The following is a 49676-nucleotide window of genomic DNA, read 5'->3' as shown; positions in this document are numbered from 1 at the left end:
TTTCTTGGCATTTTCATCGCCCTCCCTAAGAGTATTTTATCTCACTCTTAGGTGTTCAACAAATCGGGTACGGGTCAGTCAGCAACAAGGCAAAGAAAGCGATGCGCCAAACCATCAGAGACTGGCGCATGAACTGGAGATCAAATAGGACCCTTGAAGAAATAGCGACAAAAGTCAACCCAGTTATTAGAGGTTGGATAAATTACTATGGACGCTTTTACAAGTCAGAAATGCATGAAGTACTAAAACACATGAACCGAGCATTGGTGCGATGGGTGCAATGTAAATACAAGAAGCTAAAGAGACACCAGCGATGTGCGACACATTGGCTCGGGAAAATTGCCAAAAGAGAAACAAAAATGTTTACACATTGGCAATGGGGAATAACTCCACCGACTGGATAGTGGGAGCCGGATGAGCTGAGAGGTTCACGTCCGGTTCTGAGAGAGATTTGGGGTGAAATTCCCCTTATCTACTCAACCGTTTGCCACCGAAATACGCGAAGCACGGAGGCGCTTCGTTTGCCACTATATTCTGTTGCGGTAAGCCATACTTTGGAGTGATGTTTATGGCGAGAACAGCTCGAAGAAAAAGTGAGACAGGAATATATCATGTTATGCTCAGAGGCATTGATAAGCGAGATATTTTTCAAAATGAATCAGATTATAAGAAATTTCTTGAGTATATTGAAAAAGCTAAGGAGAAGGTTAATTTTACAGTATATGCATACTGCCTGATGACAAATCATGTCCATCTTTTGCTTAAAGAAACAGAAAAGCATGAAATAGGTGATATTGTGAAAAGAATAGCTGTTGGTTATGTGCAATATCATAATATTAAAATGGGTAGGGTTGGTCACCTTTTTCAGAATAGATTTAAGAGTGAAGCTGTTGATAAGGATGCATATTTTCTTACAGTTTTAAGGTATATCCATCAAAATCCTTTGAAAGCAGGAATGGTAAAAGCTCTGGGTGATTATCAATGGAGTAGTTATAATGAGTTTATTAAAGATAATAAAAAAATAGTTGAAACCACCTTTGCCCTTAACTATTTCAATAACATTGAACAATTTAAGACATTTATGAAAGAAAAAAATGATGATAAGTGTCTTGAGTATGAGCCTCAAAAAAGGTATACAGATGAAGGCTTGAAAGAGATTATTTCTTCATCCATAGATACGTCTGGTTTTGAAAAAATGGACATAGCAACAAGAAAGGAGATTCTAAAAAAAATAAAAGAGGCGACTGGCGCTTGTGAGTTTTCCATTGCAATAGAAGGGATTTTCACAAAAACGTCGAAACATGTAATTAATGGCAAAAAGAAGTTCTCCCTCGCCATGCGAAACGTCCCCCTGCCACCCCTTCTATGGCCCTTGCAAAATGTCTGATAACACACTATAATAATAGGAACTACTCTTGATAAATGGATATTCTACAAGGAGGAATATGGATGAGCAAATGCCCTGTAACAGGAATGACGAAGAAAAGTGTTGCTGGTGGTGGCACGACGAATCGTGACTGGTGGCCGAACCAGTTGAATCTTAAAATGCTTCACCAGAACTCACCGAAGAGAAACCCTATGGGGGAAGACTTCAACTATACTGAGGAATTTCAGAAACTTGACTTAGAAGCACTGAAAAAGGACTTATATGCTCTAATGACGGATTCACAGGAATGGTGGCCTGCTGACTACGGTCATTATGGGGCTCTTTTCATCCGCATGGCTTGGCATAGTGCTGGTACATACCGATTGGGAGATGGCCGAGGTGGTGCAGGTACGGGAAGTCAACGATTTGCGCCTCTAAACAGTTGGCCTGATAATGCAAACCTTGATAAAGCACGTCGTCTGTTATGGCCGATCAAGAAAAAGTACGGAAAGCAGATTTCTTGGGCTGACCTAATGATTCTTGTAGGTAATTGCGCTTTAGAGTCTATGGGGTTAAAAACCTTCGGTTTTGCCGGTGGTCGAGAAGATATCTGGGAGCCTGAAGAGGATATTTATTGGGGTGCCGAGGACGAGTGGCTTGGTGATAAGCGCTATTCTGGAGAAAGGGATCTTGAAAATCCTCTGGCAGCGGTGCAGATGGGTCTGATTTATGTTAATCCTGAAGGACCGAACGGCGTACCCGATGTTCTAGCCTCCGGTAAAGACATTCGCGATACTTTTGCACGCATGGGCATGAACGACGAAGAGACTGTTGCCTTGATTGCAGGCGGTCATACCTTTGGAAAATGTCATGGCGCAGGAAGTGCCACCCATGTAGGTCCTGAGCCAGAGGCCGCTAGTATTGAAGAACAGGGACTTGGCTGGAAGAATAGCTTCGGTAGTGGTAAAGGCAGTGATACGATCACAAGCGGTATCGAAGGAGCCTGGACCCCTACCCCGACAAAATGGGATAATAGCTACTTAGAGATTATTTTCAAATATGACTGGAATCTCGTGAAGAGCCCTGCAGGAGCTTGGCAATGGGTGCCAACGGAGCCCGAGGAAGGAGATCTTGTAACAGATGGTCACGATCCATCCAAGAAATATGCAACGATCATGACTACTGCCGATCTCGCTCTGAGAATGGATCCCGTCTATAAGCCCATTTCGAAGCGCTTCCTAGAGAATCCCGATGAGTTTGCCGACGCCTTCGCTCGTGCTTGGTTTAAGTTGACGCACCGCGATATGGGCCCCCTCTCGCGCTATCTTGGTCCAGAAGTTCCCTCTGAGGAACTGATCTGGCAGGATCCCCTACCAGCAGTTGATCATGAACTGATCGATGAACAGGACATGGCAGAACTTAAGGCTAGAATCCTTAACTCAGGCCTATCGATTTCTGAACTTGTCTCTACAGCCTGGGCATCAGCATCGACCTTCCGTGGTTCTGATAAGCGGGGAGGTGCAAATGGAGCACGTGTTCGTCTGGCACCTCAGAAGGACTGGGCAGTAAACGAACCAGAACGATTACAAAAAGTACTGCAAGTTCTTGAAAACATCCAGAGTGATTTCAACAGTGCACAATCAGACAATAAGAAAGTATCTCTTGCCGATCTAATTGTATTAGCTGGATGCGCAGGTATTGAAGAAGGGGCTAAGAATGCTGGCTTTGATGTAGCTGTTCCATTTACAGCAGGTCGCACCGATGCATCACAGGAACAGACTGATGTCATATCATTCTCCGTTCTTGAACCAAAAGCAGACGGTTTCCGTAACTATAGTAAAGCCAAATATGCTGTCTCTTTAGAAGAAATGCTTGTCGATCGCGCACAACTGTTGGGATTGACGGCACCTGAAATGACTGTTTTGATTGGCGGCATGCGGGTACTAAATGCTAATTACAAGCAGTCACAGCATGGTGTATTTACTAAGACTCCTGAAAGTCTGACTAATGACTTCTTCGTCAACCTGCTTGATATGGACACTAAGTGGAAAGCCGTAGCTGAAGATGGCGATACTTTTGAGGGCAGAGATGGCAAGACGAATGAACTCAAGTGGACGGCGACTCGCCTTGACCTGATCTTTGGTTCTAATTCTGAACTGCGGGCCATTGCAGAGGTCTATGCAAGTGATGATGCGAAAGAGAAGTTCCTTCACGACTTTATCGGTGCATGGAACAAAGTGATGAATGCAGATCGTTTTGACCGAGCCTTATCGTCAAGCTTTAAGTAAAGCTGAAGCAATTAGAATTATAAAAAAAAGAATCAGGGAAAAAGTTCGATCCCGAAGTAGTGAAGGTTTTTCTCGATCTAATAGCTTTTAAGCACAACGATAATTTTAACTAAATGCAACAAGTAGAAAAAGCACCTATTCGGTGCTTTTTCTACTTACAACAGTTTTCTTAAACTCAGAAAACTAATCAGTATTTTTTTCCTCGTTGTAATCTTCTCTTAAAATCTGATCATGAACCTTATCATCAGAAGTATCTACTTGCTCATTGGCACTTACTTCTTCATCTAAGTTAGCAGTATTGACTTCATTCTTAACTAAGATTAGCCGTTTCTGCTCAGAATTACTTGACTTTAAGGCCTCATACTCTTCCATCAGAGCAGGGATACCTTTGAAGATAGCATCATTTCCATATAGATAACGCATCATGCTGGCATATTGACTTTTTATGTTGTTTACGTTAATTTCAAGCCCTTGGCTTTCCAAATTGCTTAGTTTCTCGAAAACTGTTTTTTTGATTTCTTCTTCCGTACTGCCCCAGCGAATGCGAGAGCTTTTTTCTTTTTTGGCTTCTATTGCTGTAGCATCAATAACTTTTTTCTTCCGTCCACGCTTGCTTTTCTGTCCTAAGAGCGCTTGTTTTTCTTCTTTAGATAAAGCTATTACAGGCTTAATTACATCAGGAAAGGTAATCTCCTTGATTCCTATTTCAAATAGAGTTTTTTCTTTTGCCATACCTTCTGCTTGAGCTTCTTGTTCAGTTTTACTAGTACTAGGTAGATTTTTCTCTACAGTTAGGCGGAGAGTTACTATTTCCTCAATAAGAGGCTGTAAAGCTTTTTCTACCATAGTCTCGGCTGTAGAAAAGGCTGTTTCTAAGGCTTTTCTGTAGCGAAGATACTCTGCGTCTAGTTCTTGCAACGCCTTTTCCTGCGCCGAAAGGTATTCTTTATGACGCATTTTTATCAAACCGTCCTTTACAAAGTTATTGTTATATCTAGTATACAACGGTTTTTAGAAAGCTAAAACAGATTTGTAATAAAAATATCAAAAATATTATTGCCTTGGATAATAATTAGAAAGCTGATGTTGCGAGGTAAAAAAAGGTTTATAGCAACCAAGTGCAACGGTAATACTGGCTATAGCTGTTGAGGCCGTAATAACTAAAATAATTAGTATCTGATATTTTACAGCTTCAATTGGGCTTGCTCCAGCTATGATCAGGCCTGTCATCATACCTGGCAATTGAACTAACCCTACAGTTTTCATACTGTCTATAGTTGGACTCATACCAGCACGAAGGGCCTGCTTGATAGCAGAAGAGGCCGCTTGTCTTCCTGTTGCGCCGAGGGCTAAGGCTGTAAGTATTAGACCTTTTTGACTTGCCAATTCTGACTGTAGGCGACTCAAAGTGAGGCCGGCGGCAATCATAGCATTACCAATGATCATACCACTAATTGGTATAATGTATTGTGGTTCAACTGGTACAATTTGCAGAATCAAGAGTAAGCCCATGGTCGTAATTTCAGCAAATAGAAGTGCGCCAAGGATATAGGTAAGTGCAATGGATCGTGGAAGAAAAGATGATTTTTGTGATGCATTTTGACTGGCCACTAAAATCATTAGAGCTAAAATAAAAAGAATGCCTGTAAGAGAGCGAAGATCGAAGATTAGCTGTAAGACATAGCCAATTACGAAGAGTTGTATAAAGGCTCGTATAGTACCAACTAGTAAATCTTTTTCTAAGGCTAGCTGTTCTTTATATGAGATGAACAAGGCTATAGCTACAAAGGAAAGACTTATCAGGAGAATAAGTGGACTCAATAGTTTCCCTCCCTGACAGTTAGAAAAGTTTTAACTTTTTCTGGTGCATTAGATGAGAAGAAGTCTTCTACTGATAAATCATATAGAAGTCTACCTTGTTCCATGAGAAAGATTCTATGGGCAATTCTTTTAGCTTGTTTTGGATCATGAGTAACCCAGAGAACAGCTCGCTCGCCGTGAAGATATGAAGAAATTAAGTTCTCGATAAGTGCTGTCCCATGAATGTCTAGAGCAGAAGTAGGTTCATCAAGGAGTAAGACAGATGGTTCTAGAAGCAGTGAACGAGCTAAAGCAAGGCGTTGTTGCTCTCCACCAGATAAGTTGTCTCCCTGTTGAGTCAAAAGAGTAGGTGATAAGTCAACTTTCTCTAACCATTCTGCCCCATCATAGTCTAGATTCCACAATTGCGCTCCATAAGCTAAATTATCAGCCACAGTACCAGGGAACAAATAGGGCCGTTGGCTGATATAAGCGACTTGACGGCGTAATTCTGTAACAGCTATCTTGTCAATTGCTTGTCCTTTATATTGAATTTTACCTCTAGTAGGCTCTAACAAACGATTGAGCAGTTTTAAGAAAGTGCTTTTTCCAGATCCTGAAGGACCTATAATAGCAACAACTTCTCCACTATTTAGTGTTCCAGTAATATTATGCAAAATAGTAGTAGAAGTAGCTCCCTTATCGGGAATGGAAAAGGACAGGTCATCCCATTGCAATAAAGGAGTATAAGAAGACAAAGAAATGTACTCGTCTTTTGGTAACAATGAAAAGAACCTCCTTAGTAAAAAATAAAAAGGTATCGGCTAATCCCCGATACCTTATCTTGTACGATGCCTTATTAATATGCAACTCTTTGTGCTATCCACCGAACCTAACTAATAAGATTATACGCAAAACTATCTTTTTTGCCAAGATTTTTTCCCAATTTACTAACCTAAATTTGGTTATTCTTCAATAATAACGTATAATTATAATAACTTAATTAGTCTGCTGTATTAGTCTGCTTGATATATTTTTGTGCTTTTTCCTAAGGCGTTATTGAGAAGGAGGAAGGTAGTGCTGTCAAAAAGTAGAAAGCGTTTAAAGCTAATATACAATCCAGAAGCTGGGCTGGCCGCATTTCGCACACGTTTAGATATGGCTATTCGAATTCTGCAAAGTGGCGGTTGGCAGGTCCTTACTTATCGGACAGAAGGTAAAGCGGAGTTAACCTCGACAGAAGCAAGAGTAGCCATTGATGAAGGGTGCTCAGCCGTCGTTGCTGTTGGCGGTGATGGTACGCTTCATCAAGTCATGAATGGATTAGTGTCACTAACTAAAGAAGGTCGTAAAGCACCAACTCTAGGGATCATTCCAGCTGGGACGGCCAATGATCTAGCTTCTTATCTTTCTATTCCTAAAGATATAGAAAATACTTGTAATATTATTGTCAAAGGCAAGAAGAAGCAAATCGATGCAGGATTTTTAGCAGGCCGTTTTTTTCTGAATGTAGCCAGCGGTGGATTGCTTACAGATGTTTCCCATAAAGTAGATCAGGCTGTCAAACAAGAGTTAGGGAAATTTGCCTATTACCTCAAAGCACTTGAGCAATTACCAGATTTTCGTCCTTTTCCTTTACAAGTCCAGCTTCCAGGAGGGGAAAAGATATATGAAGGTGATACACTGCTTTTTCTCGTTCTAAATAGTGCTGGAGCAGGTAGTTTTCCGCAATTAGCACCTAAAGCTCAAATTGACGATGCTTTACTTGATCTAGTAGTTTTCCGCTCCTGTTCCATCAGTGAGTTTGTAGGACTTTTTCTCAGCGTATTACAAGGTGAACACGTCCGTTCTCCATTAGTGACATATCACCAGGCCCAACGCTATATTCTTCAAGGACCAGATGATATGGAAACAGATCTAGACGGAGAGATTGGTCCTGCTTTACCTTGGGACGTACAAGTTCTTCCAAGTGCTTTAGAAGTTTTTGTTCCTGAACTTAGTGGGAAAAAAAAGCTACGATTGCGTTCAAAAAACTAAGGCAATGGTCACAAGGAGTTATTATTTGGTATACTAAATGGGGGTGATAGTAGATGACTTTACCACTTGATCAGGTTAGGAAGATTAAAGAATGTGCCAAGCATGTGCAAAGTGCTACAAGAATCGCCGTCTTAAGTGGTGCTGGAATATCTACCGAATCAGGTATACCGGACTTTAGAAGTACTGATGGTCTCTGGCAGAATTCTGAAGTACGAGAGGCTATTACGCGCTCTTGCTTTTCACGTCAACCAGAGCGGTTCTACTATTATTTTAGTCAACTTTTCTTATCATGGTCTGATATCAAACCGAATCAAGGTCATCAAGCCTTAGCAGATCTAGAAAAAAAGCTTGGCAAATGGGTAGGAATTGCGACTCAAAATATCGATGGACTCCATCAAGAAGCTGGTTCAACAAATATTGTAGAGTTACATGGCAATCTACGTTACGCAGTATGTCAAAAGTGTGGAACTACCAAAAGCATGAATGGCATCAAAGAAAAAATTCAGCAGAAGATTGTGCCACTTTGTGATTGTGGTGGCATCTTAAAACCAAAAGTCGTACTTTTTGGCGATCCTCTTGACATGCAAGAATTTCGCAAAGCACAAGTCTGGATGAGTCAGGCCGATCTTATCTTTTGCTTAGGCTCTTCTTTGACTGTAACGCCGGCAAATACACTGCTGAGTCACCGACGTAATGATAGTACACTTGTGATTATTAATCTTGAACCAACTGTTTATGATGAGGAAGCAGACTTTTTATTTCAAGGGTTAGTCGGGGAAATCTTGCCCGTCCTAGTTTCTTATAGTCAGAAAGTGAAGTAGTTAAGAATCTATAAGAAAGGCTGGTGAGAAGACTTAATGACTCTTTTGATTCTGCTTCTTTTTGTTATTTTTATCTTTTATATTTTAACTAAAAAGCCTAGCCAAGAGCACCAACAGCGGCAACGACCTGAGCAAGATTTTATGAGCTCAAGGTCTAATAGGGCTGGAGGGTATGATGGTAGTAGGACTAATGATGGGGATTACTACAAAAAGCGCAGTCTTCGCGATCCTGGCAATTTCATGGCTTTTGCAGGAGGAGCACTCGTAGGTGCTTTGCTCCTCAATCTTTGGAATCAAGGTAGAATTGAGGAGCAAAATGTGGAAGCATGGCAAAATCTTTCTCTAGAAGAGCTCAAAACAGAGCTAGTCGATCAAGGGATTGTTAGTGCCGATGAATTTGAACAGTTTGCTAATGAACAGCAAATGTTGTTAGATAACGATAATTATGACGATCATGGTGATCAAGATGATTACTATGATGATAATCATGATCAGAACTTTGACGACCACTTTGGTGGATTTGATGATCCTTTTGGTTGATTGTCAAAAAGATGGAGGTTGCAAGGAAGAGGGCTGGAGTTGATAGGACAATATGGATGGTCACAAAATCAGCCAATCTCTGAAACTATTGTTGGCAACAAGGCGCTATGGTTTGGCTGGCAAGATTGTAGCTTGGGATGAAGATGCTACGGAAGCAAAAGTTGCCCTTGCCTTAAGTATTCTTAGGGGCGATCATGATTGGTTTTACAAGATTACGGAACTATGGGATCCCTACTATTGTAGCGATCTACCTTATATAGATAAAGCCGATCCAGAAAGCTCTGATCGCCTCTGGTTCTTACTACGTTGTCATGGTGATATCGGCTATAGGGGCGTCGATTGGCGTTATTTGCCTTTATACCGTTATTGCCAAGAGCTGATTCCAGATAATCCTTTTCTCGTTTGGACTCTGGCTTTAGCTTACGGTGAGAAAAAAAGCCTAGAGTTAGAAGCTCTTCAAATATATGAGCAAGCTTTACAAATTCCAGAATCCCTACTAGTAGAGTACGATAGCCGACCTATAATGGCTGAGGACGAGAACTTTGCTTCTTTATCGTGGTTTCGTTCTGATCTGAACGAAGTAATTAGTTATTATCTTTGGGAAGCAGGTCGTTATCCAGCGGAAACAGAAGTCCACCAGCGTTGTCAAGAAAGGTTGCTTAAAGCACGATTATACAAAGAAGCTTTATCAGAAGAAGATGTAGAGTGGCTTTGTGATCAATTGCAAAGGCAAGATAGAACTTTGTTGACAGACCATCAAAAAGTAGCTATTTATCGTAATCTTGCTTCATGGGCTCTAAAAGAAGGGAGAGTTCAACACTCTCTTTTACCGCTTCTTGAAGAAGGAAATCGTTATCTGTCTATTTGGGATAAACCTAAAGTAGAAGCTTTAATCGGCAAAAGCTATCTGCGTAGTGGAGAATGGGAAAAAGCAGTTTACTGGTTGCAAAGAGCAAACTTACGCAAAAAAAATGATAGTCATCTGGCTCTTTTCTTGGCAAGAGCTTTTTTTGCTTGGTTTTATGCACTAGAGAAGTCAGAGAAAAGCATAACAATTTTTGAAGAGTGCTATCAAGCTTGGTTAGAAGTATTAGCTTTACAAGACTATGCTTTAGAAGCTTTGCTTGTCTTAGCAGAACTAGCAGAAGTAAAGGGAGACTTAGAAGAAAGCCAAAAAATGTACGAGCAAGCTTTAGAGTTATTAGCACAGGAGCCTTATAGTGACGATGACTATGGTCGAGTCTACCTACGCTTTGCTCTTCTTTTATTCCGCAGGGAGAAAGAGCCAGAGGCTACGGAGCTTTTAGAGCAAGGGGCTGTTTTTTGGTATGGTCATGATTGGGCGGAAGAGTAATAAATTAAGACCATAATTTAGGACCAAAGACCTGCAAAAAAAGGGCCTAAAGTCGTAGATACAGTATGCAAGATTAGCTATATAATTACATTAACCTTCTTTTCTCACATCCAATCTATGTGACCTGCCAATGTTGAGCAGGTTATTTTTTTTTCACTTTTTTGGCCTACTGCATAAGATAGAGCAAGATCCGAACAGAACGGGGTGTATCTATGCAGTATGGAGATTTAATGGTCATTGCTATGTATATTTTAATCTTTGGTCTTATTGCGATTGTTACTTTTGTAATGCGTAATTTTGGGCCCGCTATTGTAGATTATATACAGAGTAAGACAACAGAACAGCAAAGAGAAATGTTAGTTTATTTTGCTCGTAGTGCTGTAGTTTTTGCTAGAAATCGCTTTGGTGATTTATCAGGGTCGGAACAGTTCGAGAAAGCTTTAGAATATCTTCATAAGTCTTTAACTAACCGCGGTATGCCTATAGAACGCGATGAAATGGAAGCCCTTATAGAATGGGCTTACGAAGAAGCAAAGCAGGCTGGCCTGATAAAGGCTCTTTCAGAACAGACTTTAACTGAAGAACAGTAGTTATGCAGTACATCTTCTTTATTACTGTAGTCTAACGAAAAAAATTAGCAGAAGTCTCTTGCTATTTCCTAAGGAATAGCGAGAGACTTTTTTTCGTTGTATTGAGAGTCAAGACAAGGGAGTAAGATGTGACAAAGGACGGTGATCATGGTGTCAAAAATGAGGAAGATCAAATCAGGAAATCTCTTACCTCATTTAATGGATGATATAACTATACCTTTAGAAAATGTAAAGAAACTTCAATTGAATACGTTGAATGTCCCTTTGCGCGTTGATGTACCTGATCCTTACCAGGCTAAGATGTCACTTCATCCTCAAGCATTCGAATATGTTCAAAATAACTTGCCTCGCTTACGTCAAATGGGTGTTGATCTTTTCTTAGAGCCTTTCCCCTGGGTTCAGCAAGGAGAATTGGCTGAAACAGCGTGGAATCCTGATGATGTTGACAGTTGGTTTGAACAGTGGGGTTCTATTTGTCTCCAAGCGGCTCATTTTGCTCAGTCTCACGGTATTGAGAAACTTGTTATATCTGATGGCATCCATCATCTAGAGCCTTATCCAGATCAGTGGATAAAGCTGATTAAGGAGATACGTTTAATTTATCGAGGTCAGATAACTTATCGAACACAATGGTGGTACTCTGCTTGGCATAGCCCTTGGACGATTTTTAAGTTTTATCGTAAACTGCAGAATCCACTTTTTGGTCACCTAGACTTTATATCTATATCAGCTTATTTTGAATTAACTAACAGCAATGCTCCAGGTGAAAAAGCGCTAATTGATAGTTGGTATCGCTCAACACGGCAGTTTCGGCAACAGCCTATTGTGGAGCAAGTGCAGATGTTGCAAAAGCGCTGGCAAAAACCTATCTTTTTTGGCGAAGTAGGTTATGTAGACCGTGCTGGTACTAATCAAAAGCCCTGGAGTGTTCAACCGTCAGATATTATAAATGAACAGGAGCAAGCTGATTGTTTTTCTGCTTTTTTTAGAGTTTTTTGGCATCATAGCTGGTTTTTGGGAGCTTCTGTTTTTCAGATTCATTTGCCCCAATCGCTTTATTACCCTGTTGGCAAAAAAGCAGAAGCTATCATTAGACAGGCGCCTGTAGAAGTCTCCGCTACGCCTTGGATAGGAGCTCTACGTTCTATTCAAAGTAGATGGTCGGAACGATGAGGTGGCACATATGAAGTCTTTACGTCAATACCGTGCTCTTTCTATTCTGATTGTCCTGATGCTTTTTCCTTTTCTGTTGACTTATCTGGGTCTTGATCTAGTAGCTTTCTTAGAAGAAATTCGAGAAAATGAAAAAATTGCTCTTTTTTTTACTATTCCTTTACACATCATATTAAGTGTTTCTCCCATGGGTTCAGAGCCTGTAGCACTAGCTAATGGTTTCATTTACGGCATATATTTAGGTTCGCTCGTTAATTGGATTGGCTCTTTGACAGGTTCTATTGTAGGTTATTGGCTCATTTATCAGGGTGCAGAGGAAGCAAATTTGTCTCGTTATATGAAAAAGCTACCTCCTTTTATACGTAACATACCAGTATCATCACCACTTTTTCTGATTGGTGTGCGTTTTATTCCTTTTGTAGGTAGTGATATTGTGAAATACGTAGCACCTATGTGGAAAGTGCCTTTTGGTCGTTATCTCTGGACTTCTGCTGTCGCTATTTTTCCTATAGCAATTTTTATGGCCGCTCTAGGGAGTGGTGCTACTTTTCTGATTGACTATGTGAATAAATACTGGTTTTAAGTTTATGAAAGGTACTGTAACTAATAAAGGCCTGAAACTTCTCACTTAAGAAGCTCAGGCCTTCTGTTCTTGATTACGATAAGAAAAAGGTATCCACAATCCCCCAAATTAAAACAGCACCAATAGCTAATGGTAAGAGATATTGAATGATATAGCCGTACCATTCGCCAAAAATAATCTTGCCTTTGGGGTTGTTAGCTTCAGCGATGACATTTTTGCTTTTCCATACATAGCCGGCAAAAATGCTTGTTAGCAAACCTCCTAGGGGAAGTAAGATGTTGCCGCTGATGAAGTCATAAGTGTCTAAAATGTCCATTCCTAAGATGTTTACATGACTAAGCAGGCTGTAACCGAGGGTGGGAGGAAGTCCAAGTAAGAAGATAATAAATCCGACTAGTAAAGAAGCTTTAATGCGATCCCAGCCTTTTTCATCAATAAGCCAGGCTACGACTACTTCTAAGAGCGAGAAAGCAGAAGTAAGGGCGGCAATACTAAGCAAAAGGAAGAACAAAAATCCGAAAAATCCGCCCCAAGGCATCTCTGCAAAGACAGCTGGCAAAGTGATAAATGCTAAGCCTACGCCACCAGCAGGATCGAAGCCTAGCGAAAAAACGGCTGGAAAGATAGCAAAACCAGCAAGTAGAGCAACCATCGTATCCATACCAATTACCCAACCGGCGCTATCTGATACATTTTCTCTCTTGGGTAGATAACTGCCGTAGGTAATTAAAACACCCATACCTAAGCTTAAGGTAAAGAAGGCCTGCCCAAGGGCAGTTAGAAAAGTCTCTCCAGTTATTTCTCCAAAGTCGGGTGACAAGTAGAAGGACACTCCAGCGCTAGCCCCTTCTAAAGTAAGTCCTCGAAGCACAAGTGCGATTAAGATCACAAAGAGCATAGGCATTAAGATTTTGGCCCATCGCTGAATCCCTTTGACAACACCAGCTGTAATAACGAGCAAAGTTAGAATCATAAAAAGAGCATGCCAGAAAATAGGAGCAAACACATCGGTGATATGTTCTACAAAAATAGTTTCATAATCTAACCCCGGCACAAAACCACCGATAGCTTTGAAAGTGTAAGCGAGAGACCAACCAGCTACGACTGAATAAAAAGATAGGATTACAAAAGCGGCCAGAACACCAAGAGCACCAGTGAGCCACCAGGGTGTATCAGGAGCTAAGCTTTTGAATGCTCCAATAGGACTTTGTTGCGTTTTGCGACCAATGGCGATTTCTGTAACCATAAGAGGATAGCCAATGAGAATAATAGCGATCAAGTAGATGAGAACAAAAGCGGCGCCACCTTGATCACCGGCCACGTAAGAAAAGCGCCAGATGTTCCCTAGTCCCACAGCTGAACCTGCCGCTGCTAAAATAAAACCAAATCGTGAGGCCCACTGTTCTCTATTACCATTACCCACTGAAAAACCTCCCCATTCTGATTGCAACTACTATTGAAACTCATTAGTTTGTACCTAAAATAGTAGTCTATAGTGATCACAGGTAAAAACATGAGATTAACAACACACCTAGTATTACCGGTTGCTTAACATTTAGTTCACTAGCAGAAAAAGGCAACCCCTTAGTAGGAGTTGCCTTTTTCTGATTGAAAATAATGCTCATTCTAGCTTAGCGACCAACAAACATTTGAACCCAGGCACCTTGATAATAGCCAACACCAAGAGTGTTGAAGTTAGCGTTTAAGATATTGGCTCTATGGCCGGGACTATTCATCCAAGCATTCATAACTTCTTGAGGTGTTCTTTGACCGCGAGCAATGTTTTCACCGGCCGTGCGATACTGAATACCGTAGCTTCTCATCATATCAAAAGGGGAACCATGGGTAGGTGAAGTATGAGAGAAGTAGTTGTTGTCAATCATGTCTTTGGCCTTAATATGAGCTACGTTGCTTAAAGCACTGTCAAAGCGCATAGGTTGAAGGCCAGCTTTGGCACGTTCTGCGTTAACAAGGTCAGCTACTTGCTGTGCAAAACTATTTTGTGCTGGTTGTTGTGGAGCAGGAGTAGGAGCAGGAGCAGGAGCAGGAGCAGGTGCTGGCGCTGGCGCTTGGCTAGGTAGATTGAGAACTTGTCCAACATAAATACGATCAGGATTAATACCAGGGTTGGCTAGAACGAAATTATGTAGATTAAGTCCTAGTTTCTGTGCGATACGAAACATGCTGTCACCAGGTTGTACAGTATAGCGAGCATTTTCAATGCGTAGTGCTTGACCAGGAATGATCATGGTGCTCGTCAAGTTATTGACTCGCATGAGTTCTTGCACTGACATGGAATGAGCTGTTGCGATTCTCCAGAGTGAATCACCTGATTTTACGTGGTAGATACTTTGAGAAGCACTTGTAATGCTTGGTAATAAAAGCAAACTAGCAATAATGCCGACGCTTAATGGATATAGCAATTTTTTCTTCATACTTTTTTCTCTCCTTTGTAAAGAATAGTTTTGTGGATGCTTTGGCCATCTTTATAACCATTCGAATAGTGATAGTGTAATTTATACCGTCAAAGAAGTGTTTTTTATTTCCAAATAATGAGTTGGAACAATTAATCTCAATAACTACGCTGTAAGGAGAGAAGGTTGTGAAAAAGCTTTTAAGGGGATGGAAGAAGAGTACCCTAGTCCTTTACTCACTCCTCACAATCCTTTTGATTACTGCCTGTGGAGCAGAAGAAGAGGGACAAAAAGTCTATAAGCCAGATCTACCAGCTCTTAGCTTACCGCAGGAAGAAGCAAGGCAAGAACATCAACTAGATATATCTCAGAGGACCTTAAAGGTTGTAGAAGAAGGTGACCTCTTTCAAGAAGAGGGGCCTTATCTATATATGTTAAAAAGAGGTCAACTCATCATTGTTCAGACCTATCCATTAGAAGAGATGAAAATTGTCTATTGCCAAGAGATGGAAGATAACTTTTACCCTTTAGAACTATACCTGAAAGACAGACAACTAGTCTTGGTAGGTACAGTAGAAAAAGAAAGGGCAGTATATCAAGCCGATTCCTACTATGGACCTGCTACTGTAAAGGCATTGATCTTTGACATAGCTGAATCGGGGGAGATAGAAGTTAAGCGAGAAGTAATGGTAGATGGTCGCTACATTAGCTCTCGTCGTATAGGAGATAAAATCTATCTCTTCGCTAATCGTAGTAGCAGTGGCTATCGCGCTTCCGAGGGTGAAAAAAAAGCTACCTACTCTTTTGTAGATAGCGCTATGGCAGATAACCCTGGTGTAATAGATGATCCAGAAATCCATTACTTCCCCTATTTTGTTGAGCCAGAATACTTGACGGTAGCATCATTTTCCATAGTTCAGCATGAACAAAAAGCAGAAATAGCATCTTATCTAGGAGCTGGAGAGTACGTTTATGCTTCCGAAGATAGCCTCTATGTAGCTGTTACACAGTACACACCGAAAGCACCTTTGATTCTAGCACCGGAACAGGAGAAAGTAGGCTCCATAGAACCAGCTAACTTTGAAGAGTATACTTCTATTTTTAAATTTGCAATAAAAGATAATAAGATGGTTTTCAAAGGTCAAGGTAACGTACCAGGTACTTTGCTTAATCGATTTGCTATGGTAGAAAAAGAAGGGAATTTATGGATTGTAACCACGAAAGGAAACCCTTGGGCTACAGGTGAAAAAGGTGCCAAACAACAATTTTATATTCTTGATGAAACCTTGTCTATCTTAGGAAAAGTAGAAGAATTAGCACCAGAAGAACAACTTGCCGCTGTTGCCTTCTCTAGTCACTTTGCTTATCTAGTTACATTTCAAGAGCAAGCGACCTTCTATGTAATTGATGGTCTTTATCCTGAGCAACCAACTCTTTCAGCTAAGCTCCCTATCTCTAGTTATAGTAATTATCTGCATCCTTATGGTGACCACATCTTGCTTGGTTTTGGTAGAGAAAAAGGGATACGATTTAGTGCTCTTGACTTAACTGATAAGGCTAAACCAGTGGAAAAGTTTCTAGAGATTATAGGACAGTATGGCAGTGATACAACTATTTTTCGTGATAGTCGGCCACTTTTTTTTAGTAAAGATAATGAGATTATTGCTTTTCCTGTGACTATTCGCCAGATAGAAGGCATAGAAGATGAAAAATTTTTTCAAGGTGTCTACCTCTATCGGTATGATGAAGAAAAGGGCTTAAAACATTGGGGTAAAATTCCACAAAGTAGGGAGAAAAAAGATGAAGCAGTTTTTGGAATTTTTGAAGAAGGTGACAATTTATACCTGCTCTCAGAGAGTAAGTTGCAAGTTTTTGGTATAGATAAATTAGATTATCGAAGTGAATTAACTATCCCTTAGAAGTAAATGAGCAATCCCTTAAATAAAAAGGGATTGCTCGATCTACCCTTAGCTAACTGCTAGGGGTATTTTTTTGTTTTTCGACAATTTTCAATTGAAAATTCTAGACAAATAAGATACCTTAAGTGTATAAAGCAATATTTTCCTGTTAAATTTGCAATAGTTTTTATTTGTTTATAGTGATTAGAGGAGGTTATCATTAAATGTCTCTATCTTGGATTCGTTTAAAAAGAGAAGAAAAAGGCTTGTCTCTTCAAGAATTATCGCGCATGTCTGGTGTTTCTGTATCTTATCTTAGTGAAATTGAGAGAGGCACAAAAGAAGGAGCTTCTAAAACAGTTATAAAGATTGCATCAGCCCTTGGTGTACCAAGAGAAGAAGTAATGAAGCCAATAACAGAAAGTGAAATTGGTCTAGGACAAAGAATTCGTATGATTCGTGAAAAGAAAAATCGCTCATTAGCTGATCTAGCTACTGCTGTCGGCCTTGAAGAAAGTCAGCTTATAGAAATAGAAAAAGGTGAAACGAAACCAAACATAGACTTATTACGAGCTATTGCTGATGAATTAGATATTACAGTATCCCAGCTTTTTAGTACTCTATCTATGATTGCTACTCGCTTAAGAACAGTACGAGAACAATCAGGGTTAACGCAAGCAGAGTTAGCAGAAAAAGCTGGTGTTTCTCCTGGCTTAATTGGCCAACTAGAGCAAAGTAAGGTTCAGCCATCTTTACGTACAATAGAAAGAGTCTCAGAAGTACTAGGGGTAACACCTTGCTATTTTCTTGTTCCTCAACCTTCTCTAGAAACATTGCTTCCTCTCATTGGCGATGACTTAATTCAGTTACTGAAAGAGCCTAAAGTTCAAGAAGTTTTACGTATGATTTATGATTTAAGAGAAGAAGAACTTCGCTTTGTCTTCGGTGTCATACGATTGCTCAAAGAAGAACGTCCAGTTACAACAGTAGAAAAAGAACTTGAAAAAGATTGTTGTTAGAGTAAATTAGTACATACTGTAGCAGGAAGATCTTTCTCTTTGTCGAATAAAAATGGGGAGATGGGAAAAACTTCCCATTAACTAATAGAGAAAGGTGGCGTATCTTCTTAATGTTCAAATGTGGTGTCTGTGGATATATTCACGAAGGCTCTGCCGCTCCAGTTAACTGTCCCAAATGCGGCGCACCTCAAGAAAAATTTAGCCAGCTTACAGAAGAGGCGGCCAATCTAGTTGAAAAATCTCGAGTTACCAATGATATTCATGTACAAATGCTAGCTGTTCTTGAAAATGTGATTGCACTAGCTGAAGAAGGTCGTGAAGAAGATTTGGATCCTGGCTGTAATAAAGTCTTCGATGCGATCAAGAATTCTGCCATAGAGTATAGACAGTCTATTAAGGCAGAAATTCAAGGTCACATGAGTAAAGGAAAATGGGGCTAAAAAGCTCTAGATATGACAAAAAAGAGTCGTCGTCCTAGGACTTCGACTCTTTTTGTTCGGAACAACAAAAATAATAAGTAAATTGGTGTATGCTCTTATGGTCCTGGGGAAAATTCTAATAAGGGAAAAAGTTCAATCATAAGAGGTGGAGTAAAAATGGTAGATATTGAAGGTTTCAAAGAACGGCTAGCATCTCGCATTGCAGAAGGGAAAAATCATGGCATTTCTGACGATGTCATGAAAGAAGGCATTGTTAACTTAGCTGATATTGCAGTTCACTTTTTTTCAGCTAATAAGCCTGAAGAAAAACTAATGAAAGAGCTATGGGATATAAGCACAGAAGATGAGAAAAAAGTGTTAGCTGATGTTCTTTTGCGTTACGGAAAACAAGGACTTCATTAAAAAAGGCCCTGTCTTTCCATAGGCGCAGGAAAAAAACCTGCGCCTATGTTACGTCTACCTTTTGCCAGTAATTGCTACTCATCTACTGAAAAAGGTTTAATGAAGCTTTTTCTCGCCACATCCACAGGAGCAACTTTGCTTATCAGCAAGGCCATTTACTTGTGCTGTAGATGTAGAAACGTCTTCAGGAGAAACAACTTTTACGTTGTCGAGAACATCTTTGAAGCGCGTTCTCATGGCTTCTACATATTGACGACGTAAGTTATCACGTTCTAGCTGTTCCTCCTCTGTTAATCCTTCAGAGCGATTCTTGCGCGACAATTCGTTGATTCTTTCAATAAGTTCTTTTGGTATCATTTAGATAAAGTCTCCTTTCTATAGTTCCATGATTGTGGTAAACTTTAATACTGACAGGTTATTAAGGCGGTGAAAAAGAACAGGAGTGGACCATTCTGGACAGAGATAGTCTCATTGTATCAACTCTTATAGAGATGTATCCAGATGCTTGTTGTGCTTTACACTACAAAAATCCTTTTGAACTGCTCATTGCTACTATTTTAGCCGCCCAGGCGACTGATAAGTCTGTCAATCAGATCACACCTGATCTTTTTGCACGTTACCCGACGCCTGCAGATTTTCTTCCATTATCCCAGTCAGAAGTGGAAAAAGAAATACGAACGATTGGTCTCTATAAAAACAAAGCGCGCCATATCTTAGCAACCTGTAGAATATTAGTAGAAAAGTATGGTGGCGTTGTACCTTCTGTAAGAACAGAATTAGAAGCTCTACCTGGAGTAGGAAGAAAAACGGCCAATGTTGTGCTCAGCAATGCTTTCAACATACCGGCTATTGCAGTAGACACTCATGTATTACGTGTTTCCAATCGACTAGGCTTATCTGATAGTAAAGACGTTTGGAAAACAGAACAGAGGCTGATGGAAAAAGTACCAGAAGAGCTCTGGTCACAACTTCATCACTGTCTTATTTACCACGGTAGACAAGTTTGTCATGCTCGCAAGGCTGATTGTGAGCGTTGTCAACTAGCACTGTATTGTCAATTGTACAGTAACGAACAGCTTGAAGTAAGGGGGACTGGGCCATGAAAGTATTGACGACGATGGCAATCAAAGAAGTTTATCTAGATCGTTTAGAAGATGCCTATCCAGGTATACATTGGCGTATTTGTCGCACTACAGGGGAAGCTCTAGAATACTTACCGAGAGCTGATGTTTTAGTTACTTATGGTGAAGGACTTACGCCTCAGTTACTCAAAAGAGCAGAGAAACTGCGCTGGATTCATTCCATGAGTGCAGGATTAGAAAATATTCCATTCCAAGCCTTAATAGAAAGAGAAATTCAGTTAACTAATGTACGGGGTATTCATCGAATTCAAGTAGCTGAACATACCCTCGGTGTGATGCTTTCTTTTGTACGTCAGTTACCTTTCTTTACTCGCATGCAAGAGCTTTCTAGATGGGAATATCACGTCAAATTCGATGAATTATTCGAACAGACGGTGACTATTGTAGGCTTAGGTGCATTAGGTCAAGAAATAGCTGCTAGATGCCGAGCTTTTGGTATGCGTGTCACTGGTGTTAATACAGACGGTCGAGATGTAGAAGGTGTTCATAAAGTTTATCCTACGGACCAATTGCGCAGAGCTTTGTCAGAAGCTGATTTTGTAGTTGTCACAGTGCCTCTCGTAGAGAAAACGGAGAATTTAATTGGGGAAGCTGAGCTCGATGCTATGAAAAAGTCTGCCATTTTCATAAACGTTGCTCGTGGCAAAGTTGTTGATCAAAAAGTCTTGATCCAGTTCTTAGAGGAAGGCCGCATTGCCGGTGCCGCTTTGGATGTTTTTGAGAAAGAACCTCTTTCTGAAAACAACCCTCTCTGGAAGATGCACAATGTGTTGATTACGCCTCATGTAGCTGGTCGTTCACCTCGCTACATGGAAAGAGCCATGGAAGTATTCGAAACTAACTTGAAAGCATTTATCGAAGAGAAGCCTTTGCCACTTAATGTAATTGATCTGGAAAGAGGCTACTAAAAAATATTTTAGTTAGAGAAGAAAAGCAAGAACCTACCTATATAAGGTAAGGTCTTGCTTTTTTTTTATCTAAAATGGGTAAGATGATCCTGCATTAACAGGAGGATTTACCATGGATATAGATGTATCTGGTATTATTATTCGTGGTTTTGCCGCTTACACATTTTTATTAATCTTTACAAGGATGTTAGGCCGACAAATTATCTCGCAAATGACACTCTTTGACTATGTAGTCGGTATTACCATCGGTTCGTTGGCGGCTGATATGACATTAGCAGGTAGTGATAATTTTTGGGATGGTCTCTTAGCTTTAGCAGTGTGGATTATATTGCCAATTGTGCTTGGCTGGGTTACTTTGCGCTCTTATAAGATTCGTAAAGTTGTAGAAGGTGAACCATCTCTGATCATAGTCAATGGTACAGTAGATAAGCAAGCTTTGCAAAGACATCGTTTTAATATTGATGATCTGATGTCTAGCCTGCGCTCACAGGGAGCATTTGACATAGCTGATATAGAGTTTGCTATATTAGAGACTGATGGGCGTGTATCAGTTTTGAAAAAAGCCCAAAAAGCGCCTCTTACACCGAAAGATCTGAACCTTGCTACACCTTATGTTGGTTTACCGACCACTATTATGGAAGATGGTAATATAATTGAACATCGCTTGCAAGAAGTTAAGTTAAGCAAAGAATGGCTGATTACGCAGTTGAGGAATAGAGGAATTCATGACATTAGTGAAGTTTTTATCGCTCAAATTGATACACAAGGTAACCTTTATGTAGACCTAAAAAAAGACGGTCCTAAATGAAGGACCGAAAAGTAAGCCGATAAAGCTTTTCCTTAGTGATCTTTTACAAATCATAATCGTACGATTAAATCTATAGTTTGGTAGGCGAAAAGATAAGTAATCAAAGAGTAAAACATTTTTGGCCAACCAAAGACAAAACCACCAAGGATGAGTATAGATATATTAAAGAAAAAAATTGTTTGCCCAAGGCTAAAACGACTGCCACGAGAAATAATAATGGCCAGAATATCAATGCCATCAATAGAACCTTTACCGCGAATAACTAGACCTACTCCTATGCCGATAGCTAAACCACCGAGCACAGAAGCTAAGAAATCGTTGTTTGTTATGGTAGGTACAAAGTGTAACAAGTAAATGAAAAAGCCAAGAAAGAATAGGGCCATGATAGAACGTTTAGTAAAGGGAGCACCAAAATAATAATGACCGATGAACAAAAATGGAATATTCAGTAGGACAATCCAAAAGCCCAGATATAGCGGAGTAAGATGAGAAAGTATAATTGCTAGGCCAGTAGTGCCTCCGTCCATTATCTTATTAGGAGCAAGAAAAGTTTCTAGTGCTAAAGCTACAAAAAAAGACCCTATAAGAAGGAAAATCCTTTCACCGATGAGGAAAGATTGGGAGGGTATTTTTTTGATTTTCATAAGTCAACGCCTCTTTGGAGTGTTTATCCAATTAGTAGTCAACCCCGTCCCAATCTATGACTTATTCTGTACTTAGAGAGTCAATAAATTGCCTAGCTGTACGACCAGACCGTCCGTTTTGTTTTCTTTCCCAGATTAGAGCAAGGCGGTGCAATTCTTCTCTGGCCATGGAGAGCTTACGTTCCTTAGCCAGTGATTCTACAATTTGCAAGTACTCTTTTTGCGTAGGTGCCATAAAAGTCACCGTAATGCCAAAGCGATCAGCTAGAGACATTTTTTCTTGATAGCTGTCGCCTGGTCTTAATTCATCTTCTTGCACTTCTACAGTACGGTCGCTTACTTTTTCTTTGATCAAGTGTCGGCGATTAGAAGTGGCGTAGATCACCATATTGTCAGGTCGTACTGCAACTGCGCCTTCTAATAGTGCTTTCATTTCCTGGTAACCTGTTTCGCCATCTTCGAAAGAAAGATCGTCAACGAAGACGATTAAAGCCCCTTTTTTTCTTTTACTAGCTGATATAATAGCCGGAAACTCGCCAAGGCGACTTTTGGGAACTTCTAATAAGCGCAAGCCTTGCTGGCCAAAGCGATGAATTAAGGCTTTAACTGTTGAAGATTTGCCAGTACCTCGATCACCGTAGAGTAGAATATTGTTTGCACGATAGCCTTTGACTAGTTTTTCTGTATTATCTATGATCTGTTGACGTTGTTTTTCGTAACCTATAAGATTTTCTAAAGCAATTGGATCAGGTTCATCAATGCCAACAAATTCACTTTCCCAGCGAAAAGCTAGGTAGCGAGCATAAAGTCCTGAACCGTATTGCCCATAGTAGTCAAGTAACTTAGGAAGCTCCATGGACCAATCTTCTGTATTAGCCAGATGAGCTTTTATTTTTCGATAGCCTGACATGAGCCAGTTATCTTGATGAAGCTCTAGTGCTTCAAGATCAGACCAGAGAGGTAAAGGACGTCCCACAATTTTTTGTGCTTCCTGTTGCCACCAAGTGGCTGAAAGGTTATACAAATGCTGTAAGGCCGTTAATTCCATGGCCAAGGAGGAGCGTAAAGCGAGGCCTGTGGGTTTGTGTAGTGCCGCTTTTTGAGAAAAAGTTGTTTCTAACTCTAAGGTGCGATCCAAAAGATAGTTTTGCCAGCAATCCCCTTCAACAGTTCGAGAATCTAATTCGCTGTAACTTACTAGATTCTCGAACAATTGCCAGTATAGATCGGAAACTACCCAGATGTCTTTTGAAGAGCTATAAAAATGTGAGCAAAGCTGATAAGCTATGCTTAAGGTTTTATCTTCTCGAAGAGGTCGGTAAAAGCCTAAAGAGTGCCAAGCACTCATGACTTCTTCGTAGAAGGCTTGTTCTTTTCGAAAAGAAGAAGCAATTGTCATCATGGACCTCCTTTCTGCAAGGCTTCTTTTCGACAAATTCAAAAAGAAATCCTTTGTTTCAAGCATGTGCAATAGGAAAGGTGGCGATTCTCTCTTGTATAGACATCGAATGCGAGCCGCAGGAATTTTAGTTAATGAAGAAAAAAAAATTCTGCTCATTCATCATCGTCATCCCCGTAGAAAATACGAATGGCTATCGCCACCAGGTGGTGGTGTCGATGAAGGGGAAACGATTTTTGAAGCGGCAGAAAGAGAAATGTTAGAAGAGTGTCATCTACAGTGCAGAGCTGACAAATTGCTATATGTAGTGGAATGGCTAGATGATATTCGCAAAATTCATCACCTTGAGCTTTACATACAAGTTACTTACGTAGGAGGTACTTTGCAGATAGGAAAAGATCCTGAAGTGACAGAGGGAGAGCAAATGATTTTAGACTGCTTTTTCATGTCTGAAGAAGAAATCAGAGCGGCTACCTTACCTGTATACCCAGGAATTTTACACCATCAATTCTGGAGGGACTACGAGAAAGGCTTTAGTAGCCATCAAGTCTATTTAGGGCGGGAAGTAGAGATTTGAAGTAGGCTTGTCTAATGAAGTAGCTGAAGTTATTTTTCCAGAATAGCTTGGTGAGGGCACTTTTCAATACATTTTTTGCAGTTAATACACTTCTCCTCGTCAATAACCCAGTCTTTTACCCAGAAAAAACGAACAGAACCAACTGGTATGATAGCCTTGGTGGGACAGATTTTGGCTGGTGGACAGCCTTTGAATTTATCACACTTGTTAGAATCAATATAAAGCATGGTGGGAAGCCTCCTTTTCTTTTACATTTTTATAGTAAGGGCTAATGGAGGCTATGTCAATATACCTACGGGGGGTATGGTAGGTATATTTATGAGCAAAGGAACAAAATAATAGGCCGATCGAATGTTTACAAAAGAAAGGAAGGAGCTCCCATGATCGGACCTATTATTGGGATTATTTTATTTATCTTACTAGCCGCTGTTGCTCTCTTTTTTATTTTGCCCAAGTACCGACCTACGGCGGCATACTTGGCTCTCAATCTAGGTAGAGAGTTTACCGATAAAGTAAAAAAACCACCTAAACTGCTTACAGTTCCGATGGGAAAAGATAACGAAGTAACACTAGGGTGGGTCGGTCATTCTACCTGGTTAGTTGAAATGCTAGGAACGCGCTTGATTACGGACCCCATCTTCTCCAAAAGGGCTGTTTTTCCGAAAAGGCTTGTAGCACCAGCTGTACAACCTGAACAGATTGACTCTTTGCAGTTTGTTCTACTATCTCACGCTCATTTTGATCATCTTGATCTAGCTAGTCTAAAAGCTTTGCCTGAAGAGGCTGTGATTGTACTACCAGCAGGTGATGAAGCGGTTGTACAAGATCTACCTCACAAGAAAGTTGCCTTGAAAGCTAACGAATCTTATAGCTTTGAAGACTTAAACTTTAAAACTTTTCAGACTCGCCACAAAGGTGAAAGAGCCATGGGACAGTCTTCTAAGCTGACTCTTGCTTACCTCATCCAAAAAGGAGACTATTCCATCTTCTATATTGGCGATAGTGCTTATAGCCGTGAATTAGTAGAAGAAGTGCGAGAAGCTTGTCCCCAAGGAATTGATGCGGTGCTAGTACCAATTGCCGCTTATAAACCTCAGGAGTTTCAAGACGATCATTGCAGTCCCGAAGATGGCTTGCAGATGGCGCTAGAAATGGGTGCTCGCTCCATTCTTCCCATGCACCACGAAACTTTTCAGCTTTCCTTAGAACCTATAGACGAACCTTTACGGCGCTTCAAAAAAGCGGCAGAAGATCTTGAAGTGACTAAACTAATTAACCCACTCCCCATTGGAGGCACTTTAACCATAGAAAAAAGTCCTGCAAAAAAAGATATTAGCAAGACCTATCACTGAGCTTAGCTTAACTTTTGGCCGCCATTTCTTAATCAAAAAGCTTAAAGGAAACTAACAGGATAATAGTATATATAGGATAAGGAAACCTCCTTTTCGACAAAATACTTTCGAAAAGGAGGTTTTTTCTATGGCTGAACGTTCGATTATTGCTTACTTTAAAGAGTCTGATCTGGCAGAAGATGCTACGAAGCATCTGAAGCAAAAAGGTTTTGAAACGGTAAGAATGGATAATTTTCATCATTTCCCAGAGCCTCAGTCAGCAGAGCGTTACTTTAATCCTCTAACTGGTGATGAGCGTAGATCGGTAACAGCTTTATCAGAAGGCATAGAAGGGGGTGACGATACCTCTCCTCTAGCGGCCGCTATGCCTACTGCCTCTGGCATGTCAGATAACAGTACTTTCATAACAGGTGAAAATTATATCGTTACAGTCGTCTGTGATGAACAGCGCTTTGAGGAAGCTCAGCAATTATTAGCATCTTATGGTGGGAACGTCGGGGTGTGAAGTCTCCGACTGGGAGGAGTAGTTAATGGAACGATGGATCGGTTGGCCGATTGAGCGTTATCTTATACTATTTACGTCCATTGCTTTTTTGCTCATAGCAGTGCAGGCAACGCTTTATCATTATCGTCAAAACTTTCGCCACTGGGCAATGTGGGGTCCTACTATTGGCTTACCAGTAGCGGCCCTTGTTGGTTTTCTTTTGACGTGGCGAGACCTTTCAATTTTGCGTTGGCTTTTTTTAATTCTTTTAGTTGTTGAACTATTTAGTGGCCTTTCTGGTTTTTATTATCATGGCCGAGGCGTCAGTCAACGCGTAGGGGGATGGGACATTAACAATGTTATGGTTGGTCCGCCCTTTATCTTACCGCTTATGGTTTCTGGTCTATCTATTTTCGGCTTACTGGCTCTCTTATTGTAGAAAGGGGGCATGGATATGACGGTTTCAACGATTTACCCTGACTATGATGTAATGAAAGAAAAAGCAAAGTGGGATGAAAATACGCGCCATGTCGTAGAAGGACGCTTAAAAGCACCAGGTATGCCCCGCTTTTTTTCTCCTCAGGAATTGACTTTGCTTAAATCAGCTTTGCATAGAATAGTTGATGAAGAAGATAAAGGAATAATTGCTCGTGTAGCAGGTCAAATTGATGATCATTTGGCCGAAAAAAGAGGGCAAGGTTATCGCCAAGTAGGCGTAGCAGAAGAAGAAGCTTTGTTCCGCCTAGGTCTTACTTTATTAGATACAACAGCGATGCAAGCTTATGAAGAGTCTTTTTTACAATTAACAGCTCAACAAAAAGATGAAATCCTAGGTCAAGTGCAGCGTGGTGAAGTGATCTGGAAGGAAATTAAGCCTCAAGATTTTTTTAACAAACTGCTACGTACGGCTGTAGACTTTTTCTTTTCTCAGCCTGAGATATGGTCAGAGATAGGCTATGGTGGACCTGCTTACCCCCGCGGCTACTATCGTATCGAATATGGCCTAAAAGATCCTTGGGAAGCAAGGTTAGACAGGAAGTTAGTAGCTAAGAGAGCGGAAGCAGGTCTAGGACCAGGGCCTATTCGGAGGGTGGACCGATGAATCATGAAACTGGTCTACCTTGGAAGAACTTAAATGAAGAAGTCGATGTTGTTATTGTTGGTGCTGGTGCAACGGGCGCTGTTGTAGCGCAGGAATTAGGTCGTGCTGGTCTTTCTGTTGTCTTAATTGAAGCAGGCCCTTACTGGGAAGTTAGTCGTGACTTTGTGAGCGATGAACTGCACATGCGTAAAACAGCTTGGCGCATGAAGCGCTTGACTGCAGGCACAGATGCTCCTGAATTAGGTCATAATATTTCTGGTTCTGGCGTCGGTGGAGGTACTAACCACTTTACTGCTGTAGTGCCGCGACTATTTCCTTCTGATTTTCGCATTAAGACTATTGATGGTGTTGGTGAAGACTGGCCTATTACCTATGAAGATGTAGCCCCTTACTATGAGCAGTTAGAAAAAGAAATACCTGTCTCAGGACCAAAGCATTATCCCTGGGGAGGTTTTCATGGTCCCTATCCTTATCCAGCTCGCGAGCCAGTAGGAGCGATGCATCAAGTCTTACGCATTGGTTGTGAAAAGTTAGGTATTCGCAGTTCTGTAGCACCACTGGCTATCTTATCGGCACCTTTTCAAGGACGCCCACCTTGTATTAACCGTGGCTTTTGTGCTCAAGGCTGTCTACCTAATTCGAAGTTCTCAACTTTAATACATCATATTCCCAGAGCTCTTGATGCTGGTGTAGAACTTCGCCACGGTTGTATGGTTAATCGCCTACTTTGTAAGCCTGACGATACTATTGAAGGTGTTACCTTTTTATTCAATGGTCATGAGTATCGACAAAAAGCAAAAGCTGTCATCCTCTGCGCCTCAGCTATTGAAACGCCTCGCCTTCTGCTTATGTCAGCAGATGGACGGCACAAAAAGGGCTTAGCTAATAGCAGTGGTATGGTAGGCAAATGCTTTATGTTGCATTCAGGTCATGAAGTAGTGGCTAGGTTTCCTGAGGAGATCTTGCCTTATAAAGGCACACCAATTCTAACGACAACTCAGGAATTCTACGAATCTCCTAGCGATGGATCTCGTGTGCGCGGTTATTCCATTCATGCTCATGGTTCTAGGCCCTTAGCTTTTATGAAGATTGTCACCAAAACGACGAAGACTTGGGGTCGCCATTTGCGCGAAATTGCCCGTGATTACAATTATTTTGCTCGCTTGACTATAGTGGGTGAAGTATTACCACAGATTAAGAATTCGATTACGCTCTCCGATGAAAAAGATGAATTTGGCTTGCCAGCGCCGATTGTTACTTTCTCTTATGGCGACAATGATCGCAAAGTGATTGAAGATGGCGTGAATATGTGTAAGCAAATCTTAGAAGCGGCGGGGGGGAAAGTAGAGTTTATCTGCCCTGATACTTCTCATATGCTTGGCGGTTGTCGTATGGGTAGCAATAGTTCCGATTCTGTCGTCGATGGCTGGGGAAGGAGTCATGATCATAAGAACCTATTTATTGCTGATACGTCTACCTGGGTAACTTCAGGTGCTTCCAACCCCACTTTAACAGCTATGGCACTGGCCTGGCGGACTGCAGACTATATGGTGGAGGAGTTTCGGCAGGGGAATTTGTGAGCTTCACTATGTCAGACAGAGTTAAGGAAAGAAGAATTGATTAATTTGATTAAAAATTTATAGAATGAAAAAACCCTGTCGAAGCTCAAAATTCGACAGGGTTTTCACTTCTGCACTGATATAATGTCCATAAGGTAAGCAAAAGAGTAAAAAAATTACAAAAAATTACAACGTGAAAGAGGGGACTAATTTCTTTCTAGAAAAACCACAAAACTTTATATTTAGGTGGTGATGTGATGAGTCTACCATTAAGACTTCCATGCGACAATTTAGAAGCACCGATAGAAAAAGCACTCTACACAAGAGAGAAATTAGCAGAATCAGATTATTTCACTATGCTAACGTCAGATTTTTTACTTGTCTATGATTTCGACTGGAATATTGTTACCGTCAACTCTGCTGTTGAAGAAATACTTGGATATAAGCCAGAAGAAGTTATTGGGAAGAGCTGTGTCTATTTTCTTCACCCCGAAGATAGAGAATATGTAAAAAAAATCATTGAATCTAATGTAGAGAAGAAAGTTTACAATATAAGTCGAATTTTATGCAGAAATGGTAGTTATAAATGGTTTGAGTGGAATACCATTCCCTTAGAAAAAGAAAATCGAATTTTTGCTGTAGGAAGAGATATTACAGAAAAAAAGCAAATCATGGAGCAGTTACTAAAATCGGAACGATTAAACCTAATAAGCCAGCTAGGCGCCGGTATAGGACATGAGATTCGAAATCCTCTACAATCTGTCAGAGGATATTTGCAATTTCTGAAAAGAAAATATTATAGCGATATAGATTGCTTTGATTTGATGATTTCCGAGTTAGACCGAGCTAATCACATAATTACAGAATTCTTGTCTCTTTCCAAAAACAAATCAGATAATCCGAAGCTACTGAATATCAATAGCGTAATTAAGGATATTTTTCCATTAATTCAATCGAAGGCCTTCTTGGAGGAAAAAGATGTTCATATGGAGTTGAAAAGTTCCCAAAAAATAGTTGGTGATGAAGAAGAACTAAAACAATTAATCTTAAACCTTGCTCAAAATGGTATTGAAGCAATGGATTCACGAAAAAAACTAACCTTAAAAACTTTTACTGAAGGCTCTAAGGTTGTTTTAGCTGTCATCGATGAGGGCAAAGGTATTGATCCGGAAATAAAGAGCAAGCTTGGTACGCCCTTCGTTACAAGTATAGCTAATAGAACGGGACTAGGATTAGCTATTTCTTATAATATAGCCGAAAGGCACAAAGCAAAGATAGAAGTAGAGACAAGTAGTAGAGGGACAAGTTTTTTGATAAAGTTTCCAGCAGTATAAAAAAGACTGGCTCTTATAACCGAAGAGCTGGTCTTTTTTTTCTTAGAAGCAGTCTTTTTTTGGACCTTCTGATCCTCCATGGAATAAGATGGAATAAAACAGGAAAGGAGGTCTTTTTTTTGCTCATATATATTGTTCAAAAGGGAGATAGTCTTGGAAAAATTGCCAGTCGCTATGGAATAAAGGTATCTGATCTGCTTCAGTATAACGATCTTCCTGATCCAGACTTGCTTTACGTGGGCCAAAGACTGCAAATTCCTATAAGACGACCAGCTCCCGTACCTCCTCAGCATCAACCACCTCGGCCTCAACCCTCTCCTGAACCATTATCAAAGCCTATGCCTGAAGAAGTAGCAGTTCCACTGAAACAAAAAACAGCAACATCTCAATAATAGTAGAAAATTTAAAAAGATTGTCGCTTTTTTCTTAAGCTATATTTGACATAGACCCTTTACTTCGGTATGCTATTTTCCAATGAAAAGTTTGTCGGGAGGGAAAGGGTTGCGTCAACTATGGCTCGCTCTGTTCAATATATTGCCTGATAAATGGTTATCCCGGCGGGCTGGCATTTGGGCTTCTGCTACTTGGAGTAGAGCTTTTATTCCTTTATTTGCTAGACGATTTAAGATCAATGTAGAAGAAGCGGAAAAACCTTTGCAAGACTATGGCTCTCTGGCCGATTTTTTTATTAGAAAACTAAAACCAGGTCTAAGACCAATTAGTCAAGATGAGCATGTCATTGTTAGCCCAGTTGATGGTGTCGTTTCTCAGATAGGCAGAATTACAGCAGGTAAATTAATTCAGGCCAAGGGGATTACCTACTCTCTAGAAGATCTACTAGGTGATTCACAAAAAGTAAAGCAGTTTATGGGTGGGCACTTTGTCACAATTTACTTGAGCCCACGGGACTACCACCGTATTCATACTCCTTATGCAGGACAGGTTCAAGGTTGTGCTTACTGGCCAGGACGGCTATATCCCGTTAATGCAAGAGGTGTACAAAACGTACCAGGATTGTTTGCCAGAAATGAAAGATTGATCACTTACATGGATAGCCAGATAGGTTCTTTTGCCCTTGTAAAAGTGGGAGCTGTTATTGTAGGCAGTATCAAAGTCAACTATGATACCGTTGTCTCGAACCAAGGCGAGAAAGCAACAGCTATAGATTATACTGATGGACCCTTTCTACAAAAAGGGGAGGAGCTGGGCTATTTTCAATTTGGCTCAACGGTAATACTTCTTTTTGAAAAAGAGAAGATGGAATGGCTAGAGAACTTAAGTAGTGGTTGCGCCGTAAAGATGGGCGAACCAATTGGCAAAGCTTTGAACAATTAAAAAAACAAAAAAAAACCAGCCTAAGCAAGGCTGGTTTTTCATGAAGAAATATATAGGGGAATGGGAGCTCATTTCGATGTAAATGAACCCTATCAGGATTGTACGAAAAAAAGAATAACTGGTCAATGGCTTAGAGGAAGAAAGTTATAAGATCTTTATACTTTCTTTTTTTACTATTATCAAGGTGTAAGCAAATAAAAAAAGACCCCCAAAGGGCGGTCTTTTTCTTAACTACAAAAGATATGCCTTCCAATGCGCTTGAGTTGTGGCCTACTCCAGATCCAGGCACTAGTCGCCGTATTAGGATTGAAAAAATAAAGAGCGCCGTTGCTAGGATCCCATCCTGCCAGAGCGTCTCGTGCTGCTTGCAGAGATGTAGGGTTAATATTGAGCCAGATCTGACCATCATCTACAGCTGTAAAAGCACGAGGTTGAAAGATTACACCTGATACTGTATTGGGGAAAGATGGGTGACGCAATCGACTTAGAATGACAGCCCCGACAGCTACTTGACCGGCATAAGGTTCTCCTCGAGCTTCACCGGTAATGCATCGAGCAATCATCCAAACATCGTAATCTCGTACCCAACCCCAGCCGAGAGCTTGCGCTTCAGCCATTTCTACACCATAGCGAGCCTTAAACTGTTCGAAAGTCATTGGTAACTCAGGACCGCCAACAGGCCAGGGAAATACGAGCATAGCTATGATAATCAGAATGATGCCGACTTTTGCTTTACTTCTTTGGCTAAACATGAAGCACCCCCTTTCGCTACAAACGCTGTTGAAGGATATTCAAAAGCGCTGTTTCTAGGCTAGACCTAGTATGAGCGAAAAAAGGGTGAGCCATTCAAAAAGCCCTTTTCAAGAAAAATAAGGTGGCAGTAACAACTTAGTTATAATAATAACAATAACCATCCGTTGACATAGGGCTTTGCTCAGGCCTACAATGATGAGGACTAAGGAATACGAACTCAACGTTAGAAGCAAAAATTGTCGAATTATTTAAAAAATTTCGCTATTCCAACAGTGACACTACTTATTGAACCTAGATATCATCTTTTAACAGAAGCAATATGAATGAGGTGATAATAAGTGTCCATGAACGCTGTAAAAGAACAGCTCGAACCAGTCGTTGTAAATTTAGCTTGGTGCAAAGGTTGTGGCATCTGTTATTCTCTATGCCCTACCAAAGTTCTTTCCAGTAATGAACTTGGAAAGTCCATTGTATCTGAACCTAACAAATGTACCCGTTGCAAGATCTGTGAAAATCACTGCCCGGATTATGCGATTACCGTAATGGGGGTAAAAAAGTAATGACTGTAACTGATATAAAAGCGAAGCTAATGCAAGGTAACCAGGCTTGTGCCGAAGGTGCTATTTATGCAGGTATTAATTTTTACGCTGGCTATCCAATTACACCCTCTACGGAGATAGCAGAAGTTCTTGCTGAGCGGATGCCTGAAGAAGGTGGCAAATTCATTCAAATGGAAGATGAAATTGCCAGTATGGCCGCTATTGTAGGCGCTTCTTTAACAGGTGCAAAAACGATGACAGCTACCTCGGGACCTGGTTTCTCTCTAAAACAAGAAAACTTCGGTTATGGCATTGTTGCAGAGACACCTTGTGTTGTCGTAAACGTTCAGAGATTAGGCCCTTCTACTGGTGGGCCTACTGCACCAGCACAGGGAGATATGATGCAAGCACGCTGGGGAACACATGGCGATCATCCTGTTATTGCTTTATGTCCTTCTACTGTGCAAGAGTGTTTCGACTTAACAGTGAAAGCTTTTAATCTTGCTGAAGAGTTTAGAACACCTGTCTTGCTCTTGCTTGACGAAGTGATTGGTCATATGCGGGAACGTGTTTTTGTACCTCAACCAGGTGAACTAGAAGTAGTCGATCGCATTAAGCCAGAAGCAGGTACACAGAACTACCTAGCTTATCAGCCAGTAGATAGTACGCTAGTACCTCCAATGGCTTCATTTGGTGACGGATACCGCTTCCATGTAACTGGTTTATTACATGATGAAACAGGATTCCCAACGAACAATTCAGAAGTAATGGGTTCTTTGATCGAAAGATTACATCAAAAGATCGAAAGAGGCCGTGAAAAGATTGTTATCGTTGAGGAGATTGATATAGACGATGCGGATGTAGTGATCATAGCCTACGGTTGTGTAGCTCGTTCTGCCCAAAAAGCACAGAAAATGGCTCGTAAAAAAGGTCAAAAAGTAGGAATTCTTCGCTTAATCACAGTTTGGCCTTTCCCCGAAGAAGAAGTGCTCAGAGTAGCAGAAAAAGCTAAAGCACTCATCGTACCAGAGATGAATCGTGGACAGATCAAAGATGTTGTACAATCTGCTGTAGTTGGTAAAGCAGAAGTTTACGGGATTGGAAATGTAGATGGCGAGATGGTATCACCTTGTCAGATTCTTGCCAAGATTGAGGAGGTGCTCTAATGTTAGCTCATCTAGAAAAATATTTCCGCACAGAGAGACTTCCTCATATCTGGTGTCCCGGTTGTGCCAACGGCATTATTGTAAAATCTCTTGTTGAAGCTATCGATAAGGCTGGTTTAGATCAAGATAAAACAGTTATTGTTTCAGGCATCGGTTGTTCTTCCCGAGCTCCTGGATATCTGAACTTTAACACACTCCATACAACTCACGGTAGAGCTATTGCCTTTGCAACTGGAGTTAAGTTAGCCAATCCAGAATTAAACGTTATTGTTGTAACTGGTGATGGTGACGGCACTTCCATTGGCGGCAATCACCTGATCCATGGCGCTCGACGTAATATTGATTTGACTGTTCTCTTATTTAACAACAGTATCTACGGTATGACTGGTGGTCAATACTCTCCTATGAGTCCACAAGGAGCCAAAGCTACAACTTCACCTTATGGCAACATTGAGCGACCTTTTGATATCTGTAATCTAGTAACAGCATCTGGTGCTAGTTATGTAGCAAGAGGTAACAGTTACCATACATCACAATTGACCAATCTGATCTACCAAGGCTTACAGAACAAAGGTTTTTCCTTTATCGAAGCTATTTCGACTTGTCCTGTTTATTTTGGACGGAAGAACAAGCTGGGGCGACCAGCCGATATGTTAAAAATGCAGAAAGAGTTCTGCATTAGCAAAGAAGCGGCTGAGAAGATGTCTGCAGAAGAAAAAGCAGGCAAGGTTATTACAGGTGTTCTTCACTATGCAGAGTTGCCTGAATATACAGAGCAGTATCAGAAAATTGTCGATAAATGCCAAAGGAGGTAGACTTCATGGATAAAGAGTGGGAAATCCGTCTGGGTGGTACTGGTGGTCAAGGTCTGATTACAGGCGGTATTATCCTAGCAGAAGCGGCCATCCTCGACGGCAAAGTAGCAGTTCAGTCACAAAGCTATGGACCTGAATCTCGTGGTGGCTCTTCCAAAGCAGAAGTAATTATCTCAAATGATGAGATTGACTACATGAAAGTAAAAGATGCCGACCTACTGCTAGTTATGAGTCCAGAAGCGGCTAAGAAGTACAAAGACGAAGTCAAAGAAGATGCCATCATCATTGTTGACACGACTTACGTCAAGGACTTTGAAGCGACGAAAGGTAAAGTCTATGAAGTTAAGATTAGTCATCTTGCTCGTCACGAAGCAGGTCGCGAGCTTGTAGCTAATATTGTAGCTTTAGCTGTTATCGTAGGCGTAACCAACGTTGTATCTAGAAGTGCTCTAGAACAAGCTGTACTATCTCGAATTCCTAAAGGAACGGAAGAATTGAATAAGAAGGCTATGGCGGTAGGCTTTAAGGCTATCGAAGAAGTCCTTAATGCCGCTTAAGATAAAAGCAAAAAGCAAGACAAAACAAGAATTGAAATGATATGGAGAATGCCCATCTAACTATGTTGAGATGGGCATTCTTTTTATTTTCATTTATCTTTCATTTTCTGGCATACTCTTAGACTCCATATCTGTTAAGCGCCCACGTACAAATTGCCATAAGGTCGCTTGTTGTAAGGAATCAACTTGGTGAAAGGTTGAGCTAAAATTTCCTCTTTGTCTTCCCCAAAATGCTCGGCAAAACGTCCCACGTAAAGGGCTAATCGTTGATGATCTTCTTCTGTCATTTCGACAGGCTTTACCTCTTTACCAAGCTTATGTTCTTCTACAGAACCACGAATATACATGATGCCACCGTGCATACCTGTACCACAATAGTCGCCAACTATCGGTTGTTCTTCCCGTCCCCTTAGTCCTAAAAGAATAAGAATGCCACCGGCCATATATTCGCCGAAGAAAGAGCCTGCTTTGCCTCCGACTACAACAAGGGGAACTTTTTCTTGGAATTCTTTCATGTGAATGGCCACTCTATAACCTACAGAGCCTTTTACATAAACTTCTCCACCACGCATAGCATAGCCTAGAGCATCGCCTGCATCGCCATGAATAATAATAGTTCCTTTATTCATGGTATTGGCAACGCCATCTTGAGCATTACCGTAGACTTGTAAGGTCAAACCATCCATATAGGCGGCCAAGTCATTACCTGGCGTGCCTTGAATGGATATAGTAGCATCGTTAGTAATACCTGCACCAATATAGCGCTGACCATTTACGTTTTGAAGTTCTATAGTATTTATCTTATCTTGCAAAGATGCTTTGATAGCTTCATTTAATTGACGATAGTAGATTCCTTTAGCATCAATAGTTATGTTTTGATTCAATGCAAGCACCTCCTTATTCGCCAGCGGCTTTCACGCCTAGAATGGCGAGATCCCGTTCTGATAAATCGATACCACGTAACATTAATCTGTTACCCCGTAAGCTTTCCAAAGCATTAATACCCATACCGCCGAGCATTTCTTTTATTTCTCGAGACCAGGCTCGAAGTAGGTTAGCGGCTCGTTCAGCACCTTCCTCTGGATCGAGGCGCTTGGTGAGCTTCGGATTCTGCGTAGCAATACCCCAGTTACATTTGCCTGTGTAACACTTTTGACACATATGGCAACCTAAAGCGATTAAGGCGGCCGTACCGATATAGCAAGCGTCAGCGCCAAGAGCTATCGCTTTGACTACATCAGAGGAGCAACGAATAGAACCAGCAACGACTAGTGAAACCTCGTTACGAATGCTTTCGTTACGTAAGCGCTGATCAACAGCCGCTAAGGCTAATTCAATAGGAATACCAACACTGTCTCTAGTCCGCAAGGGAGCAGCACCAGTTCCGCCACGGAGACCGTCTAGGACAATTATATCGGCGCCAGCTCTAGCAATGCCAGACGCTATCGCGGCGGAGTTATGAACAGCGGCTATTTTTACAGCTACTGGTTTTGTATAGTTTGTCGCTTCTTTGAGTGAGTAAATGAGCTGTCTTAAGTCTTCAATGGAGTAAATATCGTGGTGCGGTGCTGGTGAGATGGCATCACTGCCTTCAGGAATCATGCGCGTCTGAGATACGTCCATACCGACTTTTTCGCCAGGAAGATGGCCTCCGATACCAGGCTTAGCACCTTGTCCAATCTTAATCTCTATAGCTGTGCCAGCGTTTAAGTATTCAGGATCAATACCGAAGCGGCCTGAAGCTACTTGAACAATTGTATTTTCTCCATATTGGTATAGACTGCTGTGCAGACCGCCTTCTCCAGTGTTATAGCAAGTGCCCATTTCTTTAGCTGCCATAGCCAGAGAGGTCATAGCATTTAAGGAAATAGCACCAAAGGACATAGCGGCAAACATAATGGGAATATCTAGTTCAACTTGTGGAGGTAGTGCTTCTGCTAGCTTACCATTTTGGAACGATAACTTTTCGGGCTTACGGCCGAGAAAAGTTTTTAGCTCCATCGGTTCACGTAGAGGATCGATGGAAGGGTTAGTAACCTGAGAAGCGTTAATCAGCAAGTGATCCCAGTAGACAGGGTAGGGACGATCGCAACCCATGCCAGCTAGAAGTATACCGCCACTGTTGGCTTGCTTGAAGATAGATTTAATGTAATGAGGAGTCCAGTGAGCATTGTTTTTATATTCAAGAGGATAGTTACGAATTCTTAAAGCTCTTGTAGGACAAGTAGCTACACACCGATGGCAGTTGACGCAATTTTGGTCTTCGCCATAGACTATTTTCTTTTTATCGTTCCAGAGGTGAGCTTCGTTGGCACACTGGTGGACACAGATACGGCAGTGAGTACAGCGTTGTTCATCTCGATCAATAAGAAATTCAGGCATTAAGTAATTTACTTTCATAGCTCTTCAACCCCTTCCAGTAAGCCAATGACCGGTTCTCCGCCAGCGACGGACCAGAGTCGGTCAGGATTGCTACAAATTTCGCGAATAGCAGATTCTTCACTTGCTACATAGATAAAGTCATCTTTCTCAGCCGCTACGAGGGCTCTTAGTTTGATACGGTCATTAAGAGCGACAAAACCTTTGCGACTGCCAAGAATAATGGAGAAAGGTCCGTTTACTAGTAAAGGGCTATAAACGGTACGAATAGCTTTTACCAGTTCTCTTTCTTCGGGGGCTAAACGTTCAATGTTACTCCATAAAGGTGCAGCCATTGCTGTAACGACAGCTTTTAAGGGAAGGCCTTGTTTACGAAGTAAGAGGTCAAAGAGATAAGTGATCACTTCTGTATCAGTTTGTAAGGTGCACTTATAACCAAACATCTCTATATAACGTCGATTGGCATCATAAGAAGAGATTTCACCGTTATGGACAATAGACCAGTCCAGAAGAGTGAAAGGGTGTGCTCCACCCCACCAACCAGGTGTGTTAGTTGGGAAGCGACCATGAGCCGTCCAGAGGTATCCTTTGTAACTGTCAAGCTTGTAGAATTCACCTATATCTTCAGGGTAGCCTACACCTTTGAAAGCACCCATGTTCTTGCCTGAGGAAACAACGAATGAACCTGGGAATTTAGCATTAATTTGCATAACTAGACGTGCTACGTACTCATCTTCTTCTAAGTCCATTTCCATAACTTTTTCAGCTTTTGGTTGAACAAAGTAACGCCAGATGATGGGGGCTTCTGTAATAGAGGAAACTTTGCGAGTGGGAATCCGGCCTCCCACTTCAACGTTGAAATGATCATTAATAAATAACTCTGTTTCTTCTCGACAAAAAGAGTCTTCATAAAACATATGGATAGCATAATGGTCTGCATAGTCTGGGTAGATACCATAGGCGGCAAAACCACCACCCAAACCATTGGAACGATCATGCATCAGAGCAATTGATTGAATAATATCGTGGCCAGAAAAAAGATAACCTTTTCGGTTCATAATTCCGCTGATAGCACAGCCAGAAGGAATTCGAACTTCACCTTCTCGTAATGACATATATATTGCTACCTCCTCTTCTTCAAAAAGACAAAAAGACGCCCTCACATGGTTAGATCTATACTGATATCGTGCATAAGCACGCAGGTATAGAAACCATGTGAGAACGTCTTTGTTCTACAAGTACAAGTAGATGCGTCATTGCATCGTCTAGTTTGTACATGTAGTTATATCATAGAGAATCGTTGCAATTCAAGGGTTTAGGTGTGATAACACTGTATACATCTAGGTATACAGTACTTTCAAAAAGGACTGTAGTATATTGTTTGACCTTTTATGCCTAGAAGGCGAATTTCTTCTTCTTGCTCTTCAAACTCTTCAATAGTTAAACGTTCAAAATCGAAAATAAAAGCTTGTCCGTCTTTGTTATACAAAAGCCTTCCATCATCAGTCCATTGGAATGTAAGAGTCTTAGGATCTTCTAGCGGGGCTATGGAGACACAGCGCCAGCTATAGAAGCTTTGTTCTCGGTTTATGGCTATAAGGTGATTTTCTTCATCTTTAGTGCCTAGATTAGCTGTTTTTTGTATGATTAGATACCTTTCGTTAGGAGAAAGGGTAAGAAAGCGGTTCGATTCATTGCGGTCGAAAGAACTTAACCAGCGAATACTGCTTTCTGTATGTGGTCTTGCTTCACCAATGTGATGTCTCTCAGGTCGGTTACTGCTTTTTTTGGTTTCTACTTCTAATAGGATAGTTGGTGGTGTTTGTAACCAGAGGAGGGGAGAGGTAACCCGATTTAATGCAGTAATTTGAATTACTTCTCTCGTGTCTAGAGAATAGCGAAAGGTTTCACCACGGGTACTTGATGTTTCCTGGATAAATATAATGTGATGACCTTCTGGTGACCACCGAGGATAGCGTGTGTGATAGCCTGAGACGATGGTTGTACCATGTTTACGAGCTAGGTCGTATAGTACAACAGGGCTGTCTAGGGCAATATAATCACCTTTTGGTGACCATGTAGGACTTTCAGGAGCTTGTTGTGTTTGGTGAATACTATGAATATCTTCAGAAGTAAGGTTTACGAGATAAGTGCTATAACTGTTCTGCCCATTCCAACGGTTGTTTTCTTTGACAACAGTGAAGGTAAGGTATTCTCCATTAGGACTCCAAGTGATAGATGGATTATAATAGGCGTTTTTTTCTTCTGATAACAAATCATGAATTCTTTTGGAGTCTCCTGTTGTAAGATCAACAATAAATAGTTTTTTTTGGCTAAAGAAGGCTAGAGCTGTTTTTTGATGGTTTAATTGCAGGCTAGACCAAATAACTTCATCTTTTTCACTACTGACTTTTTGTGCTGTTAGATTATGGTCTTCAGATGTTGTTTCAATATTTACGACGCTATTTTCTTCGAGGGCTTTTTCACAGATTTTCTCTAAGCTAAGCCATTGAAAGTCATTTTCTCCTACAGGTGAGATGGCATTGATTGCAGTGCACTCCATCTCTGCAACAGGTCTGGCGCTACCTTCAAGGATAGGATCAGGGATACGTTCAGAAAGAGCATAGTTAAAAATAGCAAAAAGTACTAAAGATAAAGCGGCTAAAAAAGGGATGCCTGGGATAAGACGGTTCATGGTAACCTCCTACTATGTGATTATGTAATTATTTTTTTCTAAGACAGTGCTCTATTAGACAGGGAAAGTAAGATTCCTTGTAATAGTCTTGGAAAGATTATTATGCCTCATTCTTGATGAGAAAGAAAGCTTTCCAAAAGCTCCTGCTGTAAAAACTTGCAAAAAAGTGTTAGCTGTGGTGAAATAGAGAGAAACAAAAATTAGGAGTTTGATGAAATTGAAGAGAAATCCAAAGAGACTATCTAGGACCATGATTTCTTTGGTCCTAGCTCTTTTTTTTATATTGTTAATATCCTTCTTATATTTTTGGTTCCTTAACCCTTTTCTTTTTAAGAAAGTTGATAACGTTAATTTACAATGGCACAAAGACTCTTATGGGCTTGTTCTTTTGAAGGGCTCAGATGAATCAGTCACTTTAATAGAAGACCATTTATTCACTAGACCTGTTGTCAAAGAACTAGCAGAAGGTTATTTATCACAACCATCTGTAACCATTACCTTTGAAGGTAGAGGCAAAAAGTTGGTTTTCTTAAAAGGAGACGATGGTGATTATTATCGCCCCTTACTAGCAGATCCTTTTACTTATAACGGTGGGGGCTATCATCTTAGTTGGTCTGGCGAGGCCTTAACAGAGTTACTTCAAGAACACTTTTTTACCGATTTTAGAGATCCACAAAGAATCTTACCGCTTAGAGCGCAGTTAAGACCGGAGAGTCAAGAAGGGCAACTTGCTCAGTTTATTGTAAACCACTTGTCTAATCCTCAGGGTGGTGTTTTTACAAATTTTCGTGATGATCGACCAGAGCTTGCTGATGAAGCGCGGAATCACGATATTCTTTCTGAATCTACTGGTCTCTGGTTAGAGTATGCTATTTGGACAGAAGATGAAGAGTTATATCGTCAACATGTTCGTTATGTGCGCAACTATCTAATGGGTCCTTATGGTGTTCTTGCTTGGAAAGTAAAAAGAGATAATATAGAGCAACAGAAAGCAAGTGCTCTTATTGATGATATTAGGATTGCGGCTACTCTTCTACAAGGGTATGAACTGTGGGGCGATAAACGAGATCTAATGCTAGCGCAAGCTATATTGGAAGGTGTTTACCGTTACGAGCAAGAAGCAGGTCAATGGGCACCCTGGTTTGACTGGTCTGGTGCTCCTGATACTTGGTTAGGTTGGTTTGACTCACTAGGACCTAATGGAGGAACAGTAGTACCTGTTCGTTATCTACAGCCGGCCTATCTCGCTCAATTGGCTACGATCGATGAGCGCTATGCACCGTTAGTGGAGCCCACATTAGATATTATTAGGCAAGCCGATCTTGGTAATGGTCTTTTTACGACAGATTATTCACCAGATAGAGGTGTTTTTCAGGATCGAGAAGCTGTCAATATGATTGATTCTGTGTTAGCGGCTCTTCATGGAGCACAAGCAGGTTATGTTTCTACAGCTAAGGTGAAGTTTTTACAAACAGAACTTACGAAAGGTCGTATCTGGGCGGCATATCACCGTGATCAAGGTGAAGAGCCTGTTGCTGTATCTGAATTTCGTTCACCTGCTGTCTATGCTTTAGCGGCTCAGTTTTTTTGGACTATTGGAGAGTATGATTGGGCGCAGATAGCTGTTGATCATTTGCTGCTCCACCGTATAAACGATGCAGATTCAATTTTCTATGGTGGTTTTGGTGATCCTCGTACTGGAGATTGTTATTCCTTTGATAATTTATTAGCTTTACAAGCTTTAGCTCTTGTAAGAAAAGAGCAATAAAAAATAGCCTTGATTTCAAAGTGAGATCAAGGCTATTTTTCTCTTCCTTTGCGCATATGTTTTCTTAGAGGGCGTGTCCTGTAGAGGGAGGGAAAGCCTTGGAAGTGCTGTTGGCCATTGTGTTGTTCCTAATATCTATTGCCTTAATCCTATTGGCGGCAGAGTTATTTACTAATGCTGTAGAATGGATGGGAGCTATTTACGGCTGGACTAGAGGTGTTGTGGGAAGTCTCGTAGCTGCTGTTGGTACAGCTATGCCAGAAACGATGATTCCTCTGGTAGCTATTTTCGTTTATGGTGGCTCAGAAGGCATAGAAGTAGGAATAGGAGCTATCTTGGGAGCACCTTTTATGTTAGCATCGATTGCGCTTTTTCTTGTTGGTTTTGCAGCAATTATATTGAGAAAAAATTGGAAAGCTCAGCTCAATGTGAATGTAAAGGTTTTTCAAAGAGATCTCACTTTTTTTCTAGCTGTTTTTTCTTTGCTACTGATGCCTTTATTGTTTCAGGGACATTTAATCAGCGGCTATGAAAGCTATCTTGCTATCTTATTGTTAGGTACTTATGCACTCTATGTTTTTATGACTGTAAGAGGTGGTGAAGGTGGTGTCTTAGAACCGGAAAAAGGTCTTTACTTACAACGACGACGTTCAAGGCCTTCGATTAAGGCTGTATTCGTCCAATTGACAATCGCCTTATCCTTAATGGCTTTTGGCGCTAACTTGTTTGTTAGCACTATAGAATCAATTGCTCATATTATGAGTTGGCCGGCCCTTATTGTGGCCTTTATTCTGGCACCACTAGCTACGGAGTTGCCAGAAAAAGTTAATAGTTTGATTTGGGTTTATAAAGGTGAGGATACACTTGCTTTAGGTAATATAACTGGGGCAATGGTTTTTCAAAGCACTTGTATCCCAGCTATTGCCTTGTTGGCTGGTGTATGGAAGTTAAATGAACTAGCTATCTTTGCCGCTTCACTGACTTTGTTATCAGCAGTTGTGATTTTAACTTTATTTTTACTTAATCGTAAAGTTTTACAGGCTCCCATTCTCTTAACAGGCGGTTTTGTTTATTTTATTTTTGCTTTGTGGGTATTTGAGATGGCTATATGATGGAAGGAGGTAGGAGTTACATAATGAAGACTATAGTTCATGGTAAAGCATTATTAATTGGCTTGCTAACTTCGACTGTTGTCTTTACGGCGCTTCTGATCTTAACAGCCCTTGCTCTCTTCTTTTTATCAGGACCTGTTTATTATCTCTCTTTCTGGACGCCAGTAGTGATCGCTGTAACTGCTTTTGTAGGTGCTTATAAAGCAGCTCAAAAAGCACAGTTCCTCGGTTGGCTTCACGGGCTCTTAGTTGCTCTTATGCTTTTGGGGACAGCATATCTTTTTCTCTTCAGTGCAGAAACATCATTTTTATCTTTATCGTCTTTACTAGTTGAATTAGTCCTGCTCTTTATCGCTTCTATACTAGGAGGTATGGCCGGTGTATTTGATGAATCAGAAGGTATGAAAAAGAGAAGCTCTGTCGCATAAGAAATAGCTTGCTTCCTTAAACCAAAAAAAGACCTTTGCTATAACTGCAGATGAGTGCATGTTGGCAAAGGTCTTTTTACTTCTTTTTTATTTCAGTTATAGCTTTGATTAGCAAAGTTAAGGTTTTATTTACTGGTGTATTTAAGTCAATTTCACTTCCAAGCTCTGCAACCTTACCATTTATTGCATCTATCTCTGTTTGCCGACCTTTGTGTAAATCTTGATGCATGCTGGAGAAGTTTTGACCTGTTAAAAGGGCTATTTTTTTTGTCTTTTCTACAGGGTTCGGAGCAATTGTTACTTTCAATTTTCTAGCCACAGTTTCTGCTTCTGTGACGGCTTCTTCGAGCAAAGAAAGTAGGGCATCATTTTTAAGCAAATAACCGTTAGGGACATTAGTAATAGCAGTAAGAGCATTAATGCCCACATTAACGAGTAATTTTTCCCAGATCTGCACGAGTGCGTCTTCTGTAAGGCGAGGATTTAATTGACTTCCCTCAAAGAGCAAGAAAAGTTTATCCAAGTCTTCTTTGCGATAATTATTGTTACAAGCGCCAAAGACTGTTTCTCCACGACCAGCGATACGGATTCGTCCTGGCTCTATTAATGTAGCACCAAAAGAACTAGTACCTGCAAAAACAGCGCTTTTTCCGAAGCGCTGGGCAAGCAATTCATGATTACCTAAGCCATTTTGTAAAGTCATAAATATGGTTTGCTTATGAATGAGAGGGGAGATGTCACGAAGAGCTTCTGTTGTCTGATAAGTTTTTACGAAGATTAGAATCAAATCTACAGGACCGATCTGTTCTTTTTCGGTTGTAGCTTTGACCTTATATAGTTTATGGTTGCTTCCTTCTTCAATCACTAGTCCCTGCTTATTCAAGCGTTCTACCTGTTCTGGCCAGATATCAATAAGCCAGACATCAGCTCCATTTTCTCCCAAAAAAGCTCCATAAAGAGAACCCATTGCACCTGCGCCAAGTATGGCAATTTTCATGGAACTCACCTTATTTTTTCGATTCCATGCCAAAGCTATGTTCTGGTCCAGGAAAAGCACCTTCTTGGACGTCTCTGGCAAAGTCATTTAATGCGTTAGTAATAAGGGGACGAACTTGACCGTACTGCTTTACAAACTTCGGTACAAAGCGGTCATAAAGTCCTACTAGGTCTTGAATAACTAGAACTTGTCCGTCACAGTAAGGACCTGCACCAATACCGATAGTTGGAATTTGCAGATTCTCTGTGATCTTTTGAGCAATATCATAAGGTACGCACTCTATTACAATAGCAAAAGCTCCTGCTTCTTCTAGAGCTAAGGCATCTTGGAGTAAGCTTTCTTTTGCTTCTTCTGTTTTGCCTTGAACTTTGAAGCCACCTAGTTGAGAAGCTCGCTGAGGTGTCAAGCCTATATGGCCCATGACGGGAATGCCGGCTTTTACCAGAGCCGAAATAGTTTCAGCTACTTCTTGGCCACCTTCAAGCTTAATGGCGTCTACCATAGCTTCTTTCATCAGGCGGTTGCCATTGCCTATGGCATCGGCTATCGATACATTGTAAGTACCAAAAGGCATATCGCCAATGATAAGTGTGCTAGGAGCTCCTCTGACGACAGGACGGCAATGATGAATCATGTCGTTTAAGGTAACAGGTACGGTGCTGTCGTAGCCTAGTACAACCATACCTAGTGAGTCACCGACTAGAATCAACTCTATATCTGTTTCTTCAATCATGGTAGCAAACAAATAATCGTAAGCCGTGACCATGCGAAACTTACGTCCACCCTTTTTTTCTGACTGTAGCTGGGGAATTGTAATTTTCTTTTTCACTCTTTGGTATCCTCCTGGTCTCCTTTGTAAATAGGTCCTCTATAGCCTTCAAAACCATGATGAAAGCTTGCTACATAAGGGAAATCTTGCTTAATTAGTTGTCGTACAATTTTTTTGCTTCCTTTTCCGCTATGATCCATGACAATAATTAGCTTATCTTTATGTTTTTTTAGCTCTTTGATACGCTGTGACAATTCTTGTGCAGGAATATTTATAGCGTTTTTGGCTCTTTGGGCCTCATAAGTTTCCTTGTCCCGAATGTCTAAAATTATAGCATTAGCTTTTCCTTTTAAGAGAGGCGCTGCTTGCTCATTAGTAATAGTAGGGAGATCCCAGCCCCAAAAATGACGTAAAACAAAATAGAGTATAAGCAGTGTTCCTGAGACAGTTACGAAAAAATGTATATTATCCATAGTGTTACCAATCCTCCACATTCTGTTGCATTTTCAAAATTTGACATTGAACAAGTGCTATTCTGATGGATATAATGGAAAATAGGTGAAGCATGTCAAAAAAAGGGGCTGTACTAGGTGGCAGAAGAGATTAGAATCGATTCGTTAAAGATAGAGGTAGCAGAAAAGGTTGCCTTAGAAGTTACAAATCTACTTAATAGATCAGAAAGCGAAATGGCAGGTCTTTTACTGGGAGACGTTTTCTTTCAAGAGAAAAAAGGTCATCTGGCGGCTCTCGTGAGAGTGGAAGCTTTTTTACCTGCTAAGGATGCAGAACCGATACATACAAGTGTGAAATTTACAGAAAAAACATGGGAAGACTGGGATAGGAGACGTAAAGCTTTTCCTAGCTTACAGATTCTTGGCTGGGTGCATAGTCATCATGGTTGTGGAATCTTCTTTTCGGGGCAAGATCTAACTAACCAACAGATCTATTTCCCTCGCCCCTGGCACATCGCCTGGGTCGTCGATCCCTTGCTAGGAACAGAAGGATTTTTCCGTTGGAAAAGAGATACTATGGTGGAGACACAGAAATGGAGCTTAGTTAGAGTTATAGCTCCGAAAAGCTTCAATAATTCCCCCAAAAACAACCTTACTTCTCCTTCTGCACAGGAGAGAAAAAATCCTGCTAGGAATGGGCAGGAACAGTCTGAAAAGGTCATTACGAGAGACAAGCTTACTAATAAGCAAGAAGAGACTAGTCCCCCTACTTTGGTATCACAGTCAGCGCAAGCAGAGGTTAAAGAACCGAAGGTTCACAAAATAGATGATTTGTCGCTAGATCCAATGAAGGAAATCCCATCAAAAGCTAGAACATTTAAGCAGAAAGAATGGCCTGTCGAATATGATGATTACAACGATAAGCCGAAAAGCCTATGGAAAAAAGTATTCAAGTACACTTTTTTTGCCATTGCAGTTTTTCTAGGAGGAGCACTTTCTGCTTTTGCATTTTATATTTTCTTCAGCTAAAGATAGGTCAGGCTATGGTTATTAGTAATTGAAATCTATCGATGCGGGGTGCTTTCATGATTGATCAAATTCCTGCTTTGCTTGCCGGTGATCGTCGCGTTCTTGCTCGCATGATTACTTATATTGAAAATGATGGTGAAGAGAAGGAAGACTTATTAAGAGAATTACATCATCATACAGGAAAAGGCTATGTCATAGGGATCACAGGCTCACCAGGAGCTGGCAAATCAAGCCTTACAGATCGTGTGATTACGGAGTTGCGCAAGGAAGGTCACAAAGTTGGTGTAATTGCTGTAGATCCTACGAGTCCTTTTTCAGGTGGAGCTATTCTAGGTGATCGAATTCGTATGAATGAGCATTACCTAGATAAAGGTGTATTTATTCGTTCTATGGGTACAAGAGGAAGTCTCGGTGGACTATCTCGTGCTACCAAAGAAGTGATTAAAGTGCTTGATGCTTTTGGATGTGACTTTATTATTGTGGAAACTGTTGGTGTAGGTCAGTCAGAGTTAGAAATTATGACGGCCGCTGACACAACTGTAGTTGTACTTACGCCAGGCGCAGGAGACTCAATCCAAGCTATCAAAGCAGGTATTATGGAAATTGCCGATATATTCGTAGTTAATAAGGCTGACTTACCTGGTGTAGATCGCGTTGTTACAGAGATTGAAGTAATGCTAGATCTAGGTGGTTACAAAAAAGGCGATCAAGCATGGCGACCTCCAGTGAAGAAAACAGTTTCTACAAGTGGCACTGGTGTAGATATCCTCGTTAAAGAGATTAAAGTACATCGTCAACAGATGGAAAAGACAGGTCGTCTTGACTTAGAGCGTCAGCGTCGTTTGCGAGCTGAAGTAAGTGAGATTATTGAAGTAAGAATAAAAGAAATGATTCGAGATCAGCTGGGAAGAAGTGGACAGTGGGATGAACTGTTAGAGGGAGTGATCTCTAGAACTGTCGACCCTTACACGGCAGCTCACAAGATTCTAAAAGAAGAGCTTTGGAAAAGGTCTGAACCTTGACAAAGAGGCGCAACCTTTCTAACATAGAGAAGATATAATAGTGGGAAAGCGATGATAAGGAGTAGTACACCGCCTTAACCCCTCAGAGAGGCAGACCCTTGGCTGAAAGGTTGCTGGGTAAAACGGTGGAAGTCGCCTTAGAGTGCCTTTTTCAGGAGGCCGGTTAGGACCCGTTACAATCCTAGAAGTGTCATTGTAAGATTTGTTTGCGAATTAAGTGGACTTTTCTTGTAATGGAACAAAGGTGGTACCGCGGAGCACTCCGTCCTTTGAGGATGAGGGTGCTTTTTTCATTTTTTGAGGAGGTTTCATAGTGAGTGACGTAAAACAAACGGGATTATCAAAAACCTACGATCCCAAAGAAGTAGAAGAAAAATGGTATCAAGAATGGATGGATAAAGGCTATTTTCGTGGCCCTATCGATGTAGAAGGAGAAACCTTTTCTGTTGTTATGCCACCGCCTAATGTAACTGGCAGTCTTCATCTAGGACATGCTCTAGATAATACATTACAAGATATTTTGGTTCGCTGGAAGCGAATGGCTGGATATAAAGTGCTCTGGATACCAGGTACAGATCATGCTGGTATTGCAACACAAGCGAAAGTAGAAGAAGCTTTAGCCAAAGAAGGTCAAAGTAAATATGATCTTGGTCGCGAAGCTTTTCTAGAAAGAGTCTGGGATTGGAAGCATCAATATGGCCATCGCATTACTTCACAATTGAAAAAACTAGGTACTTCTTGTGACTGGAGTCGAGAACGTTTTACCATGGATGAAGGTTGCTCTAAAGCAGTACAAGAAGTATTTATTCAGCTTTTTGAAAAAGATCTGATCTACAGAGGTAATCGGATTATCAACTGGTGTCCTAAATGTCAAACAACCATTTCAGATATCGAAGTGGAGCACCAGGAGAAAGGTGGCAACCTCTGGCATATTCGCTATCCTGTTGCAGAAGGAAAAGGTGAAGTTGTTGTTGCTACAACCCGTCCTGAAACCATGCTTGGTGATACAGCTGTAGCTGTTCATCCTGACGATGAACGTTACCAACACTTAATTGGCCAAAATGTAATTATTCCAATCATCGATAAGACAATTCCGGTTATTGCCGATGAATATGTTGATCCCTCTTTCGGTACGGGCGTTGTAAAGATTACTCCTGCTCACGATCCTAATGATTTTGAAATGGGTCTTCGTCATCATCTTCCCCAAGTAAATGTAATGACCAAAGAAGCTATAATGAATGAACATGCAGGTCCTTACGAAGGTATGGATCGTTATAGTTGTCGCAAAAAGTTAGTTTCTGATCTTGAAGATAAAGGCTACCTGGCGAAGATTGACGAACATGTTCATGCTGTTGGTCAATGCTACCGCTGTGATACGGTTGTGGAACCTATGGTATCACCACAGTGGTTTGTCAAAATGAAGCCTCTGGCAGAACCAGCTATGGAGGTTGTCCATGAGGGGCGTCTTAATTTTGTCCCTAGTCGTTTTACCAAAGTCTATCTGGGCTGGTTAGAAAACATACGAGACTGGTGCATTTCTCGCCAGCTCTGGTGGGGTCATCGTATCCCTGTATGGTATTGTGACGATTGTGACTATATTTATTGTGGCCTCTCAGAAAATGTCCCTGACCATTGCCCGAAGTGTGGAGCAACTACCTTTACACAAGATCCTGACGTATTGGACACTTGGTTCTCTTCAGCTCTTTGGCCTTTCTCGACTCTAGGTTGGCCTGAAGAGACAGAAGAGCTGAAAAAATATTACCCTACTTCCGTACTTGTAACAGGAAGAGATATCATCTTCTTCTGGGTAGCTCGTATGGTCTTTA

Annotated in this window: 52 protein-coding genes, 1 pseudogene and 1 other annotated feature (1 of these 54 cut by a window edge); of the genes and pseudogenes, 36 read left to right on the top strand and 17 right to left on the bottom strand. The window is 40.9% G+C overall.

Annotated features, from left to right (window positions below; all coding sequences use genetic code 11):
* Positions 1-101 precede the first annotated feature (101 nt).
* From F9B85_RS09615 to katG, 3 genes are all read left to right on the top strand, one after another.
* Positions 102-404 carry a group II intron maturase-specific domain-containing protein gene (locus F9B85_RS09615; RefSeq protein WP_279237755.1) on the top strand — a complete coding sequence of 101 codons (303 nt, stop codon included), beginning with the start codon at positions 102-104 and terminating at the stop codon, positions 402-404.
* A 164-nt stretch (positions 405-568) separates the two neighbouring features.
* Positions 569-1387 (top strand): transposase, encoded by an 819-nt coding sequence (locus F9B85_RS09610; protein WP_170270384.1) that lies wholly within the window; start codon positions 569-571, stop codon positions 1385-1387.
* 62 nt (positions 1388-1449) lie between these two features.
* Positions 1450-3654 carry a catalase/peroxidase HPI gene (gene katG, locus F9B85_RS09605; RefSeq protein WP_151620308.1) on the top strand — a complete coding sequence of 735 codons (2205 nt, stop codon included), beginning with the start codon at positions 1450-1452 and terminating at the stop codon, positions 3652-3654.
* 183 nt (positions 3655-3837) lie between these two features.
* Here the strand turns inward: katG and F9B85_RS09600 are convergent, their stop codons facing one another.
* From F9B85_RS09600 to F9B85_RS09590, 3 genes are all read right to left on the bottom strand, one after another.
* Positions 3838-4611 (bottom strand): hypothetical protein, encoded by a 774-nt coding sequence (locus F9B85_RS09600; protein WP_151620306.1) that lies wholly within the window; start codon positions 4609-4611, stop codon positions 3838-3840.
* A 96-nt stretch (positions 4612-4707) separates the two neighbouring features.
* Positions 4708-5475, bottom strand: coding sequence for an ABC transporter permease (locus F9B85_RS09595; protein WP_151620304.1), 768 nt, complete (start codon positions 5473-5475; stop codon positions 4708-4710).
* On the bottom strand, positions 5472-6239 hold the full coding sequence (locus F9B85_RS09590; protein WP_170270382.1) for an ABC transporter ATP-binding protein: 768 nt from the start codon (positions 6237-6239) through the stop codon (positions 5472-5474). Before F9B85_RS09590 ends, F9B85_RS09595 begins: the two co-directional genes overlap by 4 nt.
* A gap of 292 nt (positions 6240-6531) precedes the next feature.
* Between F9B85_RS09590 and F9B85_RS09585 the strand changes: the two genes are divergently transcribed.
* The 7 genes from F9B85_RS09585 to F9B85_RS09555 all read left to right on the top strand — a co-directional run bounded on the left by F9B85_RS09585 (position 6532) and on the right by F9B85_RS09555 (position 12552).
* Positions 6532-7491, top strand: coding sequence for a diacylglycerol/lipid kinase family protein (locus F9B85_RS09585; protein ID WP_170270380.1), 960 nt, complete (start codon positions 6532-6534; stop codon positions 7489-7491).
* Positions 7492-7544: 53 nt separating this feature from the next.
* Positions 7545-8312: an SIR2 family NAD-dependent protein deacylase gene (locus F9B85_RS09580; protein ID WP_151620298.1), complete on the top strand. Its 768-nt coding sequence runs from the start codon at positions 7545-7547 to the stop codon at positions 8310-8312.
* Positions 8313-8348: 36 nt separating this feature from the next.
* Positions 8349-8852 carry a hypothetical protein gene (locus tag F9B85_RS09575; protein ID WP_151620296.1) on the top strand — a complete coding sequence of 168 codons (504 nt, stop codon included), beginning with the start codon at positions 8349-8351 and terminating at the stop codon, positions 8850-8852.
* A gap of 52 nt (positions 8853-8904) precedes the next feature.
* Positions 8905-10206 (top strand): tetratricopeptide repeat protein, encoded by a 1302-nt coding sequence (locus F9B85_RS09570; RefSeq protein ID WP_151620295.1) that lies wholly within the window; start codon positions 8905-8907, stop codon positions 10204-10206.
* A 212-nt stretch (positions 10207-10418) separates the two neighbouring features.
* Positions 10419-10796: a phage holin, LLH family gene (locus F9B85_RS09565; protein ID WP_151620294.1), complete on the top strand. Its 378-nt coding sequence runs from the start codon at positions 10419-10421 to the stop codon at positions 10794-10796.
* Between the two features lie 147 nt (positions 10797-10943).
* Positions 10944-11969, top strand: coding sequence for a glycoside hydrolase family 113 (locus F9B85_RS09560; protein ID WP_151620293.1), 1026 nt, complete (start codon positions 10944-10946; stop codon positions 11967-11969).
* Positions 11970-11979: 10 nt separating this feature from the next.
* On the top strand, positions 11980-12552 hold the full coding sequence (locus F9B85_RS09555; RefSeq protein ID WP_151620292.1) for a TVP38/TMEM64 family protein: 573 nt from the start codon (positions 11980-11982) through the stop codon (positions 12550-12552).
* A 73-nt stretch (positions 12553-12625) separates the two neighbouring features.
* On the opposite strand, the gene F9B85_RS09550 is transcribed toward F9B85_RS09555, so the two are convergent.
* Positions 12626-13975, bottom strand: a complete 1350-nt coding sequence (locus tag F9B85_RS09550) for a sodium-dependent transporter (RefSeq protein WP_151620291.1) — start codon at positions 13973-13975, stop codon at positions 12626-12628.
* A 208-nt stretch (positions 13976-14183) separates the two neighbouring features.
* Positions 14184-14987, bottom strand: a complete 804-nt coding sequence (locus F9B85_RS09545; protein ID WP_151620289.1) for a LysM peptidoglycan-binding domain-containing protein — start codon at positions 14985-14987, stop codon at positions 14184-14186.
* Positions 14988-15154: 167 nt separating this feature from the next.
* On the opposite strand from F9B85_RS09545, the gene F9B85_RS09540 reads away from it, so the two are divergent.
* The 4 genes from F9B85_RS09540 (at position 15155) to F9B85_RS09525 (ending at position 18725) form a co-directional block, all read left to right on the top strand.
* Positions 15155-16885, top strand: coding sequence for a beta-propeller domain-containing protein (locus F9B85_RS09540; RefSeq protein WP_151620287.1), 1731 nt, complete (start codon positions 15155-15157; stop codon positions 16883-16885).
* Between the two features lie 203 nt (positions 16886-17088).
* Positions 17089-17883, top strand: a complete 795-nt coding sequence (locus F9B85_RS09535; RefSeq protein WP_151620285.1) for a helix-turn-helix domain-containing protein — start codon at positions 17089-17091, stop codon at positions 17881-17883.
* 110 nt (positions 17884-17993) lie between these two features.
* Positions 17994-18323: a rubredoxin-like domain-containing protein gene (locus F9B85_RS09530; protein WP_151620283.1), complete on the top strand. Its 330-nt coding sequence runs from the start codon at positions 17994-17996 to the stop codon at positions 18321-18323.
* Positions 18324-18479: 156 nt separating this feature from the next.
* The gene (locus F9B85_RS09525; protein WP_151620281.1) at positions 18480-18725 is read left to right on the top strand and encodes a DUF3243 family protein; all 246 of its coding nucleotides are present in this window, start codon (positions 18480-18482) and stop codon (positions 18723-18725) included.
* A 96-nt stretch (positions 18726-18821) separates the two neighbouring features.
* On the opposite strand, the gene F9B85_RS09520 is transcribed toward F9B85_RS09525, so the two are convergent.
* The gene (locus F9B85_RS09520) at positions 18822-19082 is read right to left on the bottom strand and encodes a DUF896 domain-containing protein (RefSeq protein ID WP_151620279.1); all 261 of its coding nucleotides are present in this window, start codon (positions 19080-19082) and stop codon (positions 18822-18824) included.
* Between the two features lie 95 nt (positions 19083-19177).
* Here F9B85_RS09520 and nth point away from each other — a divergent pair, with 95 nt between their 5' ends.
* The 3 genes from nth (at position 19178) to F9B85_RS09505 (ending at position 21583) form a co-directional block, all read left to right on the top strand.
* Complete coding sequence (gene nth, locus F9B85_RS09515; RefSeq protein WP_207707094.1) at positions 19178-19828, top strand: endonuclease III; 651 nt, start codon at positions 19178-19180, stop codon at positions 19826-19828.
* Positions 19825-20775, top strand: a complete 951-nt coding sequence (locus F9B85_RS09510; protein ID WP_151620275.1) for a D-2-hydroxyacid dehydrogenase — start codon at positions 19825-19827, stop codon at positions 20773-20775. The genes nth and F9B85_RS09510 overlap by 4 nt, the downstream gene beginning before the upstream one ends.
* Positions 20776-20887: 112 nt before the next feature.
* The gene (locus F9B85_RS09505) at positions 20888-21583 is read left to right on the top strand and encodes a YetF domain-containing protein (protein ID WP_151620273.1); all 696 of its coding nucleotides are present in this window, start codon (positions 20888-20890) and stop codon (positions 21581-21583) included.
* A gap of 50 nt (positions 21584-21633) precedes the next feature.
* Here F9B85_RS09505 and F9B85_RS09500 read toward each other — a convergent pair whose 3' ends face one another.
* A complete protein-coding gene (locus F9B85_RS09500; RefSeq protein ID WP_151620271.1) occupies positions 21634-22227 on the bottom strand; it encodes a YitT family protein in 594 nt (197 codons plus the stop codon).
* Between the two features lie 61 nt (positions 22228-22288).
* The gene (locus F9B85_RS09495; RefSeq protein WP_170270378.1) at positions 22289-23629 is read right to left on the bottom strand and encodes an ATP-binding protein; all 1341 of its coding nucleotides are present in this window, start codon (positions 23627-23629) and stop codon (positions 22289-22291) included.
* 91 nt (positions 23630-23720) lie between these two features.
* Between F9B85_RS09495 and F9B85_RS09490 the strand changes: the two genes are divergently transcribed.
* Positions 23721-24203, top strand: a complete 483-nt coding sequence (locus F9B85_RS09490) for an NUDIX domain-containing protein (RefSeq protein ID WP_170270376.1) — start codon at positions 23721-23723, stop codon at positions 24201-24203.
* Between the two features lie 29 nt (positions 24204-24232).
* Here F9B85_RS09490 and F9B85_RS09485 read toward each other — a convergent pair whose 3' ends face one another.
* Positions 24233-24430: a 4Fe-4S binding protein gene (locus F9B85_RS09485; protein ID WP_151620265.1), complete on the bottom strand. Its 198-nt coding sequence runs from the start codon at positions 24428-24430 to the stop codon at positions 24233-24235.
* A gap of 153 nt (positions 24431-24583) precedes the next feature.
* On the opposite strand from F9B85_RS09485, the gene F9B85_RS09480 reads away from it, so the two are divergent.
* The 8 genes from F9B85_RS09480 (at position 24584) to asd (ending at position 31369) form a co-directional block, all read left to right on the top strand.
* Complete coding sequence (locus tag F9B85_RS09480) at positions 24584-25555, top strand: MBL fold metallo-hydrolase (RefSeq protein ID WP_151620263.1); 972 nt, start codon at positions 24584-24586, stop codon at positions 25553-25555.
* 127 nt (positions 25556-25682) lie between these two features.
* A complete protein-coding gene (locus F9B85_RS09475; RefSeq protein WP_151620260.1) occupies positions 25683-26060 on the top strand; it encodes a hypothetical protein in 378 nt (125 codons plus the stop codon).
* Between the two features lie 25 nt (positions 26061-26085).
* Complete coding sequence (locus F9B85_RS09470) at positions 26086-26478, top strand: hypothetical protein (RefSeq protein ID WP_151620258.1); 393 nt, start codon at positions 26086-26088, stop codon at positions 26476-26478.
* 15 nt (positions 26479-26493) lie between these two features.
* Positions 26494-27141 (top strand): gluconate 2-dehydrogenase subunit 3 family protein, encoded by a 648-nt coding sequence (locus F9B85_RS09465; protein ID WP_170270375.1) that lies wholly within the window; start codon positions 26494-26496, stop codon positions 27139-27141.
* Complete coding sequence (locus tag F9B85_RS09460; RefSeq protein WP_151620254.1) at positions 27138-28721, top strand: GMC family oxidoreductase; 1584 nt, start codon at positions 27138-27140, stop codon at positions 28719-28721. The genes F9B85_RS09465 and F9B85_RS09460 overlap by 4 nt, the downstream gene beginning before the upstream one ends.
* 236 nt (positions 28722-28957) lie before the next feature.
* Positions 28958-30034, top strand: coding sequence for a PAS domain S-box protein (locus F9B85_RS09455; RefSeq protein WP_151620252.1), 1077 nt, complete (start codon positions 28958-28960; stop codon positions 30032-30034).
* 119 nt (positions 30035-30153) lie between these two features.
* Positions 30154-30426: a LysM peptidoglycan-binding domain-containing protein gene (locus tag F9B85_RS09450; RefSeq protein WP_170270373.1), complete on the top strand. Its 273-nt coding sequence runs from the start codon at positions 30154-30156 to the stop codon at positions 30424-30426.
* 109 nt (positions 30427-30535) lie between these two features.
* Complete coding sequence (gene asd / locus F9B85_RS09445) at positions 30536-31369, top strand: archaetidylserine decarboxylase (RefSeq protein ID WP_207707091.1); 834 nt, start codon at positions 30536-30538, stop codon at positions 31367-31369.
* A 227-nt stretch (positions 31370-31596) separates the two neighbouring features.
* On the opposite strand, the pseudogene F9B85_RS09440 reads toward asd, so the two are convergent.
* Positions 31597-31941, bottom strand: a pseudogene (locus F9B85_RS09440) (cell wall hydrolase); the annotation flags it as partial.
* 525 nt (positions 31942-32466) lie between these two features.
* Between F9B85_RS09440 and F9B85_RS09435 the strand changes: the two are divergent.
* The 4 genes from F9B85_RS09435 to F9B85_RS09420 are packed head-to-tail and all read left to right on the top strand — an operon-like array spanning position 32467 to position 35199.
* Positions 32467-32682 (top strand): 4Fe-4S binding protein, encoded by a 216-nt coding sequence (locus tag F9B85_RS09435; protein ID WP_151620334.1) that lies wholly within the window; start codon positions 32467-32469, stop codon positions 32680-32682.
* Entirely contained in the window at positions 32682-33827 is a 1146-nt protein-coding gene (locus F9B85_RS09430; RefSeq protein ID WP_151620244.1) for a 2-oxoacid:acceptor oxidoreductase subunit alpha, read from the top strand. Before F9B85_RS09435 ends, F9B85_RS09430 begins: the two co-directional genes overlap by 1 nt.
* Entirely contained in the window at positions 33827-34642 is an 816-nt protein-coding gene (locus F9B85_RS09425) for a 2-oxoacid:ferredoxin oxidoreductase subunit beta (protein WP_151620242.1), read from the top strand. Before F9B85_RS09430 ends, F9B85_RS09425 begins: the two co-directional genes overlap by 1 nt.
* Positions 34643-34647: 5 nt before the next feature.
* Complete coding sequence (locus tag F9B85_RS09420) at positions 34648-35199, top strand: 2-oxoacid:acceptor oxidoreductase family protein (RefSeq protein WP_151620240.1); 552 nt, start codon at positions 34648-34650, stop codon at positions 35197-35199.
* A 134-nt stretch (positions 35200-35333) separates the two neighbouring features.
* On the opposite strand, the gene F9B85_RS09415 is transcribed toward F9B85_RS09420, so the two are convergent.
* From F9B85_RS09415 to F9B85_RS09400, 4 genes are all read right to left on the bottom strand, one after another.
* Positions 35334-36083, bottom strand: a complete 750-nt coding sequence (locus F9B85_RS09415; RefSeq protein WP_243138137.1) for a GltB/FmdC/FwdC-like GXGXG domain-containing protein — start codon at positions 36081-36083, stop codon at positions 35334-35336.
* 13 nt (positions 36084-36096) lie between these two features.
* On the bottom strand, positions 36097-37599 hold the full coding sequence (locus tag F9B85_RS09410) for a glutamate synthase-related protein (RefSeq protein WP_151620238.1): 1503 nt from the start codon (positions 37597-37599) through the stop codon (positions 36097-36099).
* Positions 37596-38693 (bottom strand): class II glutamine amidotransferase, encoded by a 1098-nt coding sequence (locus F9B85_RS09405; RefSeq protein WP_151620236.1) that lies wholly within the window; start codon positions 38691-38693, stop codon positions 37596-37598. Before F9B85_RS09405 ends, F9B85_RS09410 begins: the two co-directional genes overlap by 4 nt.
* Before the next feature lie 242 nt (positions 38694-38935).
* Complete coding sequence (locus F9B85_RS09400; RefSeq protein ID WP_151620234.1) at positions 38936-40273, bottom strand: TolB family protein; 1338 nt, start codon at positions 40271-40273, stop codon at positions 38936-38938.
* A gap of 388 nt (positions 40274-40661) precedes the next feature.
* Here F9B85_RS09400 and F9B85_RS09395 point away from each other — a divergent pair, with 388 nt between their 5' ends.
* From F9B85_RS09395 to F9B85_RS09385, 3 genes are all read left to right on the top strand, one after another.
* Positions 40662-42041 (top strand): hypothetical protein, encoded by a 1380-nt coding sequence (locus tag F9B85_RS09395; RefSeq protein WP_151620232.1) that lies wholly within the window; start codon positions 40662-40664, stop codon positions 42039-42041.
* A 104-nt stretch (positions 42042-42145) separates the two neighbouring features.
* Positions 42146-43153, top strand: coding sequence for a sodium:calcium antiporter (locus F9B85_RS09390; RefSeq protein ID WP_243138141.1), 1008 nt, complete (start codon positions 42146-42148; stop codon positions 43151-43153).
* Between the two features lie 23 nt (positions 43154-43176).
* Positions 43177-43581, top strand: coding sequence for a TIGR04086 family membrane protein (locus tag F9B85_RS09385; RefSeq protein WP_170270371.1), 405 nt, complete (start codon positions 43177-43179; stop codon positions 43579-43581).
* Between the two features lie 76 nt (positions 43582-43657).
* On the opposite strand, the gene F9B85_RS09380 is transcribed toward F9B85_RS09385, so the two are convergent.
* Genes F9B85_RS09380 through F9B85_RS09370 form a run of 3 tightly spaced genes read right to left on the bottom strand, consistent with a single transcriptional unit; the run spans position 43658 to position 45820 of the window.
* On the bottom strand, positions 43658-44578 hold the full coding sequence (locus F9B85_RS09380) for a ketopantoate reductase family protein (RefSeq protein ID WP_170270369.1): 921 nt from the start codon (positions 44576-44578) through the stop codon (positions 43658-43660).
* A gap of 10 nt (positions 44579-44588) precedes the next feature.
* On the bottom strand, positions 44589-45407 hold the full coding sequence (gene panB / locus F9B85_RS09375; RefSeq protein ID WP_151620224.1) for a 3-methyl-2-oxobutanoate hydroxymethyltransferase: 819 nt from the start codon (positions 45405-45407) through the stop codon (positions 44589-44591).
* Positions 45404-45820 carry a rhodanese-like domain-containing protein gene (locus F9B85_RS09370; protein ID WP_170270367.1) on the bottom strand — a complete coding sequence of 139 codons (417 nt, stop codon included), beginning with the start codon at positions 45818-45820 and terminating at the stop codon, positions 45404-45406. Before F9B85_RS09370 ends, panB begins: the two co-directional genes overlap by 4 nt.
* A gap of 117 nt (positions 45821-45937) precedes the next feature.
* On the opposite strand from F9B85_RS09370, the gene F9B85_RS09365 reads away from it, so the two are divergent.
* The 3 genes from F9B85_RS09365 to F9B85_RS09355 all read left to right on the top strand — a co-directional run.
* Positions 45938-46828 carry an MPN domain-containing protein gene (locus F9B85_RS09365; RefSeq protein ID WP_151620220.1) on the top strand — a complete coding sequence of 297 codons (891 nt, stop codon included), beginning with the start codon at positions 45938-45940 and terminating at the stop codon, positions 46826-46828.
* 56 nt (positions 46829-46884) lie between these two features.
* Positions 46885-47850, top strand: coding sequence for a methylmalonyl Co-A mutase-associated GTPase MeaB (gene meaB, locus F9B85_RS09360; RefSeq protein ID WP_151620218.1), 966 nt, complete (start codon positions 46885-46887; stop codon positions 47848-47850).
* A gap of 42 nt (positions 47851-47892) precedes the next feature.
* Positions 47893-48123 (top strand) — a binding site (T-box leader).
* Positions 48124-48163: 40 nt separating this feature from the next.
* A protein-coding gene (locus F9B85_RS09355; RefSeq protein ID WP_151620217.1) for a valine--tRNA ligase crosses the window boundary here: on the top strand, positions 48164-49676 show its 5' portion. 1166 nt of this gene lie beyond the right edge of the window; 1513 of the gene's 2679 nt are visible here — the first part of the coding sequence; the start codon lies at positions 48164-48166; its stop codon lies beyond the right edge, outside the window.

Source organism: Heliorestis acidaminivorans (assembly GCF_008933955.1).
GTDB classification, from domain to species: Bacteria; Bacillota; Desulfitobacteriia; order Heliobacteriales; family Heliobacteriaceae; genus Heliorestis; species Heliorestis acidaminivorans.
Note: the sequence above shows the minus strand (reverse complement) of the source record. Positions and strands in the feature narration are given on the sequence as shown.

Coding starts and splice junctions, on each gene's coding strand:
- F9B85_RS09380 (WP_170270369.1), bottom strand. CDS start 44,578: ATGAAAATTGCCATACTTGGCGCAGGTGCAATGGGTTCTCTTTATGGA.
- F9B85_RS09500 (WP_151620271.1), bottom strand. CDS start 22,227: ATGAAAATCAAAAAAATACCCTCCCAATCTTTCCTCATCGGTGAAAGG.
- F9B85_RS09520 (WP_151620279.1), bottom strand. CDS start 19,082: ATGATACCAAAAGAACTTATTGAAAGAATCAACGAATTGTCGCGCAAG.
- F9B85_RS09485 (WP_151620265.1), bottom strand. CDS start 24,430: ATGCTTTATATTGATTCTAACAAGTGTGATAAATTCAAAGGCTGTCCA.
- F9B85_RS09385 (WP_170270371.1), top strand. CDS start 43,177: ATGAAGACTATAGTTCATGGTAAAGCATTATTAATTGGCTTGCTAACT.
- F9B85_RS09560 (WP_151620293.1), top strand. CDS start 10,944: ATGGTGTCAAAAATGAGGAAGATCAAATCAGGAAATCTCTTACCTCAT.
- F9B85_RS09480 (WP_151620263.1), top strand. CDS start 24,584: ATGATCGGACCTATTATTGGGATTATTTTATTTATCTTACTAGCCGCT.
- F9B85_RS09410 (WP_151620238.1), bottom strand. CDS start 37,599: ATGAAAGTAAATTACTTAATGCCTGAATTTCTTATTGATCGAGATGAA.
- F9B85_RS09400 (WP_151620234.1), bottom strand. CDS start 40,273: ATGAACCGTCTTATCCCAGGCATCCCTTTTTTAGCCGCTTTATCTTTA.
- F9B85_RS09435 (WP_151620334.1), top strand. CDS start 32,467: ATGAACGCTGTAAAAGAACAGCTCGAACCAGTCGTTGTAAATTTAGCT.
- F9B85_RS09495 (WP_170270378.1), bottom strand. CDS start 23,629: ATGATGACAATTGCTTCTTCTTTTCGAAAAGAACAAGCCTTCTACGAA.
- F9B85_RS09615 (WP_279237755.1), top strand. CDS start 102: ATGCGCCAAACCATCAGAGACTGGCGCATGAACTGGAGATCAAATAGG.
- F9B85_RS09555 (WP_151620292.1), top strand. CDS start 11,980: ATGAAGTCTTTACGTCAATACCGTGCTCTTTCTATTCTGATTGTCCTG.
- F9B85_RS09535 (WP_151620285.1), top strand. CDS start 17,089: ATGTCTCTATCTTGGATTCGTTTAAAAAGAGAAGAAAAAGGCTTGTCT.
- F9B85_RS09425 (WP_151620242.1), top strand. CDS start 33,827: ATGTTAGCTCATCTAGAAAAATATTTCCGCACAGAGAGACTTCCTCAT.
- F9B85_RS09530 (WP_151620283.1), top strand. CDS start 17,994: ATGTTCAAATGTGGTGTCTGTGGATATATTCACGAAGGCTCTGCCGCT.
- F9B85_RS09570 (WP_151620295.1), top strand. CDS start 8,905: ATGGATGGTCACAAAATCAGCCAATCTCTGAAACTATTGTTGGCAACA.
- F9B85_RS09465 (WP_170270375.1), top strand. CDS start 26,494: ATGACGGTTTCAACGATTTACCCTGACTATGATGTAATGAAAGAAAAA.
- F9B85_RS09430 (WP_151620244.1), top strand. CDS start 32,682: ATGACTGTAACTGATATAAAAGCGAAGCTAATGCAAGGTAACCAGGCT.
- F9B85_RS09470 (WP_151620258.1), top strand. CDS start 26,086: ATGGAACGATGGATCGGTTGGCCGATTGAGCGTTATCTTATACTATTT.
- F9B85_RS09580 (WP_151620298.1), top strand. CDS start 7,545: ATGACTTTACCACTTGATCAGGTTAGGAAGATTAAAGAATGTGCCAAG.
- meaB (WP_151620218.1), top strand. CDS start 46,885: ATGATTGATCAAATTCCTGCTTTGCTTGCCGGTGATCGTCGCGTTCTT.
- F9B85_RS09420 (WP_151620240.1), top strand. CDS start 34,648: ATGGATAAAGAGTGGGAAATCCGTCTGGGTGGTACTGGTGGTCAAGGT.
- F9B85_RS09575 (WP_151620296.1), top strand. CDS start 8,349: ATGACTCTTTTGATTCTGCTTCTTTTTGTTATTTTTATCTTTTATATT.
- F9B85_RS09565 (WP_151620294.1), top strand. CDS start 10,419: ATGCAGTATGGAGATTTAATGGTCATTGCTATGTATATTTTAATCTTT.
- katG (WP_151620308.1), top strand. CDS start 1,450: ATGAGCAAATGCCCTGTAACAGGAATGACGAAGAAAAGTGTTGCTGGT.
- F9B85_RS09525 (WP_151620281.1), top strand. CDS start 18,480: ATGGTAGATATTGAAGGTTTCAAAGAACGGCTAGCATCTCGCATTGCA.
- F9B85_RS09545 (WP_151620289.1), bottom strand. CDS start 14,987: ATGAAGAAAAAATTGCTATATCCATTAAGCGTCGGCATTATTGCTAGT.
- F9B85_RS09475 (WP_151620260.1), top strand. CDS start 25,683: ATGGCTGAACGTTCGATTATTGCTTACTTTAAAGAGTCTGATCTGGCA.
- F9B85_RS09370 (WP_170270367.1), bottom strand. CDS start 45,820: ATGGATAATATACATTTTTTCGTAACTGTCTCAGGAACACTGCTTATA.
- F9B85_RS09455 (WP_151620252.1), top strand. CDS start 28,958: ATGAGTCTACCATTAAGACTTCCATGCGACAATTTAGAAGCACCGATA.
- F9B85_RS09405 (WP_151620236.1), bottom strand. CDS start 38,693: ATGTCATTACGAGAAGGTGAAGTTCGAATTCCTTCTGGCTGTGCTATC.
- F9B85_RS09610 (WP_170270384.1), top strand. CDS start 569: ATGGCGAGAACAGCTCGAAGAAAAAGTGAGACAGGAATATATCATGTT.
- F9B85_RS09600 (WP_151620306.1), bottom strand. CDS start 4,611: ATGCGTCATAAAGAATACCTTTCGGCGCAGGAAAAGGCGTTGCAAGAA.
- F9B85_RS09510 (WP_151620275.1), top strand. CDS start 19,825: ATGAAAGTATTGACGACGATGGCAATCAAAGAAGTTTATCTAGATCGT.
- F9B85_RS09460 (WP_151620254.1), top strand. CDS start 27,138: ATGAATCATGAAACTGGTCTACCTTGGAAGAACTTAAATGAAGAAGTC.
- F9B85_RS09505 (WP_151620273.1), top strand. CDS start 20,888: ATGGATATAGATGTATCTGGTATTATTATTCGTGGTTTTGCCGCTTAC.